The sequence below is a fragment of the Rhodococcoides fascians A25f genome (assembly GCF_000760935.2).
Classification (GTDB): Bacteria; Actinomycetota; Actinomycetes; order Mycobacteriales; family Mycobacteriaceae; genus Rhodococcoides.
Genome location: NZ_CP049744.1, coordinates 2,208,015 through 2,265,685, shown reverse-complemented (window position 1 = coordinate 2,265,685; position 57,671 = coordinate 2,208,015). Strand labels below are relative to the sequence as shown.

Here is a 57,671-nt window from a genome sequence, read left to right as displayed (position 1 = left end):
TCGACAATTGCGCGTCGGACCACGTCGGGGCCGGTGTTGTGACCGAAATGGTCACACAGGTCGACCGTCAGGCCGCACCCTCGCCGAGATACGCCAGCCAACTGGGGTCCAACTCCTTCGTTGTCGCCAGCAGACGCCAGTGCGGACCCTTCGGAGGCACCAGCTGCGCGCGCAACGTCCACCCGATCTCACTGAGGAGTTTGTCGGCCTTGCGGTGATTGCACGACGCGCAACACGCGACGCAGTTCTCCCACGAGTGACCGCCTCCGCGGCTTCGCGGCACCACATGGTCGACAGTCTCGGCCTTGCTCCCGCAGTACGCGCACCGAAAGCGGTCGCGATGCATCAACGCGGCGCGTGTCATCGGCACACGGGCCCGATACGGAACGCGAACGAAGGTCCGCAACCTGATCACCGACGGCACCTGCACCGAGAACCCGGCCGATCGAATGAACGGTCCTTCCGGATCGTCGTGCACCACGTCGGCCTTCCCACAAACGAGAAGAACCACCGCCCGGCGCATCGGAAGCGCGGTCAGTGGTTCGAATGTGGCGTTGAGGAGCAGCACACGGCGCTTGACCCACGCCGGTACGGCGTCGTCGCCCGTGGCATCGTGGGCCGTCGGCACCACGCGCAGCGGAGAAGCCCCCGAGGCCGTCTCACGCTGGTCGTGCGCGCTGCGGCCCTCAGTGGGCGGGAGTTGTCGATGGCGGTGTTGAGAGTTCTTCATGCGTTACTCCAGAAGCAGTCGGCGCCCGCGCATGGCTTGCGTGGAACACGATTCACAGTGGAACACGAATGCACCGCCCGCGCACAGGCTTTTTCTCCGCATTTCCTGTTGCCGATCGGTGAACATTTCGCATCTTCGCGCTCGGCACGGCCGAACGATGCCGCCATGCGCTGCATGACTGGCGAGAATTCTGGGTCTCCGTAGACTTTTCGGGTGTCTGTATCAACCCTTCTGTCCGCATCACCCCTTTCCGAGCCGTCGCTTCGGCGGGAGCTCGACACCCGAGCCTTCGAGCTGACGGATACCGGACGCGACTGGCTGGTCGATCGGCCGCTGCAGGTTCTCGGTTATCTGGTCCTCGCAATCGTGCTGCGCCTGTGTCTGCACCGGATGATCAACCGTTTCACCGACAACAGCAGCGGAAAGTCGCCGATCCTGCTGCGACCGCTTCGCGACCGCTCGTCCGGCACCGTCAAGGGTGCAATCCTCAACGAGCGACGCAAACAACGGGCCAGCACGATCGGCTCGGTGCTCAAGTCGGCCGTCTCGGTCATGATTCTCACCTGGTTCGTGCTCTCGGTTCTCGACGTTGTGGGCGTCAACGTGGCACCGTTCATCGCGTCTGCGGGCATAGTCGGTGTCGCGCTCGGATTCGGTGCCCAGAACCTGGTGCGAGACTTCCTGTCCGGAATTTTCATGCTGCTCGAGGATCAGTACGGAGTAGGCGACGTCGTCGACCTCGGTGAGGCCACCGGCACCGTCGAGAGCGTGGGTCTGCGGGTCACCACGATCAGAGATATCAACGGCACGGTGTGGTACTGCCGCAACGGCGAGGTGCTGCGCGTGGGCAACATGAGCCAGGGCTTCGCGGTCGCCGTTCTCGATCTCCCCATCTCGCACACGGCGAACATCGAGCACGCCTGCGAGGTGGCCGAACGCACCACTGCGTCGTTGGTGAAGTCCGGTGACTTCGAGAACGACATCCTCGAACCGCCCGAGATGCTCGGAGTCAACGCGGTCAGCGCAGACACCGTCACCATCCGCATCACGATCAAAACGCGCCCCGGACGCCAGTGGGCCGTCCAGCGCCGCCTTCATCAGGACATCCTCGAGGCCTTCGTCGACGCCGACATCAAAGCGCCGTATGCATTGGGGCGTCCGGGTGGGGTCGCGGCCGACTCCGGCTCCTGAGGGACAATGAGCGGTGGACGCCGATCGAGAGCCTGCAGGAACGACGAGAAACAAGAGAGAGTGTGATGACCGAACCGCAGCAGACGTTCTACGACGCGGTCGGCGGTGCCGAGACGTTTCGGTTACTCACGGCGAAGTTCTACGAAGAAGTCGCCAAGGACGAGATCGTTCGCCCGCTGTATCCCGAGGAGGATCTCGGACCGGCCGAACGGCGGATGCGAATGTTCCTCGAACAGTACTGGGGTGGTCCGCGGACCTACTCGGACGAACGTGGCCATCCTCGATTGCGGATGCGGCACAACCCGTTTCGAATCGGGCCGATGGAACGAGATGCGTGGCTTCGATGCATGCACATCGCGATCGCGTCCATAGACCCGTCGGTGTTGGACGCTGCACACCGTGCGCAGCTCACCGATTACATGGACATGGCCGCGAATTCGATGGTGAACTCGGCTATCTGAGAAGACGGTTGGTCACAGCGACCCGACGCGCTTCGGATTCGCGCCCCTGGACGTTGCGCGCTTGCTCACTCTGCTCCGCAGGGCACCGGCAAGCTTGAGCGCGAAGCTCACCGGCCGGGGCAGGTGTTGGCGGAGGATGGCGTGCTTGCGCACGTAGTTCTCCACGTGCCATTCGGTCCAGGTGCCCGCACGAAAGAGCGCCGCGTCTCCGGCGACCAGGGTGCGCGGTGCGTGATCGTCGCTCGAGACGATCACCGAACCATCCATGATGTGCACGATCTCGTCGACCGCGAAGAACCAGCGGAAACGGCCGGCCGTGCAGTCCCAGACATTGGTGGTCGTTGTGCCGTCGATGCTCTTCGACCACTCGGCGACGCGTGCGTGCGGGTTCCCTTCGAGAATCCACGTCGGCTCGATGGGACTGTCGTCGAGCGCGATGTCTCCGAGCCGTACTGCTTCGATGGTCGACGTAGTCATGGCGTGGGTCGCGTCCTCACCGTCGGGCGCGGCTTGAAGCCGCTACTGGTTTCCGATGCAGAACATACAACACTTTCCAAAGCAACAGGCACGTGTCGGTCATGTGAATGAGCACAAAACTTTACTCGACGTTGACCGGGAATGATCGGTCCGATCGACGCCAGCGCCCCTGAATCGTTACGCGGCCGGTCGTTTGGCACTATTGCCACTTGTGACCGATCCGATCGAGAGCTCCGAGTTGTTGTGGTGGCAGGACGCCGTCTTCTACCAGATCTATCCCCGGTCTTTCGCGGACTCCAACGGCGACGGGGTCGGTGACCTCGATGGTATTCGGGACAAGCTCGGCTACCTCGAATTGCTGGGGATCGACGCCGTCTGGATCGGCCCCATCACCCGGTCACCGATGGCCGATCACGGATACGACGTGTCCGATCCCCGCGACATCGACCCACTGTTCGGAAACCTCGAGATCTTCGATGCACTGGTGGACGAGGCGCATGCTCGCGACATCAAGGTCACCATGGATCTGGTTCCCAATCACACCAGCGTCGAGCACCGCTGGTTCAGGTCCGCCCTGACCGCGCCACGTGGAAGCGCCGAGCGGGCTCGCTACATCTTTCGCGACGGCCGCGGTGACGACGGTTCGCAGCCGCCGAACAATTGGCCGAGCATCTTCGGCGGCCCGGCGTGGACGCGCATCACCGAGCCCGACGGCACCCCAGGGCAGTGGTACCTGCACATCTTCGCGCCCGAGCAACCGGATTTGAACTGGGACAACCCCGAAGTGTTCGAGGATTTCGCGCGCACATTGAGGTTCTGGCTCAACCGCGGCGTCGACGGCTTTCGACTCGACGTAGCGCACGGCATGGCCAAGCCTGCCGACCTCGCCGACATGAGTCTCGAACTGAACGCGTTGATGAAGAACGACGACGACGATCCTCGGTTCAACAATCCCCGCGTCCACGACCTGCATCGACGCATCAGAACCGTCATGGACGAGTTTCCCGGAACGGTGACCGTCGGTGAGATCTGGGTTCAGGACAATGTCCGGTTCTCCGAGTACATCAGGCCGGACGAGCTGCACCTGGGGTTCAATTTCCGTTTGGCCAGTGTCGATTTCGACGCCGAGACCATCCGCGACGCCATCTCCAACTCACTTGCGGCCGTCGAACTCGTCGACGGCACTCCGACGTGGACGCTGTCCAACCACGATGTCGAACGTGAGGTCACCAGGTACGGCGGCGGGGACGTCGGCCGCACCCGTGCTCGCGCCATGATTCTGGTCGAATTGGCCCTTCCCGGAACGATCTTCGTCTACAACGGTGCCGAGCTCGGGCTGCCCAACGTACAGCTGCCCGACAATGCGCTCCAGGACCCGGTGTGGGAGCGCTCCGGGCACGCCGAACGGGGACGCGACGGCTGCCGCGTACCGATGCCGTGGGAAGGACACGAGCCCCCGTTCGGCTTCTCGTCCACCGACCGCACCTGGCTACCGATGCCCCGGGAGTGGGACGGACACACCGCCGAGGCGCAACTCGAAGACGTCGATTCCATGCTGAGCCTGTACCGCACGGCCTTCGAGCTCCGAGCCCTGCGTCCGGAATTCACCGGCAGCGGAATCGATTGGTACGGAGCGCCTCCCGGCTGTCTGGCGTTCCGTCGACGCGGCGGACTCATCTGCGCCCTGAACGCATCCGACGAGCCGATCCCCCTGCCGCCTGGCGAGTTACTGCTGGCCAGTGCCCCACTGGTGAACGGCCGACTCGACGCGAACGCCGCAGCCTGGCTCGTCTAGCGCCCCACCGTCAGCGACAGCTGGTGGCCGGCGCGGCGAACGTACACCGAGCCGTAGCGGGCGTCGAGACGTAACCACACCGGTGATATGCGTACGCGCACGACCTCGTCGGCTGCGATTCGATCGGGATCGACATCGATGGTCATGGGATCGGTACCGCTGTGGGGCACGAAACCCATTGCGGTCAAGGCAAATACGGTCCGCATCGAGATCGACACTTCGTCGACGTCGCCGGCGACGTGCAGCACCTCCTGGTCGAGCAGCGAACTCGGCGGGCCATGGCTGCTACCGTGCTCCTTCGCCAGTGCCGCGCCGCGTTGCGCAAGCCCGACCAGTACCCGGGCAGGCACATCGTCGAGGTGCTCGAATCCGCCGTCCGGGGGCAGTGCTCCACGCCATGCGGAGTCCATCGAGAATCCCGGGTCCACCACGCCGTCGTCCGCGTGCGGCAGCGCGGCAGCCAACACGTCGGCACCCGCGCACGTATCGTCGGGCACCACGGTACCGGTGACGACCCGCGCCGCCAGGGCATCGAATCCGGTGATCGCCCAACAGGACACGCCCCCGCCCGCACGCGTTCGCATACGGATCACCGCCGCCTCGTCCAATCGCAATGCCTTGGTGCAGAACGTCGCCAGATTCTCTCGATCGACCGCTTCGGGAACGGTCAGTACGCGCTCATACACGCTGCCAGCTCACCAGAAACGCACGCTCTTCCGGGGTGAGCCGGCGCAGCCGCTGTGCATCGATATCGAAAGCTGCGATCTGCGTCGAGGCCACCACGGCCGCCGGAGTATCGAGCGATGCACCCCGCGCCCGCACCTCGTATCCCACAACGAAGTCCACCGCACGGACCGCGTCGATCCACATGAAGACATCCAGTGGACCGTCCTCGTGCCGAAGCTGGCCTCGATACTTCACGTGCAGATCCGCGATCACTGCTCCGTGGCGCAGATTTGCCGTCGGCCTGCCGTCCACCAACAGCCATGGGATGCGCGCCTCTTCGAGGAGCGTCACCATCCGGGCATGGTTGATGTGTTGGTAGACATCCATATCCGACCACCGCACGTCCACGGCGGCATGAAAGCCCACTCGCTCGGTTGCAGGTCGTTTGTCGGACAGATGGTCGTCGGGCACACTCACGTGGTCGTTTCCTCTTCTCGGTCGAGTGTCGCGGATTCCCTTGCTCCGGATTCGGGTCAGGGCATCATGTTGCGGACCTGGCGGGCGGCAACCGACAGCGTTGCCAAGTCCAGGGTTCCCGACTCGGCGATCTCGGTCAACGCAGCACGCGACCTCGCCAGGCGGGAGGAATTGGTCGATTCCCATTCCGCGATCTTTTCTGCCACCGACTCGTCCGGTTCCCCGCCGGCCAGCACCGCCTGCGTGATTCCTCTCAGCGAGGAATACAGGTCGTCGCGAAGAGCCAAGCGCGCCAACGAGTGCCAACGATCTCCGCGGGCCAGTTTGGAGACGGCCGACAGCAGCCAGTCGATTCCGATGTGCGCATCGAGAGCGAAGTAGAGCTCGGCTACCTCGGCTCCGTCTCGATCGACGATGTCCGCGATATCGATGATGTCGAGTAGGCAGTACACGTCGAGCAGGCCGTAGATGCGCCTGGCCAGCCCGGCCGGTGCACCTCGTTCGATCGCGGCTGCCGACCGCACGTCCAGATCACTGGCCTGGTGCCCGGCGATCCACGTGGACACCGACGGTTGCAGGGCCCGAACCTGACCGGCGTACCGGCTGATCTCCGCTCCGACAGCCAGAGGCTGTGGGCGGTTGGCGAGCAGCCAGCGCGACACACGGTCGAGCATGCGACGCGATTCGAGCAGCAATTCGGCCGAGACTGCGGTCGGCACATCCGCGGCACGGATGGAATTCCACACCTCGTCGAGTCCGAAAATCTCGGTGGCGGCGGCGAACGCCCGAATGGCGTCGGTGCCCGCCGCACCGGAATCCTCGGTCAGCCTGTAGGGAAACGTGATTCCGCCGCAATCGATGGCCTCGTTCGCCAGTGTCGTCGCCACCAGCTGACGCCGGAGCGGATGCGCCTTGATCGCCTCGGCGTACGGCTCCCGCAGTGGTTCGGGGAAGTACTTGGGCAAGCGCGGAGCAAAGACGTCGCTGTCGGGGAGCTCGCTGTCGAGCAGCTCCGCTTCCAACGCCAGTTTCACATGCGCCATCAAGGTGGCGAGTTCCGGCGACGTCAGTCCTCGACCGTCCTGCTTTCGTCGTCGTAGATCAGCCTCGGTCGGCAGGGCCTCGAGCTCACGGTCGAGTCCCCGACGTACTTCCAGATCCTCGATCACTCGACTGTGCACGGTGACGAGACTGGGCGCATCGAACCTGGACGTGCCGAGCAGCTCGTTCTGCATGATGTTGTCCCACAACACCAGTCGACCCACCTCGTCGGTCATGGACGCGAGCAACTCGTCCCTGTCCTCACGTGCCAGGTTCCCGTTGGTGATGGCTGTCTCCAGCAGGATCTTGATGTTGACCTCGTGGTCGGAGCAGTCGACGCCCGCAGAGTTGTCGACGGCGTCGGTGTTGATCTTGCCGCCGGCTGCGGCGTATTCGATACGTCCCAGTGCGGTGGCACCGAGGTTGCCACCCTCCCCCACGACGGCCGCTCGCACATCGATCCCGTCGACGCGAACCGCGTCGTTGGCCTTGTCGCCCACCTCGGCGTTGGTCTCCGTGGAGGCCTTGATGTAAGTGCCGATTCCGCCGTTCCACAGCAGATCGGCGGGAGCCTTCAGGATCGCGTTCACCAATTCCGGCGGAGACAACGACTCGACCGAGTCCCCCAGCCCGAGCGCCGTACGTGCTGCGGCGCTGATGGGAACCGACTTGCGCGTCCGCTCCCACACTCCGCCGCCCTCGCTGATCAGCGAGGTGTCGTAGTCCGCCCACGACGACCTCGGCAGCGCGAACAGGCGCTCTCGCTCGGCGAACGACGACTCCCGCTCCGGGTTGGGATCGAGAAAGATGTGCCGATGGTCGAAAGCGGCGAGCAGGCGAATGTGCCGGCTCAACAGCATGCCGTTACCGAACACGTCCCCACTCATGTCACCGACACCGACGACGGTGAAATCCTGACTCTGCGTGTCGATTCCGAGCTCACGGAAGTGTCGCTTGACGCTTTCCCACGCGCCCTTGGCCGTGATACCCATGGCCTTGTGGTCGTAGCCCGCCGACCCACCGGAGGCGAAGGCGTCGCCGAGCCAGAAGCCGTATTGCGCGGCAACGTCGTTGGCCATGTCGGAGAACGTCGCGGTGCCCTTGTCTGCGGCGACGACGAGGTAGGTGTCGTCTCCGTCTCGGCGCACGACGCCCTCGGGTACCGACACCGAACCTGTTGCACGATCGAGATTGTCGGTGATGTCGAGCAGCCCGGCGATGAACAACCGATAGCAGGCCTTGCCTTCCTCGGCGTATGCCTGGCGATCTCGATCGGCGTCACCGGTGACCACCGGCGGACGTTTGACGACGAATCCGCCCTTGGCACCGACCGGGACGATGACGGCGTTCTTGACCATCTGCGCTTTCGCCAGCCCGAGAATCTCCGTGCGGAAATCCTCACGGCGATCCGACCAGCGCAGGCCTCCGCGGGCCACGGCACCGAACCGTAGGTGCACTCCCTCGACGCGGGGCGAGTAGACGAAGATCTCGAATTTCGGCTTCGGCTTGGGCAATTCGGCGATCGACTGCGGGTCGAACTTGAGCGAGAGGTACTGACGGCGGCTGCCATCGGCCCCCATCACGAAATGGTTGGTACGTAGTGTCGCGCGGATCAGCTCGAACATGCTGCGCAGAATGCGGTCGGCGTCGAGGCTGACGACCTGGTCGATCAACTCCCCCAGCTGGGTGCCGATCGCCTGCGCGTTCTCCTCGGAGCTCACCTCGGGGTCGAACTGCGCCTCGAACAGGCCGACGAGCAACCGCGCCGTGCGCGGATGTGTCAGCAGTACACCCTCGATGTTGAACTGACTGTAGGGAAAACCGGCCTGGCGCAAGTACTTCGCGTACGCACGCAACACCACTGCCTGCCGCCAGTGCAGGCCGGCACGCATCACCAGTTCGTTGAACCGGTCTGCCTCGGCCTGACCGCTCCACACTGCTGCGAATGCATCGGTGAAGCGGTGCTGAACTCGGCTCTCACGATCGGCGGTACCCGCCTCGGACAGCTCTGCGTCGATGTCGCCGTCGATTGCCGAGTGCAGCATCTCTCGCGAAGCCGACAGCCCGAAATCGTAGATCCAGCAAGACATTCCGTCCGGTCGCACCACCGGGTACGGCCGTTCGTCGTCCACCTCGACACCGAGGCTCTGCAGGATGGGCAACACCTGAGACAACGAGACGCCCGCGCCGCCGATGTACAGCGAGAAACGCCAGCTCCCCACCGCGGACTGCTCGTTGCGATAGAGCTGCATATCGATCGACTCGTCGCCGAGCGCTTCGAGGCGAGCAATGTCGGTCACGGCCCGTGCCGGACTGAAGTCCTGCTTGTAGGCCTCCGGGAACGCGTCGGTGTACCGCTGAATCCGCAGCGGATCGACCGTACGGTCCAGGGAGACGGCGTCGCCGAGCGAATCTTCCCAGGTTCTGGTGGTCTCGGTGAGTGCCGCCTCGATCCGAGTGATGTCCTCGGCCGACAGTTCGGTCGCCGCAGTCCCGGGTGCCCGACGCACGGTGACGTGCAACAGTGCCAGATCCGATTCCGTGACGCGTGCCGTGTAATCGAGCGAAGTTCCGCCGAGTTCGCGGAGCAATCGATCCTGGATAGCCAGGCGGACACGGGTGGTGTACCGATCTCGCGGTAGATACACCAGGGCGGAAACGAAGGAGCCGCTGGCGTCGGGCCGCAGGAACAGCTTGACCTTGCGCCGACGGCCGAGCGCAAGCACCGCACTCGCCGTCTCGAACAGCCACGACGCGGTGGTGGCGAACAGTTCCGAGCGCGGCATCGATTGCAGCACTTCGAGCATGGCCTGACCCGAGAACGAACCGAGATCGTGGCCTGCGCGGGCGATCACCGAGCGCACCCGCCGCTCGATGACCGGAATGTCGAGCACGTTCTCGTGCAACGCAGTCACGGTGAAGACGCCGACAAACCGATGTTCCGCGGAATCGTCGTCGTCGAGAACACTCACGAAGTAGGGGTAGACGGCACGATGCACCGTGGCCGGGCTCGCTCCTTGGGTCAACGTCACCAGATCGCGCTGTCCCACAGGTTCGGGGCCGTCCACGTGGTGCACAGAGTCGCGTAGGACCCCGAGGCTGCTCGACTCGTCGCCGGTCGCTGTCCGGTCGCCGTCGACCTGATCGATGCGGTACCGCCGGTAGCCGAGCAGTGTGTAGTGGCCGTCGCCGAGCCAGCGCAGCAAAGCAGCTGCGTCGCGATGTTCGACGGCACTGCCGGTATCGGAAGCGTCGGAATCCGCAGCGTCGGCCCGCTGAGCAACCTCGTCCAGGCGATCGGCGACCTCTGCCTGTACTCGACGCATTCGATCGGTGTCGCCGACGACCTGGCGAACGTCGGCGAGTACGCGGCTCGCCTCCGACTCGAGCCGGGCTACCGCATCTTCGGAGGTGGAGGGATGGAGCTGAACGTGGATCCAGGACTCGTGCGATCCGCTCGAGCTCAGGCCCGTCAGCACGCCGTCGGCCTCGCGGGCGACCGACAGAATCGGGTGCACGACGTCGGTGTACTCGATGCCGAGACGGGCAAGAAGCGAAATGATCGATTCGACGAGGAGCGGCATGTCGTCGGTGACGATCTGCAGATAGCTTCCGGCGGCCTGCTGCGCTGCCGAACCCGACTCACTCGGTCGGTGAACGGCCACGTTCGCCGTCTCCGGCAGACGCTGGGCGGCGAGCCGAACGTGCCGGCGGAACGACGTGATGTCGGGCGCGTGTGCAGACGCCCCGACGGCGGTGGTGTCCACGTGCTCGAAGTACTCGGCGCGCAGCTTCTCCAGCTCGCTCAGAAGGCGGTCGTCGAGCCCGTCGGCCCAGGCGTTGTCGGTCAGGTCCAGCGAGCGCGGCATGGTGTTCGAGTACTCCCTCGTGAGGATTTTTCCCGACGCCCGCCGATCGCCGGTCGTCGATGACTCCTCGACCTTAGTGTCGAAGACTCGATTACCGCAGTGACCTTGCAGACCCAGCGCGGCGAACTATTCCGGGGACTCGATTCCCGCGACGAGATACTCCGTGAGGAGACGTCGCTCGTCCTCGCTCAGAGCGCGAGACGAGGAGGTTGCGAGATCGAAGGCGACCATCAATGCCTCCGCGCTCGCGCAGACCGTTCCGTCGCGGTCGGTGACCACATGCTCGACGCCGTACGAGGTGTTCCCGATCCGAGTGACCCACAGTTCGATCGTCAACGGTCCCGAGTCGTCGAGTATCGGATGCAGAAAATCGGTGGTGAGCTTACGAACCACCGCTGCGCCCCGTGGCCCCGAACCTCCCAAGACCGCGTTCAGGAACTGAACGCGGCCTTCCTGGAGGTATTCGACGAACCTGGTGTTGTTGACGTGGCCGAGGCGATCGGAATCTCCCCACCGCACCTGAAGAGTGCAGGTGAAGGTCTTTCCCGACATGTCAGTCCCTGGTCAGCTTCCGGTGTGTGACGCGATGCGGACGTGCTGCGTCGGGCCCGAGACGCTCGACCTTGTTGGCCTCGTAGCCCTCGAAGTTGCCCTCGTACCAGTACCACGCTGCCTCGTTGTCGCCGAAGCCACCTTCCCACGCCAGGATGTGCGTGCAGGTGCGGTCGAGGAACCAGCGATCGTGCGAGATGACCACGGCGCAACCGGGGAATTCTTCGAGCGCGTTCTCGAGCGATCCGAGCGTTTCGACGTCGAGGTCGTTGGTCGGCTCGTCGAGCAGGATCAGGTTGCCGCCCTGCTTGAGCGTCATCGCCAGGTTCAGACGGTTCCGCTCACCACCGGAGAGCACTCCGGCAGGCTTCTGCTGATCGTGGCCCTTGAATCCGAACGAGCTGATGTACGCACGGGACGGAAACTCGGAGCTGCCGACGGTGATGAAGTCCAGTCCGTCGGAGACCGTTTCCCAGACCGTCTTCTTCGAGTCGATGCCCGAGCGGTTCTGGTCGACGTAGCTGAGCTTGACGGTCTGACCGATCTTCACCTCGCCGCCGTCCGGCTCCTCGAGCCCGACGATGGTCTTGAACAGCGTCGTCTTTCCGACACCGTTGGGGCCGATGACGCCGACGATGCCGTTGCGGGGCAACGTGAACGACAGATCCTTGATCAGCACGCGGCCGTCGAAGCCCTTGTCGAGGCTCTTGACCTCGACCACGACGTCGCCCAGGCGCGGCGGGTTCGGTATCTGGATCTCGTCGAAGTCGAGCTTCCTGGTCTTCTCCGCCTCGGCCACCATCTCGTCGTAGCGAGCCAGACGAGACTTGCTCTTGGCTTGGCGAGCCTTGGCACCGGAGCGAACCCAGGCCAGTTCGTCCTTGAGTCGCTTCTGCAGCTTCTGGTCCTTCTTGCCCGAGACCTCGAGGCGCTCGGCCTTCTTCTCCAGGTAGGTGGAGTAGTTGCCCTCGTACGGGTACAGGTGGCCGCGGTCGACCTCGGCGATCCACTGCGCGACGTGATCGAGGAAGTACCGATCGTGGGTCACGGCGAGAATGGCACCGGCGTAGGCGGCCAAGTGCTGCTCGAGCCACAGCACGCTCTCGGCGTCGAGGTGGTTGGTCGGCTCGTCGAGCAGCAGCAGGTCGGGCTTGCTCAGGAGCAACTTGCACAGCGCCACACGGCGCTTCTCGCCACCGGAGAGGTTGGTGACGGGAGACTCCGGCGGCGGGCAGCGCAGCGCGTCCATCGCCTGCTCCAGCTGAGAGTCGATCTCCCACGCATCGGCGTGGTCGAGCTTCTCCTGCAGCTCGCCCATCTCCTCCATCAGCTCGTCGGAGTAGTCGGTGGCCATCAGCTCGGCGATCTCGTTGTAGCGCTTGAGCTGGACCATCGTTTCGCCGAGACCGTCCTCGACGTTCTCGCGAACGGTCTTGGTGTCGTCGAGAACCGGCTCCTGCATGAGGATGCCGACCGATGCACCGGGAGCGAGGAACGCCTCACCGTTTCCGGGCTGATCGATTCCCGCCATGATCTTGAGGATGCTGGACTTACCGGCGCCGTTGGGGCCGACGACGCCGATCTTCGCTCCCGGATAGAAGCTCATCGTCACGTCGTCGAGGATGACTTTGTCGCCGTGCGCCTTGCGCACCTTCTTCATGGTGTAAATGAATTCAGCCATGAGGCCCAGCTTATCGGTGCGAGCTCGTCCGAACACCATCGCCCGAGAAGGTGCCGAGCCCGCATCCGCCGTCCACACTCGATCGCAGCTTCCGATGCAGCGTGGACGGCGGATGCGGGCAGTCGTTCAGGCCGGTACCGACTCTCGAACGTCCTCGTCGATCGATTCTCGGTCCGCCATCGACTCCCGATCGCTGTGGAGGGGTTCCGCCGCTCCCGGATCTCCGTCCGTCGCCGCCTCGGGCACCACAGCTTTGGTCCGATGGATCGAGACGTTGCACCGCGCGAGGTCCGGCCCGACCGCACTGGCGCTCATCTCGAGATCGGCACGCTCGAGTCCGTCCCGATTGGTGTATTCGTTGGTTCGCAACTGTCCGTAGGCGATGATCGGATCGCCCTTCATCAGTGAGGCTCCGACTCCGCGCACCAGACGGCGCCAGCACGTGACCGTCAGGTACAGGGTTCCGCCGTCGGTCCATTCACCCGTGTTGCGGTCCTGACGCCGAGCGTTGCTGGCCATCCGAAAGCTGAGGACTTCGTCGCCGGTGGGTGTGGACCGCTTGACGGGGTTGGTGATGACTGTGCCGACCACGGCGCATTGTGCTTCGTACATGGTTCTCTGCCCTCTCGATTGAAGTATCGCGTGATTGCGATCGAATTCGAGACTGCTACGCGCAGGACGTCCGTGGTGAACGTGTTCGCAAAATGTGGACAGACGCGTGCCCTGTGGATGAACGGCCCGGATCGGGGCTCGTCCGACCCCAGAATGTCGGTGTGCTGTGCTAGTCCGGAATTTCCACGTACATGTGCCCGCTGCGTACCGGGGCCACGCGTCCGGCAGTGAGCGAAGCAACAAGTGCCGCAACCGAATCGGTATCCGTAGCCGCGACGGTCAGGACCGCACGGGCCGCATAGGAAGTCCCCACCACGAGCACTCCGTGCCCGCGAAGTTCCGATTCGACTCGACCCACCTCGGCGTGATCGAGTTCGAGGGTCAGGATCTCGCGTCGCTCCCGGATGAGAAATGCCGCGCCGGTCAGCGCCTCGGTCACCGCGCCGGAGTAGGCGCGGGCCAGGCCACCGGTGCCGAGCTTGGTTCCACCGAAGTATCTACTGACCACTGCGACGACGTTCGTCAGGTGATGTCCACGCAGCACCTCCAGCATCGGCATCCCTGCCGTGCCACTGGGTTCACCGTCGTCGTTGGACCGCTCGATGCGTTGATCGGTGGACGACGCGTCGACAACGAACGCCGAACAGTGATGCCCAGCAGCAGGATCGGCCTTGCGGGCGCGTTCGATCAGCACTCGCGCGTCTGATTCGGTGGCCGCGCGATCGACGACCGCGACAAAGCGAGATTTCTTGATCTCGATCTCGCACTCGACGCGCCCCGCGATGGTCCGCAGTGGGATCACCCGGTCTCGCTCATGCAGCCACACTGTCCACGACATCGTCTGCGGCTCGAACCAATTGGGCGTACATGCCGCCCTGCTCCAACAGGGATTCGTGGCTTCCGACCTCACGAACGATCCCGTGGTCGAGGACTGCGATGCGATCCGCGGAGCGCACCGTCGACAGTCGATGCGCGATGAGGATGGTCGTTCGACCGTCCATCAGACCGTCGAGTGCCGTTTGCACTGCACGTTCGGTGCGGTTGTCGAGGGCACTCGTCGCTTCGTCGAGCACCAGAATCGGCGGGTTCCGCAAGACGGTTCGCGCGATCGCGATCCGCTGCTTCTCACCACCCGAGAACCGGTATCCGCGCTCACCGACCATCGTGTCGTAGCCGTCGTCGAGACCATCGATGAAATCGTGGATCTGCGCCGTTCGGGCGGCCGCGAAAATCTCTTCGTCGGAGGCATCGGGCTTGGCGAACCGCAGATTCTCCCTGATGGTGGCGTGGAACAGGTATGTCTCCTGTGAGACGACGCCGACCAGGTCGGCGATGTTCTCCGACGCCATCTCCCGCAGATCGATGCCATCGATGGTCACCGATCCGGACGTCGGATCATGCAGTCGCGCAACGAGATAGCCCAGAGTCGTCTTGCCCGATCCGGTGGCACCGACCAGGGCCAGAGTGCTTCCAGCCGGGACCTCGAGGTCGATGTCGCTCAAGGTCGGAGCTGTCGCCGCGGCATAGGTGAAATCGACGCCGCGGAAGGCGACGTCGCCGTGCACGGCCTCACGGGGCAGCGCCACCGGATGCGCCGGCTCGGCTACGTCGATCGGCAGATCGAGGTACTCGAACACCCGCCCGAACAGGGCGAGTGAGGCCTGCACCTCCACCCCGGTGTTGAGCAATTGCATGGTGGGCCTGAACAATTGAGTTTGCAGAGCAGTGAAGGCAACCAGAGTTCCGATCGTCAACGCGCTCCCCTGGCCGATGGTGATGCCGGCGAACCAGTACACCAACGCAGGCATGACCGCGAAACTGATCTGGATGGTGGCCATTCGCCACTTTCCCGCCATCATCGCTGCGAGCTCGACGCCGGCCACTTCATGGGATCGGTCGGCGAACTTCTCGGTCAACACCTGTGCGGAACCGGTGGTCTTGCCCAGCAGAATGCCGCTGACAGAAAGGGATTCCTCGATCTGAACCGAGAGGTCGCTGAGCAACTTCTGTCGCCTGGTCGAGATCTTGCGGCGCTCGTCGCCGATGCGGCGCGCGACCCGAACGAATACCGGCAGGATGATCAACGAGAACGTGGCGAGTTTCCAGTCGAGCAGGAAGAGTGCGATCACCGTCGCGACGACGGTGGTTGCGTTCTGAGCGATGGAGGTCGCGGTGTTGGTGACGACCGATTGCATACCGCCGATGTCGTTGGCGATACGCGATTGCACCTCACCGGTGCGCGTACGAGCGAAGAATCCGAGGGACTGCCGGTGCAGGTGCGAGTAGACCTGTACGCGGAGGTCGTGCATGAGTTGCTGGCCGACGCCGTTGGACATCCAGGTCTGCACGACGCCGAGGGTGTTGGTGGCGACTGCAACTGCGATCATGCCGAGCGCGATGAGAGTGACGAGGGTGACGTCACGGTCGGGGATCGCATGATCGAGGAGTTCGCGAAGGAGTAAGGGAGAGGCGAGGGCGATGATCGCACTGGCCACGATGATCGCACTGACGATGGCGATCTTGCGCCGGTAGGGCGTGAACAGAGCCAGGACTCGGCTGACGGGTGCTGGATCGGATGCGGGAAGAGAACGTTCGGGTCGGCTTTCCAAGTAGACCTCCAGGGAAGTTGAAGAGCAGGGTCACTGAAGCAATATGCAGAGGTTACCTCACTATGAGGTTGCGAGCAACCCTCGCTATGATCCGTTCCATGGATCCCGGACCTTCGACCAATCTGAGCGAAAGTTTCATGGCTGTCGCGCGGCGCATCCGGCGCAGCCACATGAGTGCGCTCGAACCGTTCGGACTCAATCCCTCACAGAGCCGGGCCCTGCACGTCCTGGCCCGTGAGCAGGAATCGATGCGTCTGCGCGATCTCGCCGAGCACCTCCGCATCGTGGCGCGATCGGCCACCGACATCGTCGACTCGCTCGAAGCGGCGCAGCTGGTGATGCGGCAGCCGGATCCGAGTGATCGGCGGGCCGTGCTGGTGACGCTGACCGATACCGGTCGCGCACTGCTGGACCGGATAGACGACGCGCGTCGTCAGGTGTCGTCCGAGATGTTCGACGGCCTCGAGTCGGCCGAACGCGTGGAGCTGAATCGACTACTCGGCAAAATTGCCGAGAGCGAATGACCCGGTTCGGTCAGCGTCCACCCGTCTGATCTCGTCGGGCGAGCTCGGCGAACATCGCATTGTGGGCCGCCAATTCTGCGTCGTGATCGCGCTCGGCGGCGCGGTCGCCGCGCCTGGCATCTCTGTCGTCGCTCCGAGACCACTGGATCAGCAGCGCCAACATGACAAGCACCAGCGGAACTTCGCCTGTGGCCCAGGCGATACCGCCGCCGAGCTTCTGATCTCCGAGCAGGTCGGAATTCCAATCCAGTCCGAGGGTCCGGTAGAACCAGGCACCCATCACGGTGTTCATGCTCATCAGGGCCACCCCGAAGAACGCGTGGAACGGCAGTGATCCGAACACGACCGCCAGTTTCGTGACCGGCGCGATCTTGCGCGGCGACGGATCGACGCCGATGACCGTCCAGTAGAACAGGTAGCCACTGAGTACGAAGTGCAGATTCATCAGCAGGTGCGCGCCGTGACTGTCCAGCACGGCTCCGAATATCCCGCCGAGGTACAGCACGTAGAAGCCGCCGACGAAGATCAACGCCGCTACGAGTGGGTGAGTCACGAACTGCGAAATGCGACTGTGCAGGCCGAGCAGCAACCACTCGCGCATTCCGGGGACACCGTCCTTGCCTGCTGCGGGCAGGACTCGCAACGCCAACGTCAGTGCTCCGCCGAGCGCGAGGAGGACAGGTGCCAGCATCGAGAGCATCATGTGTCCGGTCATGTGCACGCTGAACACCGCGGTGGAATAGCGACCGATTCCCGAGGACGTGCTGATCAGCAACGTGAGGCAGCCGAGAATCCAGGCGACGGTTCGTCCCACCGGCCACGCGTCGCCGCGCAGCCGCAGACGACGAACGCCGATCAGATACACCACGGCCATCACGATCGCGGCGGTGCCGAAGATCAGGTCGAAGCGCCAGTCGAAGGCCATTCGTGCGAACGTGGGCGGTCCGCTCAGGTCGTATCCGAGTGCCGCCTCCGCGGGTGTGAGGTTGGGATCGAACTCGGCCGGCGGAGGTGTGCGCCCGAGCCCGACGGCCAGGCCGATGGTCGCGGCGAGAACGAGCACCTCGGCCCCGGCGAAGCGAAGCAGCGGTCCGCGTGCAGTGGGGTCGGCAACCAGTGCGGGCAGCGCCCGCCGACGCTGCATCCACCCGAATCCGCCGAGCACGATCAACGCGACGATCTTCCCCACGATCAACAAGCCGTAGGTGGTGGTGAACAGGTCGGCGATCGAGACCCGAACCAGCGCGTTGATGACGCCGCTGATACCCATGACGACGAAGCAGATGCCGGCGATGGTGGAGAACCGGCGCGCCGCGACGTCGGAGTGCGCGCCTTTCCTGCGTACGTGCGCCAGCAACGCGAACAGCCCGCCTGCCCACAGTGATGCAGCACCCAGGTGCAGGATCAGGCTGTTGGTCGCGACATCGTGCGACCCGCCCGCCGACGAGTGGCCGCTCAACGCGATCGGGAGCAGCGTCGCGAGGGAGAACCCGAGCAGCGCGGGGGTCCAGGACCACCGCAACACGGTGCGCGAGAAGATCGCCAGCACCACGGCCATGATCGCCGTCCAACGCCACGCACTGGCAATCTCCACCTGATCGAGCGCGATCCACAGGTTCGCCGGCTTGATGGCCTCCGTGAACGGCTGACCGGAGGTGTCGGACAACGTCAGGGGCACGAGGAGAAGCGAGCACACAGCCCAGACGATGGATGCGACCGAGCCGGTGCGCACCGCCCGGTAGCCGTCGACATCGAGGACGCCGTTCTTCTGCGGCGGCACCAGAAACGCTGCCAGCAGGAAGGACCCGATGGCGATGACGGCCGCGATCTCGCCGATCGCCCGCATAGCAGGCAGACCGTAGGTGGTGGCCGGGCCCGGGTCCGGGATTCCGAGCAACACCAATGCGTCGGACGCGGAGAGCATCACGATGAGGGCGGCCACCACACCGGCGATGACGCCGGCAGTGACGAACACCGTTGTGGTGGCCGAACGCGGTTCCCCGTCGGTCCGCACATCGTCCGCCGAGAGTTCAGCGGTCGAGGGTTCGGTCTTCTCGAGATCCGGTGTTGCCATACCACCAGAGTAGGAGGTGATCGGCGATACTCGAAAGGCGAGTCCTACACAGCGTCGTACTTACCCCCGCGCCCGTCCTCGATCGCGTCGTGATGAATGCGACCGTGTCGGGCCCGTAACGGTTCGCCGGTGCCGCCCCAGCGGCGTGCGATGATCTCCGCCGCGATCGATACCGCGGTCTCCTGAGGCGTACGTGCACCGAGATCGAGACCGATCGGACTGGCCAGCCGGGAGAGTTCGGACTCGGTCAGCCCCGCTGCGCGCAACCGAGCCATGCGGTCGTCATGAGTACGGCGTGAGCCCATCGCACCGACGAAAGCCAGGCTCGGCAGGCGCAACGCGACCTCGAGCAGTGGCACATCGAACTTGGGGTCGTGGGTGAGCACACAGACAACAGTGCGCGCGTCCAACTCCCCCGCCGACCACTGCTCCGTCAGGTAGTCGTGCGGCCAGGCGACGACGACCTGTTCGGCGGCGGGAAATCGCTGCGGGGTGGCGAAGACTGCACGCGCATCGCAGACGGTGACGCGGTAGCCGAGGAAAACGCCCTGCTGCGCTACCGCGGCGGCGAAATCGATGGCCCCGAACACCAGCATTCGGGGCGGCGGTGCATGGCTGGACACGAACACCTCCATGCCCTCACCTCGTCGCTGACCGTCGGGACCGTACGTCAGGACGGCCGAACGTCCTGATGCCAGAAGCCCTTTCGCGTCGTCAGCGATGGCTGCGTCGGCCCGCGCACTGCCGAGCGAGCCACGGGTGCCCTCCTCTCCGACGACCATCCTTCGGCCGATGCGTTCCGGATCGGTGTGCGACACCACGGTCGCCACCGCGACGGGAATGTTGTCGCGCACGTCCGCCACGACCGAGTCGAGTTCCGGGAACGTCTGCCGGGAGAACACTTCGACGAAGACGTCGAGTGTTCCGCCGCAGGTGAGCCCGACGGCAAAAGCATCGTCGTCGGACACTCCGTATCGAGTGAGAACCGGAGTTCCGGTGCGCAGGACGTCCTGTGCGAGTTCGTAGACCGAGCCTTCGACGCAGCCGCCCGACACCGACCCGGCAACCGTGCCGTCCGCGCCGACCAGCATGGCCGCTCCGGCGGGACGCGGTGCAGAATCGAACGTGCGGATCACGGTTGCCACCGCTGCGATGTCGTCGGACTTCCATGCGCTCATCGCGTCGTCGAGGATGTCGTGCATCGAACCTCCTTCGACATGCATCGGAACGTTTCCGAGACCTTTGCTTTCCCGCTACGGCCGTCGCCCAACCCATGCCTGCGCGATCGACGTATACGGAAAGGTACACTCGTCAACCGTGCTCGAGCGGGTTCGCCCGTACGTGCCAGCCTCCGTAGCTCAGGGGATAGAGCAAGGGCCTTCTAATCCCTTGGTCGCAGGTTCGAATCCTGCCGGGGGCACCCTCTGACCAGCAGGAACGCAAGACGCTTCGGCTCACTGTGGTTGACTTCGCTTAACGAAGGGTCACACGTGCATCAGCTCACTCTCGGAGTCCTCTCACGTTCGCGCAAGCCCGATGAGCGTCGACTACCGATTCATCCACTGCATTTCGATCGAATCGACGCCGATATCCTCGCCCGGATGTTCGTCGAATCCGGCTACGGCGAACCGTTCGGAATTTCGGACGAGCACCTGGCCGGCCAGGTAGCAGGCATTCGCACACGCGAGGAGCTCATCGCCGAGTGCGATGTGATTCTGTTGCCCAAGCCGCAGGCGGAGGATCTTGCATCCTTACGCCCAGGGCAGACACTGTGGGGCTGGCCCCACTGTGTGCAGGACGAGAAGCTCACGCAGATCGCCGTCGATCGCAAGCTGACACTGATTGCCTTCGAGGCCATGAACCACTGGACCAACGAGGGTTCGTTCAATCTGCATGTCTTCCACAAGAACAACGAATTGGCCGGCTACTGCTCCGTGCTGCATGCACTGCAACTGATCGGGTCCACCGGCGACTACGGCCGCCGGTTGCGTGCTGCGGTCATCGGCTTCGGAGCCACCGCTCGCGGTGCGGTCACCGCACTCAACGCCCACGGCATTCACGATGTGGACGTTCTCACCCAACGCGGAGTCACTGCGGTCAGTTCGCCGATCCATTCGGCCAACATCGTCAATTTCGATCTCGACGACGCCGACCCTCGCCAGAGTCGAGCACTCACTCCGGACGGTCGAGTACCACTGTCACACTTCCTGGCCGACCATGACGTCATCGTCAATTGTGTTCTACAGGATACCAATTCACCATTGACGTTCCTGACGAACCAGGACCTACCCACCCTCGCGCCGGGCACCCTCGTGGTGGACGTCTCCTGCGACGAGGGTATGGGATTCGAGTGGGCCAAGCCCACGTCGTTCGCCGATCCCATGTTCACAGTGGGCGACAACGTGCGGTACTACGCCGTCGACCACAGTCCGTCCTATCTGTGGAATTCGGCCACCTGGGAGATCAGCGAATCGCTGCTGCCGTACTTGCGGATCGTGCTCGACGGCCCCTCGGCGTGGAGCGCCGATTCCACCATCGAGCGATCGATCGAGATCCGGGGCGGCGTCATCGTCAACCCCAATATCCTTGCCTTCCAACATCGCAGTGCGGAGTACCCGCACACTGCAGCGTGAACGACAGCGCGACATGAACATCACCTGGGTCGAGGACGGGAGCGAACGCACCTCCCGCTGGCAGTCGGAGAACGGTGCTCCCGCGCCTCGTGCGGTGCGCATCGTCGACGATTCGACGACCGCAGACGTGGCCTACAAGCTGGCCACGATCGGCGAAGCTCTGCTGTGGCGCGGTGACTACAACAATGCGCGACAACTGTTGTCCGCGATGACCCGTCGGGTTCCGCCCGCCAAACGGTCGCTCGATGCGTCGCCCGCCGAGCAGTTTCATCTGCATCGCCAATACCAGGCGCGCCGCGCTCGAGTGCTCGGAATGCTTCTGGTGGAACTCGATTCGAGTGCCCGCCTCGATCTCGGCCGGGCACCGGATGTCCAGGCCGCAGTGTCGGAGGCCATCGGCCCCGATGCCGCGCCGTGCGTGCTCTCGTTGCGCGAACTCCTCGGCATGGTCGGCGCACACGAGTGGCGTCGCAAGGGCGTCTTCGTCCCGGCTCTCGACGCCTCGATCCACCCGCACTACGGGGTCTTCTCCCCCATTCGCGGCGAGTACATCCAACTCGTCGCCGACGCACCACTGCCTCCCACGGACCGCGCGTTCGACATCGGTACCGGCTCGGGCGTTCTGGCTGCAGTGCTCGCCCGCCGCGGCATGAGCTCGGTGGTCGCCACCGACAAGGACCCGCGATCGGTCGCCTGTGCACGAGAGAACATCGACGCACTCGGTTGCACCGATCGAGTCGAGGTGGTGCAGACCGACATCTTCCCGACCGGACGCGCGGGATTGATCGTGTGCAATCCGCCCTGGATTCCCACGAAGCCGACGTCGGGCATCGAGCACGCGGTCTACGACCCGGGCTCGCGGATGCTCAAGTCATTCCTGAGCCGCCTCGGTGGGCACCTGACACCGAACGGCGAGGCATGGTTGGTTCTGTCCGACCTCGCCGAACTGCTCGGATTGGTCACGCGCGCAGACCTTCTCGGGGCTCTCGACGCGGCAGGGCTGGTGGTTGTCGACCGTAGCGACACCACACCGACGCACTCGCGAGTCACCGACTCCTCCGATGTGCTGCACGAGGCCCGCTCGCGCGAGACGACGTCACTGTGGAGACTGCACCGCCGCTAGATACGACGAAGCCGCCCGAGCATTACTCGGGCGGCTTTGTCGGTAGTGCTCTACCTCAACGACGGTCGCGAGTCTCGAACTCTCCGTTGATCACGGTGCCCAGCGGGGCGTCACGCTCCGCTTTCTTCGCCGCTTCCCGCATTTCGATGCCATCGGTGATCAGGTCTCCGATTTCACGGGTGACGTCGCGGACGGCTCCGGTGATGATCACCACGATCCGGCCGACGTGATTGGCGGCAGATTCGGTGAACTCCTGCACGGTGTCCTTGTTGCGCTCGAACTTTCCCACCAACAGGACCGCCCCCTTCGAAGTCGTCACGCTGCGCTGGTCTTCTTACGCTCGACGATAACACTGGCCGGAGCTGCCGACCCCGTGAGCGAATTGGGCAGGGCGAGCTTGAAGATCTTGCCCCACACGGAACCGATCTGATGGAAGAAGCCGCCGGTGTTGTAGGGCAGGTCGTACTTCTCGCACAGCGCCTTGACCTCGGGCGCGATCTGCGGGTAGCGATGCGCGGGCAGGTCAGGGAACAGGTGGTGCTCGATCTGGTGCGAGAGGTTTCCCGACATGATGTGGAACAGCGGGGTTCCCTCGATGTTGGCCGATCCCAACATCTGACGCACGTACCATTCGCCGCGGCTCTCGTCGGCGGTCTCCTCCTGGCTGAAGGTCTGGACTCCGGTCGGGAAGTGGCCACAGAAGATGATCGAGTAGGTCCACACGTTGCGAATCAGGTTCGCAGCAACGTTTCCGACCACGGTGGACGCGAAGAACGGTCCGGTCAGCGCCGGGAAGATCACGTAGTCCTTGAGCGCCTGCTTGCCCGCCTTGCGCCACATGCCCTGCAGCAGCGGCTTGACGTCGTGCCACTTGCGCTTGCCCGCGACGATGTTCTCGGTCTCGAGGTCGTGGAGCATGACGCCCCACTCGAAGAACGTCATCAACAGGAACGCATACACCGGGTTGCCCAGGTAGTACGGATTCCATTTCTGTTCCTGGTCCATCCGCAGGATGCCGTAGCCGATGTCGCGGTCCATACCGACGATGTTGGTGAAGGTGTGGTGCATGTAGTTGTGCGAGTGCTTCCACTGGTCTGCGGGGCAGACGGTGTCCCACTCGAACACCTCGGAGTTCAGACCGGGCTCACGCATCCAGTCGTACTGGCCGTGCATGACGTTGTGGCCGATCTCCATGTTGTCGAGGATCTTCGCAACGCCGAGGGCACCGACACCGGCGAGCCATGCCGGCGGGAGGAACGGCAGGTACATCAACGCGCGTCCGGTGATCTCCAAGCCGCGCTGCGCTTTGATGATCTTGTAGATGTATTCGCGGTCCTCGTCGCCGAGCTTGGCGACGGTTCGGGCACGCAGGTCGTCGAGCTCACGGCCGAGCTCCTCGACCTGTTCGTAGGTCAGCACGGTCGGCGCGTCCGGCAGCGTCTCGTTGCGGCGAAACGGTAGGACCGCGGTGGGCAGGATCGAGAGAATCGTTCCGAGCATCTGATGATCTCCAATTCGATCGGGTCGAGATGGTCTGTGTGTCGAAATGTCTTGGGTGGACCTAGATGTCGATGTCGACGTCGCCGACGGCGACGGACACGCAGAGCTGGATCTTCTTGTCGGATTCGGTGTCGGTCTCGCCGGTCTTGATGTTCTTGGTGCAGCCGGACTTCTTCACCGAGGTGCAGGTGAAGCAGATTCCCATCCGGCACCCGTTGGCCGGCGAGAGACCAGCGGCCTCTGCCTGCTCGAGCAGCGTTTCGCCGTCGTTCTCCGAGGACACATCGCTCCCGGAGAACGTGGTGACTCCGGTGACGTCGTCGCCGACGGTGGCGAACGACGGCGTGAACTCCTCGAGGTGCAGTCGCTCGCCGAGGCCTGCGTCGTCGAAGAAGGACCTCACGCCCTTCATGAGTCCGGGAGGGCCGCACAGGAACGTGTCCGCGTCTGCGAACCACGGGGCCACGGCATCGAGGTGCTCCTGGCCGAAGAACCCGTACAGGTCGCCCCCGGTCTTCTGCTCGGTGTACGCGAAGACGATGTTCACGTTCTCGTGCTCGGCGGCGATCTTCTCCAGGTCCTTCTTGTACGCGACGTCGTTCTCGGTGAACGCGTAGTGCAGGAAGGTCAGGTCGCTGCTGTACCCCTCGTCCAGCAGCGACCTGAGCATCGACAACACCGGCGTGATGCCGCTGCCACCGCTGATCAGCAACGTCTTGGCCGGGCGTGGTTGGGGAAGCTCGAACGTGCCGTCGGCCTGCGACAGGCTGACCACGAGCCCGACATGCGCGTTCTTGTGCAGGTACTGCGACACCAGGCCTTCGGGATGCGCCTTGATCGTCAGTTCGATCCGGCCGTCCTTGCGGTACTGCGAGCAGGCGGGCGAGTAACAGCGAGTCTGCCGAACACCGTCGATGACGACACCGACCTGAACGAACTGACCCGCCTTGAAGCCCTTCCACTGACGTGTCGGGCGGATGGTGAGCGTCAACGAGTCTTCGGTGGACCGGTGTATCTCGGTCACTTCTCCGCGCAGGTCGCGAACCGTCGTCATAGGATCGACGAGCTCGAGGTACCGATCGAGCGCGTGGGGTGTGGCCATGGCCTCGAACAGGGAAAGAAGCGAGAACTTGCGCGAACCCGACGTTCGCGACGGACGTTCTTGAAGCGTCATTCCATCCTCCCTAACCGGATCGAAACCAACGACCCATTCAGTGAACGATTGTGCACTAACATGAGTGTGACAGAGCGACACCGGTACCTGTCAACGTTTATGTGACGGTCGTTACACAGCAAAAACGGCCGTCGCCGGGGGTCCGGGTAGAACCGGAAGGAAGGTCACAGAATGCGCGCCCATAAACTGGACGTTGTGACAGAACCGGGGACCCGCGCCGAGCGCAAGGAGCGCACGCGTCAAGCCCTCATCGAGGGCACCCTCGACCTGCTACGCGAACGATCCTTCGCCAGTGTCAGCCTGCGCGAGGTCGCTCGATCGGCCGGCATCGTTCCCACTGCGTTCTACCGCCACTTCGCCTCGATGGAGGATCTGGGCGTCGCTCTCGTCGAGGACAGCATGCGCATGCTGCGGCAGATGTTGCGCGACGCCCGTCGCAACCCGAGCGCCAAGACGGCAACCGAATCCTTCGGCATCCTGGTCCGCCAGGTTCGGAGCCACGAGGATCAGTTCCGTTTTCTCAGTCGTGAGCGGTACGGCGGCGTCACCGAGGTTCGGCGCGCCTTCGCCACCGAGCTCCGACTGTTCGTCAGTGAGCTGACCATCGATCTCTCCCGCATGCCCGGTCTCGAGCAGTGGGACGTCGCCGATCTGGAGATGACCGCCGATCTGCTCGTCTCGACGATGCTCACGGCGGTGGTCGGCCTGTTGGAAATCGACAGACCGGGTAGCCAGAACGAGAAGGATCTGATCGAGCGGACCGAGAAGCAGATCCGCATGATCATGCTCGGGATGAGCCGATGGGAACCACGGCGGGCTTGACCGTTCGAGAAGAACACGTCCACGAAGGGAAGTTCATGTCCGAGGTAAGTGTCGGCGCGTACGTATTCGAGGTTGCGATGGCGGGCCCCTCGGATGGAGTTCCAGTTGTTGCGCTGCACGGCTTTCCGCAAACCAACGCGTCGTGGGCCAGCGTGACCCCCGGACTCGTCGCCGCGGGTTGCCGCGTGATCGCGCCCAATCAGCGGGGATACTCCCCCGGTGCCCGCCCGATCGGGGTCGAGCACTATCGCATCGAGCAGCTCACCGGTGACATCCTCGGTTTGCTCGACGCGCTCGATCTACCGTCGGCGCACCTGGTCGGACACGACTGGGGTGCGGTGGTTGCCTGGCACCTGGCGGCCGAACACCCCGATCGTGTCCGCACGCTCACCGCCGCATCGGTTCCGCATTCGGCGGCGTTCAACTGGGCCATCCGCGAGGATCCGGATCAGCAGGAGCGGTCGCAGTACTTCGGTCTGCTTCGGAAGCCGGAGAAGGCCGAGCGAGTTCTGGTGGAGAACGACGCACAGCGTCTGCGCGCGATGTTCGGTGCCGAGAGCCTCGACGACGAGTACGTTCGGCATCTCACCGTCCCCGGGGCACTGACGGCCGCATCGAGTTGGTACGCCGCGATGACCAGGGAGTTCGCGAACCTCCCGCCGGTGACCGTCCCCACCACCTATGTCTGGAGCAACGGCGACACCGCCATCGGCCGAGCCGGTGCCGAGCGCTGCGGCGAATTCGTCGATGCGCCGTACCGATTCGTCGAACTCGACGGCATCTCCCATTGGATCCCCGAGGAAGCCCCCGGGGAACTCACTGCCGAGATCCTGGCCCGTATCGACTCCGTTTAGACCTGCTCCGGAGCCCGCACCTTCAGCAACGCCAGCAGCCCGGCGGCAAGGACGATGATCAGCCCGGCGATACCCGCGCGATCGGCGTCGAACATCCACACGAACAGGCCGAACAGGGACGGCGCGAGGAACGACGCGGCACGACCCGTCGTCGCGAACAGTCCGAAGAACTGACCTTCTCGCCCGGGAGGTGCCAGTCGGGCCAGGAAGGTACGCGCAGAAGATTGCGCGGGGCCCACGAACAGGCACAGGATGAGCCCGAAGATCCAGAACATCGTCGGCCCCGAAACGAACAGCAGGATGGTTCCGGCCGCGATCATGGACGTGAGCGAGAAGACGATGACCTTCTTGGGTCCGATTCTGTCGTCGAACCGTCCGGCGACGATGGCACCGAGGCCTGCGATGACGTTGGCGGCAACGCCGAACAGCAGTACGTCCGCCGCGCCGATGCCGTAGACGCTGACGGCGAGAACGGCCCCGAAGGTGAAGACACCTGCCAGTCCGTCTCGGAACAGCGCGCTGGCGATCAGGTAGTAGACGGCGCGTCGGTCTGCACTCCACAACTCGCGCACATCGCGAAAGAGGACGCGATAGGACTCCGCGAACCCGGCCTGTGCAGCAGTGGGATCGGCAACGGCCATGGGCACTTCGGGAACTGCGAACATCACCGGGATGGCCGAGACCGCGAACCATACGGCCGCGAGTACGGCGACGAGTCTGATGTTCAGGCCACCGTCGGTGGTCAACCCCAGCAAGCCCCGAGTGTCGCCGTCGCCGACGATGAAGCCCAGGTAGCACAGGAGAAGCAGCACGATCCCACCGAAATAGCCCATCGCCCAACCGAATCCGGATACGCGACCGATGTTCTCCGGAGTGGAGACCTGCCGCAGCATCGAGTTGTACGGGATGCTGGCCAACTCGAACATGATGGATCCGAGACCGAGCAGCAACAGACCGAGCCAGAGATAGTGATAGTTGTCCTGGACGAAGAACAGACCGGCCATGGCCACGACGGTCAGTGCAGTCAACACTCCCAGCAACCATCTCCGTTTGCCGCGCGCGTCGAAGTACTGCCCGCACACCGGCGCCAGGAGCGCGATGACGACGCTCGACAGTGCGATGGACCAGCTGAACCAGGTAGTGGCCGAGATCGAGCCGGGCAGGTCGTCGCCGACGGCGTCGGTGAGATACACCGAGAACACGAACGTGAGAATCACGGCATTGAACGCAGCCGAGCCCCAATCCCAGAATCCCCAGGCAGTGACCTGTTTACGAGTGGTTGCGACTCCGACGACAGCGGCCTCCGGCTGGGTTCCCATGGTTGCCAACACTAGACCGCGGATTCCGAATTCTTCGGTGCACCTAGTTGCATAGTCACCACGTTGCATACATACTCTCGGTTGTGGCTTTGGAACACGCGATCCTGGTTTCCCTCACCGAGCTCAGTGGCTCGGGGTACGAGCTCGCCCGACGGTTCGACAAGTCCATCGGCTTCTTCTGGAGCGCAACGCATCAGCAGATCTACCGGACGCTGACGCGGATGGACGGGGCCGGGTGGATCACCGGTGAGGCCGTCGCACAGGACGGCCGTCCCGACAAGAAGGTCTACTCGGTCGCCGCCGCGGGCCGCGCCGAGCTCGATCGCTGGATCGCTGCGCCGACCGACCCCTCGCAGCTACGCGAGGAGCTCGCCGTCAAGATTCGCGGTGCCGCGAACGGTGACATCGACGCGTTGAAGATCGAGGTCGCCCGCCATCGCGATGTTCATGCCACCCGACTCGACGTCTACCGACTGATCGAGAAGCAGGATTTTCCGGATCCCGCTGCCCTCACCGGCACCGCGTTGCACCAATACCTGGTGCTGCGCGGCGGAATTCGCGTCGAAGAAGGATTCACCGAGTGGTGCACCGAAGTATTGGAGAAGCTGTGAAGACCGAGCAGTCCGTTGGCCCCTATCCGATTCTGTTGTCGCCGTTGGACGTCGGCGCGACCACGTTGAAGAACCGGGTGATCATGGGCTCGATTCACACCGGCCTCGAAGACCGCGCCCGCGACACCGGCCGTCTGGCGGCCTACTTCGCCGAGCGAGCCCGCGGCGGCGTCGCCCTCATCGTCACCGGCGGATACGCCCCCAATCGCACCGGTTGGCTCCTGCCGTTCGGAGCCAAGCTGACCAACCGTCTCGAGGCCCGCCGGCACCGACGGATCACCGCGGCCGTGCACCGCGAAGGCGGCAAGATCGCGCTGCAGATCCTGCACGCCGGTCGCTACTCGTACCAACCGTTCAGCGTGTCGGCGTCCTCGATCAAGGCCCCCATCAACCCTTTTCGGCCGCGGCGGTTGACGTCGAGGGGCGTCCGCTGGCAGATCCGTAACTTCGTGCGTTGCGCCCGGCTCGCGCAGAGCGCCGGCTACGACGGCGTCGAGATCATGGGCGGCGAGGGATACTTCATCAATCAGTTCCTCTCCGAGCGCACCAACAAGCGGCGTGACGAGTGGGGCGGTTCAGCGGAGAATCGCCGTCGGATGGCCGTGGAGATCGTGCGACAGACCCGGGCTGCAGTGGGCCCGGACTTCCTGATCGTGTTCCGGCTGTCGATGGCCGACCTCGTGGAACAGGGCCAGAGCTGGAACGACATCGTTGCCCTGGCGGAAGATGTCGAGGCTGCGGGCGCGAACATCATCAATACCGACATCGGCTGGCACGAATCGCGGGTGCCGACCATCGTCACCTCGGTTCCGCGAGCAGCGTTTGCAGACATCACCGGCAAGCTCGAGAAGCACGTAGCCATCCCCGTCGCGGCATCCAACCGCATCAACATGCCCGAGATCGCCGAGAACATCCTCGCCCGCGGCGACGCGCAGCTGATCGCGATGGCCAGGCCGATGCTGGCCGATCCGTTCTGGGTCGAGAAGGCAGCCACCGACTCCGCGGACCAGATCAACACCTGTATTGCCTGCAATCAGGCCTGCCTCGACCACGCCTTCGTCCACAAGAAGGTCTCGTGCCTGGTCAATCCCCGTGCGGGCCGCGAGATCGACCTGCAATTGCTGCCGACGAAGAAGACGAAGAAGGTCGCTGTCGTCGGAGCCGGGCCCGCTGGCTTGGCCGCAGCCCTCAATCTCGCGCAACGCGGCCATGCGGTCAGCCTGTTCGAAGCCAGAAGCGAGATCGGTGGTCAGTTCGGTATCGCACGGCTGATTCCCGGCAAGGAAGAATTCGCAGAGACGATCCGCTATTTCTCGAGCGCGCTCCGCACCGCCGACGTCGCCGTCCACTTGGGCAGCCGAGTCTCGGCCGCCGAGCTCATTGCCGGCGAATTCGACGAGGTGGTGCTGGCTACCGGCGTCACTCCCCGAATTCCGAGCATCCCCGGCATCGAACACCCCTCGGTGCTGTCGTATGCAGAACTGGTTCGGGACGGCAAGCCCGTCGGTGATCGGGTTGCAGTCATCGGAGCCGGCGGAATCGGCATCGACATCTCCGAGTTCCTCACCACCGATGCCTCCCCCACGCTGGACCTGAAGGAATGGAAGCAGGAGTGGGGCGTCACCGAGCCCGAGGCCGCGCCAGGGGCGTTGACCACACCGGTGCCCGCGCAGTCACCGCGCGAGGTGTATCTGCTGCAGCGCAAGCCGGGACGCATCGGCGCAGGGCTGGCCAAGACGACGGGTTGGGTTCACCGAGCGGCCCTCAAAGCCAAAGGCGTGCATCAGCTTTCAGGCGTCAACTATGAGAAAATCGACGACGCGGGCCTGCACATCTCGTTCGGCGAGAAGCATGAGCGCCCACGTCTGCTCGAGGTCGACACCATCGTGATCTGCGCGGGCCAGGAATCGGTTCGCGATCTGGTCGACGAGCTGAAGGCCGCGGGTACCACCACACACATCATCGGCGGTGCGGACGTCGCGGCCGAGCTGGACGCCAAACGGGCGATAGAGCAAGGCACCCGGCTCGCGGCCACGATCTGATCTGTCCGCTAGCCTGTCTCACCGTGAGCCTGCCCAAGCCCAACCCCGATGCCCGCGCCGTCGTCACCGGAGCCTCCTCCGGTATCGGTGAAGCCCTGGCAACCGAACTCGCCGCCCGTGGTCACTCGCTGATCGTGGTGGCTCGACGCGGCGAGCTGCTCGAGGCGTTGGCTGCGAAGCTCACAGCCGAGCACGGCGTTGCCGTCGAGGTGCGTCAGTCGGATCTGTCGAATCGTGAGCAGCGGCAGGCACTGGTCACCGAGCTGTCCGAGCGCGAGATCTCCATCCTGTGCAACAACGCGGGCATCGCGACGTTCGGACCGGTGGCCGGTCTGGACCCGGCGTACGAGCGCGATCAGGTGGAGCTCAATGCCGTTGCCGTGCACGACCTCACGTTGGCGGTCATGCCCGGCATGATCGGTCGCGGAGCAGGCGGAATCCTCATCACCGGATCGGCGGCGGGCAACATGGCCATCCCCAACAACGCGACCTACGCCGCGACGAAAGCCTTCGTCAACACCTTCTCGGAGTCGCTGCGCGGCGAGCTCGCGGGCACCGGCGTCAACGTCACCCTGCTCGCTCCGGGCCCGGTCCGCACCGAGACACCCGACCCGGCCGATGCCTCGATCGTCGACAAGATGGTTCCCGACTTCCTGTGGATCGACAGCGCCTACACCGCGAAGCTGTCCCTCGACGGCCTCGCGAAGAACAAGATGCGCGTCGTCCCGGGCCTGCTGAGCAAGGGCATGTCGGTCGCCGGGCAGTACAGCCCACGCAGCATCTCCGCACCGATCATCGGCAGCTTCTACAAGAAGCTCGGCAGCTAGCGCCGGCGCCGGCGTCCGGTTCCGAAGATACTGCGCGAGATTTCCCGCCCGGCCGCCGAAGCAGCCGATCGCAGGAAGCTCTTGAGCGCCGGATTGCCCATGATGCGCTCGGCAGCCGACGGGCCGTCAGGCTCGATCGGGGGAAGATCGGGCAGATCGGCAGGCAGCGGCGGGATGTCGAACTTCTCGGTCGGAGCAGGCACATTCGCCACGCGCGCGTTCATCCGCTCGTAGGCCGACTCGCGATCGATCGTTTCACGGTACTTCGCGGACAGGGTGCTCGACGACGCGGCCGCGGCGATGGCGTCGTTGCCGATGGTGTCCATCAGTGAGCGGGGCGGACGAATCTTCGTCCACGCCACCGGTGTCGGCGCGCCTTTCTCCGAGAGCACCGTCACGATTGCTTCGCCGGTCCCCAACGACGTCAGCGCCTTTTCGAGGTCGTACGCGTCGGTCTTGGGGTACGTGCGCACCGTCTTGTTCAACGCCTTCTGATCATCGGGCGTGAAGGCGCGCAGAGCGTGCTGAATACGTGCGCCCAGTTGTGAGAGCACGTCGTTGGGAACGTCGGTTGGCAGCTGCGTGCAGAAGAAGACGCCGACACCCTTGGAACGAATGAGCTTGACCGTCTGCTCCACCTGCTGCAGAAAAGCTTTCGAGGCGTCGGCGAACAGCAGGTGCGCCTCGTCGAAGATGAAGACGAGCTTGGGCTTGTCGATGTCACCGACTTCGGGCAGCGTCTGGAACAGGTCGGCGAGCACCCACATCAAGAACGTGGAGAACATCACCGGCCGCGACGCCTGAGCCCCGAGCTCGAACAGAGTGATGACCCCTCTACCGTCCGGTCCGACGCGAAGCAGGTCCTCGGTCTCGAGTTCCGGCTCACCGAAGAAGGTGTCTCCTCCGTCTGCCTCCAGGTTGACCAGCGCGCGCAGAATCACTCCTGCGGTGGCCGAGGAGACCCCGCCGATGCCCTTGAGATCTGCCTTTCCCTCATCACTGGTCAGGTGCATGATCACCGACCGCAGGTCCTTGAGGTCGAGCAGGGCGAGCCCCTGGGAGTCGGCCCAGTGGAAAATCAGACCGAGGGTGGACTCCTGAGTATTGTTCAGCCCCAACACTTTACTGAGCAAGATCGGACCGAACGCAGTGATGGTGGCACGGACCGGCACTCCGATTCCCTCGGTGCCGAGAGAAAGAAACTGCACCGGGTGTCCGGCCGGAGCCCAGTCCGTGAGCCCGGTGTCCGCAGCACGGCTCCGAATCTTCTCGTTGTCCTCGCCCGGCGCGGACAGTCCCGACAGATCGCCTTTGACATCGGCCATGACGACGGGAACCCCTGCTGCAGAGAGCTGTTCGGCAATTCCCTGCAACGTCTTCGTCTTACCGGTTCCGGTGGCCCCGGCAACAAGACCGTGCCTGTTCAACGTGGCCAACGGAATTCGGATGCGAGCAGCGGGGTCGGTGACGCCGTCGAGAACCACGGTTCCCAGTTCCAGTGCGGCACCTGATGATGCGTAGCCGGCGGCAATCTCGGCAGCCTTGCCGTTCGCTGTCGGTGTCGACCCTTGTTCCGCGGCAAGCGCCTCGGCCTCGGCGGCGTCCGCTGCAGCCAGAGCTTCGGCAGCCACCCGTGCGGCTTCGACGGCCGCCGCCTTGGCCGCCTTCGCCCTCTCGGCAGGGCTGAGTGTGGGTGCCGGCTGGGTCGGGTCGACTGTCATGTCCGCGTCCTCCGTGAACGTGTGCTGGTGCTGAACTGGTTCGATCGCCACCGCAAACCCTAGTGGCATCACAGCTCGCACTAGTGTGGAGCGCGTGCAGGACAAACTCGTGTGGATCGACTGTGAAATGACCGGCTTGGACCTGAGCAAGGACAAGCTGATCGAAATTGCGGCGCTGGTGACCGACAGTGAGCTGAACATCCTCGGAGAGGGTGTCGACATCGTCATCCACGCCGACGACGACGCGTTGGCGAACATGCCTGCCGTCGTCACCGACATGCACGCCAAGTCGGGCTTGACCGACGAAGTGCGCGCATCGACGGTGACTCTGGAGGAGGCCGAGCAGCGCGTACTGGCGTACATCAAGGAGCACGTCCCGGTGGCCGGCACGGTTCCGCTCGCGGGAAACTCCATCGGGACCGATCGTGGATTCATCTCTCGCGACATGACCGCGCTCGACACCTACCTCCACTACCGAATGATCGACGTCAGCTCGATCAAGGAACTTTCCCGCCGGTGGTACCCGCGGATCTACTACGGGCAGCCGGCCAAGGGCCTCGCACACCGCGCCCTGGCGGACATCAAGGAGTCGATCAACGAACTGCAGTACTACCGCCGGACGGCCTTCGTGGCTGCGCCGGGGCCGTCTACCAGCGACATCGCTGCCGTTGTTCAGGATCTCGACACGCAATCGGGGGCGGATTAGCAACCGCGGATTCAACCCGCTAGTATTGTCGACGCTGCTGATGGAGAGCCCCAAAAGGTTCTGCGGACGCGTGCAATGGTGGGCGTAGTTCAGCTGGTAGAGCACCAGGTTGTGATCCTGGATGTCGCGGGTTCGAGTCCCGTCGCTCACCCCATACGAAGAAGGCCGGTCTCCTCGCGAGGCCGGCCTTTTTCGTGCGTTCATTTCACCCCTCGCGGAGGGGCCCGAGGCTCCGACGCACCTACCCTGACCTCGAATTACGTTGTTGTAATTCAACTTTCAGGTTTCCTGTGGGGTTGATGTGACGTACGGTTACTAATGGCACTTTTGGGGAAGAAAAGTACCAATGTGATTCATGTGTTTTCTGCTACGTGAGTTCAGCGTGCCCCGAAGCGTCACCGAACATGTTCTTACGTCCTGCGCGCACCCATCCGACGGTGCGCGGAGGACGCAGACGAGGAGGCTTTTCGTGGGTCGCAGAATGCACAGAGTCATAGCGGGTTCGATCTTGTCGGCAGCACTGTGCATCGGCACAACCGGCTTGCTCAGCCCAGCGGTGGCCACCGCTCAACCCACGATCGAACTACCTCAGATCCCGATCCCCCAGCCGGACGCCCAACAGCGGGCCGCGATACTCGCCGCGGTGCTCGACGCCACCGGTGTTCTCATCAACCAGGTCGCGGCGATCGTTCTCGACGGCGACGTGCTGTCGGTACCGGATTCGCCGGACGCTCCGAGCACTGTAGATGTTCCCGAGATCGAACTACCGACCGCACCGCCGACCGTCGGTCTCGGCGGTGCCGTGTTGCCGATCGATGCAGGCAAATACCGCATCACCTCCGGCTACGGCGGACGCAACAACCCGACCGGCAACGGCGCGCAGTACCACCAGGGCGTGGACCTGGCCGCCGACAGCGGGACCCCCATCCATGCGGTGACCGGCGGAACCGTCGTTCAGGCCGGAGACGCGGGCGACGGCTACGGCAAGCTCGTTCGGGTCAAGAGCGGCAATACCGAGACCTACTACGGCCATCAGTCCAGCCTCGCGGTGTCGGTCGGCGACGAGGTGGCACCGGGAGACGTACTCGGAGCAGTCGGCAGCACCGGCAATTCGACAGGACCGCATCTGCACTTCGAGGTACGCAACAACGGCTCGAGCATCGAACCGGTGGCGTACCTGAAGACACTCGGCATAGATCCTTCGCTGTATCAAACCCGCGATCGAAGCTGACCCACCCGATCGAAACCGATCAGACCGTGGTGGCGTTGCCCGCTTTCCACTCGTCCCACGGGATGTTCCAATCACCGAGGCCGTCGGTACCCGACAGCGTTCCACCGACGGTGTTCTTCACGACGACGATGTCGCCGCGCTTGGTGTTGTCGTAGACCCACTTGGCATTGGTCGGGCTCAGATTCAGACAACCGTGCGAGGCGTTCGAGTACCCCTGTTGCCCCACCGACCACGGTGCGGAGTGGAAGAAGATGCCGCTGTAGGACATTCGCGTCGCCCAATCGACGGGCGTTCGGTATCCGGTGGACGAGTTCACCGGCACGCCGTACGTCGAAGAATCCATCACGAGGTGCTCGAAACGGTCACCGATGATGTAGACGCCGTTGTCGGTCGGGGTGCTGTCCTTGCCCATCGACGTCGGCATGGTGATGACGTCCTGGCCGTTGACGTTGAACGTCACCTGCTTGGTGTTGTCGTCGGCGGTGGCGATGACGGCATCACCGATCGTGAACGACGTCGTCGCGTTCTCCTGACCGTAGATATCGTCACCGAGGTCGCGCCCGTACACGTTCACCGCCACGTCGACCTTGGTGCCCGGTGCCCAGTAATTCTGTGGTCGCCAGCGAACCTCTTTGTTGTTGACCCAGTAGAACGCGCCTTCGACGGCAGGCGTCGTTGTCACCGTGATCGCGTTCTGTGCAGCGAGCTTGTCGGTGATGGCTTCGTCGAACTGGACCGCGACGGGCTGCCCGATACCCACGATGTCACCGGGATTCGGCAGAACGTACGGCTTGGTGAAGTTACCGGGCTGGCTGGTGGTGAAGCTGGTGATCGTGCTCGACGCTCCCCCGAGTCCGTATGCGTCGGCCTGCACGCGATACTCGCGGTCGTAGCCGAGCGGCTCGGTGTTGGTCCACGACAACCCGTCGGGCGCGATTGCCCCCGACACCGGCTCTCCAGCCGGATTGAGCATCGTCACCGAGGACAATTTGCCGTCGGCCACCGAGACGGTCACCGGGTCGGCGGGCGAGAATCCGACTGCTCCGTCGAGGACACTCGACGTCAACTTCGGCTTCATCAGCTCGGTCATCGGGTTGGAGTCGATGGGCACCGAGGGCTCGGAAATGTCCGACGCAGAGCTGCATCCCGACAGGACCGCCACCGAAGCGACGACTCCCACCGCGGCGAGTACGAATCCGCGATTCACCCTCATCAACCACACCACTTCCCACTTCGAGCCCGACTCGCACGATTGTGCCAGCGGAGAATCTTCACATTCCACTCGACAGCCCGTTCGATGAATAACGTTCGAGTACCAATCGCGAGGCGCAAAGTTCGTGTTACCTCCTCACCCATGCGATGCGCTTCACGACACCAGATCACCGAGCCCCGCACAGCACGGTGAGGACAACGTCATATCGGGCTAACTGACGTGTAATGGCCGCGCACCTTGGGCCGGGCACTGTGGAATCCATGGTCACCACGGTGAAGACACTCTGCGCGTACTGCGGTGTGGGATGCGGCATGGTGCTCCAGGTCGGCGGCCTCTCGACGTCGGCGGACGCACGCCCCGTCGTCACCAGGTCCGTCGTCACCAAGTCCGTCGGCGACAAGTCTCACCCGGCCAACTTCGGCCGCCTGTGCACCAAGGGAACGACCACTGCAGACATGCTGGCCGGGCCCGGTCGACTCGAGAAAGCGCAGATTCGGCATCGCCGCGGCGAGAGCGCGGAAAGCACGGACACCGCGGTGGCGATCAACGACGCCGCTGGGCGGCTCCGCACCATCATCGACGAGCACGGTCCCGATGCAGTGGCACTGTACGTATCAGGGCAGATGTCGATCGAAGCTCAGTATCTGTCGAACAAATTGGCCAAGGGGTTCATCGGCACCAACCAGATCGAATCCAACTCGCGCCTGTGCATGGCAAGCGCGGGAACCGGATACAAACAGTCGCTCGGTGCCGACGGCCCGCCCGGATCCTACGAGGACTTCGACCACGCCGATGTCTTCTTCGTCATCGGCTCCAACATGGCCGACTGCCACCCCATTCTGTTTCTGCGGATGATGGACCGAGTCAAGGCCGGCGCGAAGCTGATCGTCGTCGACCCTCGACGTACCGCGACCGCAGACAAGGCCCACCTGCATCTGAAACTGAAGCCGGGCTCGGACCTGGCCCTACTCAACGGGTTGCTGGCGCTCATCGTCGAGGACGGCAACACCGACCCCGAGTTCATCGCGAAATTCACCGATGGGTGGGACGCGATGCCGGAATTCCTCGCCGACTACACCCTGGACAAAGTCTGTGCTGCAACAGGTCTCGACGAGCAGGACCTGCGCGCCGCGGCCGCGATGATCGGTGATGCGAACAACTGGATGAGCTGCTGGACCATGGGCCTCAACCAGTCGACGCACGGAACCTGGAACACCAACGCACTGTGCAACCTTCATCTGGCTACCGGTGCCATCTGCAAGACCGGAAGCGGACCCTTCTCCTTGACCGGGCAACCGAACGCCATGGGCGGACGAGAAATGGGCTACATGGGCCCGGGACTCCCGGGACAGCGATCGGTGATCAGCGATGCCGACCGTGAATTTGTCGAGAATCGATGGAGCATCCCCGAGGGGACGCTCCGCACCGACGTCGGCGGCGGAACCATCGAGATGTTCTCCAAGCTCGCCGCAGGGGACATCAAGGCCTGCTGGATCATCTGCACCAATCCGGTTGCCTCGGTGGCCAACCGAACGACAGTGATCGACGGCCTGGAACGCGCCGAGTTGGTGATCACCCAGGATGCATTCGCCGATACCGAGACCAACAGCTACGCCGATGTCATGCTTCCCGCGGCCCTGTGGACGGAAGCCGAGGGCGTGATGGTCAATTCCGAGCGCAACCTGACCCTCTTCCAACCGGCAGTCGAGGCACCGGGCGGGGCTCTGCCGGACTGGAAGATCATCGCCGACATGGCCTGCGCGCTGGGATATTCGGAGGCATTCACCTACGCGAGCGCCGAGGAGGTGTTCGAGGAGATCAAGCAATTCTGGAACCCAAACACCGGCTACGACATCCGCGGAGTCACCTACGAGCGCCTGCGCGAGAATCCACTCCAGTGGCCGTGCCCACCCGATGGAACAACCACCCGCCACCCGATCCGCTACCTCAACGACGGGGTCAGCCAGAGACAACACGTCTGCGAGGACGGATCGATTCCCGCACTGTCCTTCCCCACCCCCACCGGACGAGCACAGTTCTTCGCCAGGCCCAGCATGGCACCGGCCGAGATGCCCGACGACGACTACCCGTTCGTTCTCAATACCGGTCGCCTGCCCCATCAGTGGCACACCATGACCAAGACCGGCAAGGTCGCCAAGCTGAACAAGCTCGATCCCGGGCCGTTCGTCGAGGTACATGCCATCGATGCCGACCGTCTCGGTCTCACCGAGGGCGACAGTGTCGAAATCGTATCTCGACGGGGCCGAGCGGTACTCCCGGCAGTCGTCACCGACCGAGTTCTCCCGGGCAACTGTTTCGCTCCGTTTCACTGGAACGACGAGTTCGGCGAAAATCTGGCGATCAATGCGGTCACCAACGATGCGGTCGATCCGTACAGCCAGCAACCCGAGTTCAAGGCGTGCGCAGTCACACTCACCAAAGTTGCTGCAGTGGAGCCCCCGTCGTCTGTGGTCGAGAACGGTACCGAGGATCCGATCGACGCACTCGCCGAGATGGTCGGCCGACCCGCCCGCCCGTCGGCACCGTTCACCGCGGTCGAACAGAGCTACATCGCCGGGTTGCTGGAGGGCCTGGGTAGCGCGGCAGGCCGTGCGGCCGAGGGAACTCCCACCCTGCCTGCGCAGACACCCCTGTCCCCCGAGACTCACGCCTGGCTCGACGGAGTTCTCGCCGGATTGTTTTCGCGCAGAATCGACTTCGACGGCGCGCCGACCACGGCCGCGGCCCTCTCACCCGACTCGTCGGGGCGGCCGCTACTTCTGCTGTGGGCCTCGCAGACCGGGACTGCCGAGGAATACTCGCAGACCTGCCTGTCACATCTGAAGGGAGCAGGGCTGACCGTCGCGGAGCACTCGATGGACTCCTTCACCGTCGATCGACTGCCCGCCGAGGCAGATGTGCTGATCGTCAGCAGTACCACCGGTGACGGCGAAGCTCCGGACAACGGGGCGACGTTCTGGGACAGCCTGGTCGCCGAGTCGGTGACCGGTCTGAATGGAATCCGCTACGCAGTACTCGCTTTCGGCGACTCGAGCTACGCCGACTTCTGTGGCCACGGCCGCAAGATCGACGAGCGCCTCTCCGAATTGGGTGCTACCCGGCTCCTCGACCGAGTCGACTGCGAACCCGATTACGAAGACGAGTCCGCATCGTGGCTCGACGCGGTGGTGGTCTGCCTTCGTAACGATGACACCGCCAGCCTCTCGAACAAAGGTGGCCCCGTCGCGCCGACGACGGTGGAGAAGACCCGACCCGTCGAACAGACAACCCACGAGGCCACCCCGGCGCGCTTCAGCAAGAAGTCTCCGCTCGTGACGACTGTCGTACGCAACCGAGTACTGAATTCGCGCGGATCGATGAAGGACGTGCGTCAACTCGGCTTTCACCTACCCGACGGAACACTCGACTACGAAGTGGGCGATGCGCTCGGAGTCTGGCCGCGTAACAGCGATGCTTTCGTCGACGAGTGGTTGCTGGCAACCGGACTGGACGGCGACACGAATGTCGATCTCAGCGGCACCGGTGCCATGACATTGCGCACGGCACTGCGCAGCCACCTCGAGATCGCCCGTGCAACACCGGATCTACTGAAATTCATTCACCGCCGGACCGCGGTGGACGATCTCGAAGCAATGCTGCATCCCGACAACAAACATGCGTTGCTCGACTGGATGTGGGGTCGCCAGTCGATCGATGTCCTGGCTGCACATCCGGTCAGGGCGTCGGTAGAAGACTGGCTGGGAGTTCTCAAACCGCTGCAGCCGCGGCTGTACTCGATTTCGTCGAGTCCGAAGGAGAATCCAAACGAGGTACAGGTGACTGTTTCCGCCGTACGGTACAACGTGCACGGAGTTCCGCGACGCGGCGTGTGCTCGACATATCTGGCCGACCACGCGGCGAACGACGAGGTGGGGATCTTCGTGCAGAAGTCCTCGCATTTCAAGCCACCGGACGACCCCTCCACCCCGATGATCATGGTCGGCCCCGGCACGGGCGTCGCCCCGTTCAGAGCGTTCCTGCACGAGCGTCGGGCTCTGGGTCACACCGGCCGGAATTGGCTGTTCTTCGGTGAGCAACATGCGGATACAGATTTCTACTACCGCGACGAACTGACGGAGATGATGCGGGACGGGTCGCTCAGCCGCCTGGACGTTGCCTTCTCGCGCGATCAGAAAGACAAGGTCTACGTTCAAGATCGGATGCGTGAGCACGGGGCCGAGTTGTGGAACTGGATTGCTCGTGGCGCCCACTTCTACGTCTGCGGCGACGCAACGCGAATGGCCAAGGACGTCGATGCTGCGCTGAAGGGCGTGGTGGCCCAGCACGGAAAGCTTGCTCCCAGCAGTGCCGAGGCCTACGTCAAAGCTCTTGCTGCCGAGAAGCGCTACGTGCGCGACGTCTACTGACGGTGCAGTGGCGCGGTGCGCGTCAGGAACTCGAGCTGATCTGCCACCACCCTCTCGAACGCCTCTCCCAGATAGATCTTGAAGTGACCGGCGTCGTAGGTCCTGATCTCGCCGAGCGGAGCCTTCCGTGCGTACCGCAGGGTTGCTTTTGCGGGCGCGACCGAGTCCGTCTCACAGACGACGAACAGAATGGGGCATCGAACATCCTCGGCTCGACGTCCGGGCCGGTGCCGCACGATCTGCAGCGCGACTCTGGCTGCTACCCGATTGTGGAACGATTCGTCGGTGTCAGGAGCGAGGGCCAGATAGCCGTCGTAACTGTCGGGTGAGGTCATCAGCGCGGTCGTCCCGGGTCGCCCAGCCGTCGCCACCATCAGCGGCGGGCGCCCGATCACCGATCCCGCGAGGTCTGCCAAGGCCCGGCCCGACAGCTTCACCGAGGTCCACGTGTTCGACGCCAGCCCCGACGCAATGCCGTCGGTGAACGGGCACTGCGCCACGACGGCCACGACCTGTTGGTCTCGGGCGGCAGCGACGATGACGTGGCCCCCGCCGAACGACGAGCCCCACAACACGATTCGACCGTTGTCCACATCGGTACGCGAACGCGCATGGGCGATGGCCGAAGCCCAGTCCTGCAACTGGGACTCGATATCGAGCAACTGGCGCGGCTCGCCGCCGCTGGCCCCGAAGTAGCGATAGTCGAACACCAGGCAGGCGTACCCGGCGGCACGGAAGCGCTCGGCATAGGCGTCGAGTCGCATCTCCCGGGTACCGCCGAGACCGTGCGCCATGACGATCACCGGAGCTGGGTGCGGGTCGTTCGGAAGATAGAGCCACGCCGCGCAGGAATCCCCCTGCGAATCGAACGAGACCTCTACACGATCAGGAAACGAGCCCCCCGGCTGCGACGTCATGGGCAGACAGTAGCCCACGCCAGAAGAATCGGTCGATCATCGACCGGAGTGCTCCGCGGCATATGCGTCGACGCGCCCGTATGCGATCTTGGGCGTCCAGTCTCTGCGCACCAATCCGAAGTTCTGTTCGGTGTCGGCGGTGTTGGAACCGGCGTCGCGGAGGCTGTAGACGTAAGCGGGCCCGAGCCAATCGTTACCGAGGACAGCGTCGAGGACAATCCCTATGCTGTCCGATTGCACCTGCTCACTGACGCTGTTGGGAGACGTTCCCGTAGGGGCTCCGAATTCGGTGATCCAGATCTGCTTGGCACTGTCACCACCGGCAATCATGGTGTCTCGCATGGACCACATCTTCATCGCAGTGTTCCACGACGCGGTGCTGGGGTCGTTGGGCAGATAGGGCCATGTGTACGGGTGGACGTTGAAGGCGTCGAAGTACTTGTTCGACCCCTGCGCGTACATCTGCGACAGGAACGACGTACCGGAGATGTTTCCGTTGGTGTCCTCGGAGGGTGCCATCCCACCCGCCAGCACCGTGGATGCGGGTTGCACTTGCTTGATTGCGGTATAGCTGGCGCGCAGTAGCGCCGAGTATGCCGTCACATCGGGGGCCGGCTTGAAGAACGTCACGATGTTCGGCTCGTTCCACACCTCCCAGATGCCGATTCGGCTCGAGTACCGTTGCGCCACGGTCTTGGCGAACGCAGCAAAGGTGGCGGCATTGGCAGGTCGGGAGTGCGAATCGTTGATGGCAGCCGCCACTCGTGCCCATCTCGGGGTGTAGGCGATTATGCCGTGCGGGCACATCCCGTGGGCCACAATGGCGTCGATAACTCGGTCCGTGCGACTCCAATCGAAGCGGCCCCGAGTCGATTCGATTGCAGACCAATCGATGTCGACACGAACTGCGAAGGCCCCAGCGTCTCGAGCAAGCGTGAGTTCCCGATCCAGATCCGCCGGAGACAGCGTGCCGATCGACGCGCCCGGCGATACCCCGATCCGAACTGCATCGGACTGCCGAGCACACAATGGACTTGCGGCCTGCTGGGACCGCAGAGCAGATGCCGCAGCGGGTACCGACCCAGCAGCGAACCCCAACAGCACGACCAACAGTGCTGCACTCGCTCGTCGCGTCGAATTCCTTCTCATCGACAGATGCTAACAACAACGGGGCGCAGTCATTCACGAATGGATTGTCATACGCATTGTGGCAAAGGCGGCGTCTGTTCGAGAATCGAAAGGTATCTTCTCGCGGCAGTCATCGGTACGACAACTTTGCCTGTACTACCATTTGCCCAATGACTACAGGCTTTCCCGGTTTCGACGCGCGTCTGAACGAGCTACTCGCCCGGCAAGCGGAGAAATCCGGGCTTTCCACCGACGAATTCATTCGGCGCGCAGTGGTGGACCGACTCGTTCGCGAACTGTCCGACGATCAGGACTCCGACGTGGGTGCGTTGCTGCGGGCTTTGCAGGCCGCATCGGAGAAGGGCGTCGAACCGGTCGAGGTGACGCGGGCATTCGGTACCCCGATCGACGACCCCGAGAGATTGGCAGCAGTGACTCGGACAGGGTTGATGGACACCGGATCCGACGCCGGCTACGACCGGATCGTTGCGATGGTCGCCGATGCATTGAACGCCCCGTCGGCCGCGTTCTCGCTTCTCGACGACAGACGTCAGTACTTCAAGAGCGCACTCGGACTTCCGTCGGAACTCGGTGGCGCGCAGGAGGTTCCTCTCGAAGCGTCCATCTGCCGTTATGCGATCGATCTAGGCCAGCCGCTGGTGGTAGAGGACGCGAGACTCAACGACGCCCTCAAGGATCATCCGTCGGTCCAGAGCAATCTGTTTGTTTCCTATCTCGGAGTTCCGCTCGTCGACGACGGCGGCCATTCTGTGGGAACCCTCTGCGTGTGGGATCGACAGCCGCGGCAGTGGACCACCGGCCACGTTCAGATACTGCAGGACTTGGCCTGGATCATTCGCGAGCGAGTTTTCGAATAAAGGCCGCTTTCCCTAACTGCTAATAGCTTTTCTCGGCCCACAACCGACCTCGGGTTTTTTTCATGAAGTCGACCGGGTGACCTCTTTCTCGGCGGTATACATTCAATGGGATATCAAAGACTTACCCATCCGAAACTAGCCACCGGGAAGAAGCTGTGCCCGAAACACTCGAATCACCGCACACTCGCCCGCGGTCTGTCGAGCCCGACACCGCTGCGGTCCGCCGCACACTCGTGGACCGACTACGGGTCGATCCGCTCAACACCGCGATCACCGTCGCGGTGGATGTGCTCGCCGGCACCGTCGCTTTGATCGGAGCGCTACTGTGGCATTCGGGCAGCCTCACCGACACCGGCTGGCTCCCATGGCTGTTCCTGCCACTACTCATCGGAATCATGGCCGGCAAGTCGATGTACCGGCGCAGCCTGCGCCGCAACTTCCTGGACGAGATCGGGCCGGCCGAAACGGCTGTTGCGTTCGCATCGCTCGCTTTGACGGTCCTGATGTTCCTGGCCGACACCGACTACCGGCCCAGCGCGGTCGTGTTGCGACTGTGGCTGCTGAGCGCGCTCACGATTGCGATCGCCCGCCTGGTCCGCGTCGTCGTTCAACGCTTGCTTCGCACCAAGTTCGGATCCGCAGCGCCGGCCATCGTGCTCGGCAACGACCCGATCGCACATCAACTCGTCTCTCGCACAAGACAATTTCCCGAGTACGGTCTTGCTCCGGTCGGTTACGTCGGCGATGCCCCGATCGCCGACGTCTCGTCGCAGAGCGAGCTACCCGATCTGCCACACCTCGGGCTGCCGGGCGATTTCGAGGCAGTTGCGCGTAGGACGGGTGCGGAAGAACTGATCGTTGCATTCGCTCCGACAGAAGACCGAGTCCTGGTCGGAGCGATCAGAACTGCGCATCGGCTCGGTATGCGGGTGTGGGTGGTGCCCAGGTTGTACGACGCCGTCGGTGTCAACTCTCGAGTCGAGCACATCGGCGGCCTGCCGTTGATGGTGCTGCCGCACGTGAACCCCAAGGGGTGGCAGTTCGCCCTCAAAGGTGTTCTCGATCGAGTCCTGACGGCATTCGGTCTCCTGCTGCTCTCCCCCGTCTTCCTGACGCTGATGCTGCTCGTACGCCTGAGCTCCCCCGGCCCGATCTTCTTCGCGCAGGAGCGGATCGGGCGGGACGGATTGCCCTTCGATTGCCTGAAGTTTCGCTCCATGCGGCCCCCGCGCGCATCGGACGCCGCGTTCGAGCGAAAGGCCGGGGACGCGCCCGGTGGCGTCGAGGGAGTCGATCGGCGCACCCGTATCGGAAAGATCATGCGACAGACCTCGTTGGACGAACTTCCCCAGCTGATCAATGTCATTCGCGGTGACATGAGTCTGGTCGGCCCTCGGCCGGAGCGACCCGAGTACGTGGACCTGTTCGAGATGCAGATCCGTCGATACGGCGAACGCCACCGAGTCAAGGCCGGTGTGACGGGATGGGCTCAGGTTCACGGCCTTCGCGGCCAGACCTCCATTGCGGACCGCGCGGAGTGGGACAACTACTACATCGAGAACTGGTCCGTCTGGCTCGATATCAAGATCCTGTTCCTCACAGTGCTGGCCGTTCTGAAACGCGCCGAGGACTGATCGTGGTCTACGCCGAATACGGCTACGTTCGGGTCACCCCGTGATCACGTACGTCGCCATGGGTTTCGGCGCGGTGGTGGTCGTTGCGCTCGGTTGTGCAGTGGCTGTGACGATCTACCGGCGACCCCAGCGCGGAATACTGTTGCTCGCCGCATTCGTTCCACTGCACGGCCTTCTGGTTCTCGTTCCCCTGCCCGGCGTGGTGTCCGGTTGGAAGGAAGGTCTTGTCGCCTTCACGGTTCTGTGTGCGTGGTTGCGCCGACCGCGACACGTCCGTGGCTCGACCCCTCGAGTGTTCATGCCGTGGTGGCCGGCGGCGGCCCTGTTCGTCGTACTCGGCAGCATCTCCGCGTTCGCCACATTCGGCATCGTCGGCATATTCGGTATCAAGGTGACGTTCTTCTACGTTCTGCTGGTTGTCGTGATGTGGTTCGCACCGTTCGACGCGAAGGATCGCGATCACCTCGTCTCCATCCTGATGGGTATGGGTGTGTTCACCTCGGCGGTGGGCATCGCACAACTTGTGGCCGGACCGGCTGCGCTGGTGTCGCTCGGGTACGAGTACGGCACGCAAGTGCGGACCTCGGGCGGCCTGCTCCGAACGTTCAGCACGTTCAACCTGCCGTTCCCGTTCGGGCTGTACGTGATGCTGGCCTTGCTCGTGGGCGGAGCCGTTGCGTTGGCCGATCCGCACCGACGCCGAAACATGCTGTTTCTCTGGGCGACTCCGATGATGGTGGTCGCCATGTCCAGTTCGATCGTGCGAGGAGCAATTCTCGGGCTCGCGGTCGGGGCCATCTACTTGATCGCTGTGCGTTTCCGCTACCTCGCTGCGCCTCTTGCCCTGGCGGCACTGGCCGTGGCGGTCACGGTTCCCTTCGTACCCAAGATAACGTCGGTCTTCTTCTCGTCGAGCAGCCTCGGCCAGCGTGGAGACGGCTGGGCCAACATCATCGCGAGCATTCTCGTTCATCCGTTCGGAACAGGACTGGGATCGAGTGGTTCTGCGGCAGACCGTATTTCCACTGCCGAGGGCACGGCGTTCACGCAATCCGGTCTGTCGACCAACTATCAGCCGGACAACTACTACGTGAAGGCGCTGCTCGAGCTAGGCCCCATCGGTATGTGGGTCGTGGTCGCCTTGCTCGTCACGTCGCTGCTGTGGTGCACGCGCCTGTCGCGGACACTGCCCGGCGGGGACGGCGCACTGGCGCTGGGAGTCGGTGCCTCGATCGTCGCAGCCATGTTCGCCAGTCTCGTCTCGACGTACTTCGAGATCTTTCCGATCGATGTCTATTTCTGGCTCTTGTTAGGAGTGGTGGGATGCGCAGCAGCGCAACACGAATCGTCTTCGGGGCGCTCGCCCTCCGACCGGGCGGAAGCGGCGTACAGACCTACATACGCGAACTACTGAACGAGCTACCGCACTGCCTGCCGAACGCCGATCTCGCCGCATCGGTGCAGCGCGACGCGGTGAGCGAGCTCCCACCCTCGGTTCGGCCGATCGAGCGGCCCGTCTCGAGCGGTGCGGCTCGGGCGGTACTCGGAGCACTCCCTCTCGGAGCGTGCGATGTGGTTCACGGGCTGGACGTCGATCTCCCACTGCTCACGAAAGCCTTCACCGTCGCAACGGTGCACGATCTTTCCGTCATCGACATGCCGTCGGCATCGAGCCGTTTTCGGGCGGCGGGTGAACAGCGGCTGGTTCGCCATGCGCTGCGTCGTGCAGATCTGTTGATAGCGGTATCGCGATTCACCGCCGATCGGATCGAAGCAGTCAGCGGCCGCGATGCCACTGTCGTCGGACTTGCACCGGCCGCGTGGGCGGCCGTTCCCACCGACGCCGAGGTGGACGCCGTCCGCAAGAAGTTCGCTCTGCCGCATCGATTCGTCCTGCAGGTCGGAACAGTGGAGCCACGCAAGAACGTTCGACTCGTGGCCGATGCGGCGGAGGAGATCGGACTACCGTGCGTGTTGGCCGGTGCCGGTTCCACCGGTCCGAGCGCCCCGCACAATTCGCATGGTCTCGGCTATGTCGACGTCACCGACCTCCCGGCGCTCTACGCTGCTGCGACCGTGACCGCCTACGCCTCTCGGTACGAGGGTTACGGACTCCCGCCGGTCGAGGCGATGGCGTGCGGCGGTGCCGTGGTCGCCAGCGCAGTCGGAGCCCTACCCGATGTCGTGGGTGACGGTGCCGTTCTGGTGAAGTCGGAAAACGTGGACGACTGGGTACGGGCAATGCGGCCCATCGCATTCGACACGGACGCCCGCGCAGCCCTCGTCGGTGCTGCGGCCGAAGCTTCACGCCGGATCAGCTGGCGTCGAACGGCGGAACTCACTGCCGACGCGTATCGAGCCGCAGGCGCGGTCTGATGGCCGAGGACCTCGCGCTCGACGGCACCGAGCAGCCCCCCGACTACCGCGCAGTCGCCGCGGATCCGAAAGCTGCGGCCAAGGCCACGATTGCCGTCCTGATCAGCCGAGTGATCATCGCAGCCCTGGGATGGGCAGGCAGTGTCGTCATCGCGCGATCCCTCGGACCGGACGACTGGGGTCAGTTCAGCTTCGTCTTCGCACTGCTCGGCTTGATGTCCGTCGTCACCGATCTGGGAGTCGGACGCGTCGTGCTGGCGAAACTGATGGACGACGATCCCGAAGAGATCGGTCGAACGGCGTCGTCGTTCCTGGCTCTGCGTACCGTCCTCGGGTTGGCGGGGTACGTGCTGGCCGTCGCGTACGTTCTCCTACTGCAGTATCCGGCGGAGGTGGTGCTCGCGACAGCGCTCGGCGGATTGGTCGTCGTGTTCGCCACACCGGGCCACGCCTTGAGCGTCCTCTTCCAGAGCCGTCACCGCCTGGTTCTGGTGGCCGTGGCCGAAAGTGCCGGCCAGGCAATCCAATTGGCCTTGACCGTGCTGGCGGCAGTGCTGGCCCCCACCCTGCTCATCTTCGTTCTTCCAGCAGTGGTCAACGAAGTGTTCAAGCTGGTCACGAAGGGTTTCGGTATAGGCAACCGCTCCATGGGGCTACGACCGTCGAGACACATCGAAGTGCGCCGCTGGGGGCCGTATCTGAGAGAGGCCGTGCCGCTGGCGATCGGCTTCGCCCTCACCATCGCCATGCTCAAGATCGACATGCTGATGCTCAGCCTCCTCGACACCTTCGAGGCCGTGGGACTGTATTCCATCGGCTACAAATTCTCCGACATGATCGACACCTTCGTGTTGGCGGCGGTGGCACCGATCAGCACTTTGCTCGTCGCGTCGTGGCCCCACGACACCACAGCATTCCGAGCTCGCTCACGTTCGGCCGCACTGCTGTTCGCGCTGTTCGGCGCGATGGCTGTCGCGGCGTTCGTACCGTCGGCCGAGCCGTTGATCGGTCTGCTGTACGGCGACAGATTCGTCGACGGTGCTCACGCTGCCCGTCTGCTCGTGATCGGCGCAGCGCTGATGTCGTTGGTGATGCTGGGCATATTTCTGCTCGCATCGGCCGGAATGCAACGTCACTACCCCGTGGTTGCGTTGGTCGGTCTGGCCCTGAACATCGGGTTGAACCTCGTATTGATCCCGCGGATGTCGTACGACGGAGCTGCTGTGTCCACGGTCGCGACGATCGGAACCACCCTCGTCCTGCTGTGGATCGTGATTGCTCGAAGCATGCCCGTCCCCAGACTGTTTCCGTTGCAGTCCATTTCGATCGTCGTCGTGATCACCGTCGCCACGACGGTCGGGGGCTGGTTCCTGGTACAGCACTACCCCGGTCTGTGGCTGCTCGTTTCCGTTGCGGCAGCCCTACTGGTCGCGATCTCGCTGTACGCGTTCGTCGCCATAGGACTCGTCGAGTCACCGTTGCCGGGATCAGCCGAGAAAGGACGACACCGTGCACGCTCCCAGTGAGGCCGGCAGGTACATCGGACACATCACCCGATTCGGTCCGCGCGCTGCGGAGTCGAAGTTCGGTTTCACGATTTTTTCGGACCGCTGCGCATGTTATTCCAATGTTGTTGATATGCAGCTCCATTCACGAACGGCACGGCTACGCGAACAGCGCCGGTGCCCGGCTATCATCGAGCCCATCGGCTCCACGAATCACCGAAGCGGTACATCCGCTCGCATCGACGACGGAAGGGTACGCGGTTGATGTCCGTCCACGATGCCGTACACCGGGGCGACGTGCCCCCACCGATCGACCTCGCGGGACACATGCGTGAGCTCGGCCGGGCACTGCTGCCCGCCGTGATCATTGCGGCGCTGGTCGGTGCGGGCGTGTTCTACCTCAGGAGCGAGCTCACCGACAAGCAGTACGCCGCGTCGATCGTCGCCGAGATCGAACCGGTCCAGGCCCTCGTTCCCGGTGACGCGTTCATCGAGCAGATGCGTGCACCGTTCATCGAATTGGCAACCGATCGCGGCGTGCTCGATCAGGTCCTCTCACAGGTGGACGCCGGTATGGACGCGGCGGAACTGGCCTCGAGCGTAGAGCTCTCTCCCGGTACCTCGCCCGCGCTGCTGACCGTGACCGTGACGACCCGATCCCCCGAACTCGCCGCTGATCTTGCCGAGGCGATGGTGTCGACGATGGCAAGTACCGCCTCGGACAATGCGATCCGCGACTCGCAGGAACGAACAGACGAGGGACAGTCCGCCATCGACGCGAAACAGGCGCAGGTGAACGCTCTTCCCGCCGACGATCCCAATCGGGCTGCAGCGCTGTCCGAACTGGCCGAATTACGGACCCGCCAAAGCGAACTAGAGGCCGCTGCGAGTGGAGATCGACTGGTTCTGTTGTCGAACCCCGAGCAGAGCACCACTCCGGTCTCACCGAAACCCGTCTCGGAGGCACTCGTCGCAGCTCTCGCAGCCCTCATCGTCGCGGCCGAACTGATCGTGTTACTTCGAGGACGATTCGGCCGCAAGCCCTCTCGCTCCTGGGCGCGTCGCGTGTCCCGCAAGTACGGTGCACACTTCGACCAGGCAGCCGGCAACACCGTGCCTCCCGTCGTCGCTTCACGGATTGCGGCCCTCGAGCGCGGCGACCGGCCTGCGTCCAGAAGTGCGCGACACGCTGCTCCCAAGGGTGACAGCGTGATTCTCCTGTTGGTCGGGGACGGCGCGGTCTTCGAGTCGACGCGGGGTCGGGGGCCGACAACCGGACATCACGAAGCCACAGCGGAATTCGGCCTGTCGGAACAGTGGTGGCAAGACACCGACGTGGGTGATGTCGAGACCGTCGTGGTGCTGGTGTCGAAAGGTGGACGAGACAAGAAGGCAGCAACTGCGGCGCTACGACGACTGGGCGACTTCGACATTCCCGTACACCTGGTATTGCAGAACAAGACCTCGACCCGACGAGCGGAACAGACCGCGCAGACGATCGCGCCGGAAGGCCAACGCAATGCCAGCTGACAGAATTGCCGTCGTTCACGAACGATTCACCGAAATCGCCGGATCCGAGCACGTCATCGAACAACTTGCCCTGCACTGGCCCGCGGCCGAGGTGTTCGCACCCATCTCCCGGCCGTCCGGGGTTCCGTCGGGAATCAGCCGCGAGCCGCACACGTCCGGCCTCGATCGCGTGTACAGCGCTTTGGGCCAACGGTCGTACGCACCTGTTCTTCCGTTGATGCCGTTGGCCTTTCGCCGCATGCCGCTCCGCGGTTTCGATGCAGTGGTGGTGAGCCATCACGCCTTCGCAACTCAGGCCGTGTTCGCCACCGACTCCCCGGTGGTCGCCTACGTACACAGCCCCGCACGGTGGGCCTGGGACCCCGAACTGCGCGCAGGCGAAGGCGGCGGCAGAGCCGGAGCTGCGATCTTGACGGCGCTGTCGGCCGTGGCCCGTCGATGCGAGATCGCTGCCGCACCGAAACTGACGACCGTGGTAGCCAACTCGACTGCGGTCGCTCGTCGGATCGAAGACTGGTGGGGCCGCGACGACGCCGTGGTGGTCCATCCGCCGGTGGACACCCAGGGCTTCACTCCTGACCCGTCGATCGAGCGTGAGAACTTCTTTCTGCTCGCCGGCCGACTGGTCCCCTACAAGCGTCCCGACATCGCGGTGCGTGCTGCCGCCGAGGCCGACGTTCCCCTGGTGGTGGCGGGAGACGGCCGTGCGATGGACGCCTGCCGGGAGCTGGCCGGACCGAAAACGACCTTCCTGGGACGGGTTTCTCACGAGAAGCTTCTCGAACTTCACCGAACGACGCGTGCCCTTCTGATGCCCGGAGTAGAAGACTTCGGCATCGTCCCCGTCGAGTCCATGGCAACCGGAACCCCGGTCATCGCGTTGGGTGACGGCGGTGCCATGGACTCCGTGATTCCAGGCAAGACCGGCCTGCATGTGCAGCCGGGCACCGACGAGGCAGTCGTCGCCGGGTTCGCCGAGGCCATGCGGTCGTTCACTCCCGATGACTTCGACCGCAGTGAGATTCGCGCATGGGCCGAGGGCTTCTCGCGGGCCAACTTCCGGAGTCGTATGCAGGAGGTCGTCGATGCCGTCCGCTGAACGTAGTTACCGCTCGACCGCGCTGGACCGTGTGTTCGCCGATACCCGAATAGTCACCGCGGTCGGCCCCGTTCGCGGACTCGACATAGAGCGCACGCGTCGAACGCTCACCGCCGCCGAACACGTCGACGCGGCACCGCACATCGCGCTCGAACCACGGTCGGATGCCCGACGGTGGCGGTACCGCAGCGACATCGCCGGCGACAATGTGATCTCGAGCAGCAGCCCCACCGAAGACCTGGGGCAGATGCTGACCGACATTCGATCTCGAAGAGGTACCCGCGGTCCACTCGAAGTGGTCGTGTTCGACGACCATCTCGCTGTCGACTATTCGCACGGAATCGGGGACGGCCAGATCGGCGTCCTGATGTTGGCGGCATTTTGCGACGATGCCGACGGGTCATTGGTTCCGGGGCTGGCCGCAGGCTTGCCGCCGAGCACAACATGGAAAGCGCTGTGGCGTCACTACTCTCGAAATCCGAGAACGCTGGCGGACTTCTGGGCACTGCGCGCTCGCCATCGGTCGGAGACGAACGGCGGGTCCGGTCCCCGGCGCCGGATCGAGAACTGGGAAGCCGGAAAAGTCAGCCGAGCCGGGTACATGAGCACAGCCGTAGTCGACGAACTCAAGCGCTGGACGGCCGAGAACCTGCCTGGAGCGACCCCTGCGGCGATCTCGATCGCCCTGTGGAGCGCTGCACTTCGAGCAGAAGCCGTCGACGTCGACGATCACATCATGGTGTTGTTCAACAGCAGGCGCTATCTCGATCCGGCGCAGCAGAGTTCGCACGGGAACTTTGCCGTCGGCATTCCACTTCACCTCCCCGCGAGCACGACGCCCGTCGCCATCGCCGCGGCAATGCGTGAAGTGATCGAATCCGGCTGGCCCATCGCAGTACTGGGCATGTCGCATCTCCGCGATGTGGCCTCGCGTATTCGACCTTCGGCGCAGTCGCCCGACGAGAATTCGGTCGTCGAGGTTCCAGAGACGTTGCGGTTGGCCGTCAGTGACCTCGGCCGAGTGCGAGTGTTCGATCACCTCGACTGGACCGATGACGGCAGGCCCCCGCAGATGGCCGCATCACTCGAACCGGACGGCCCGGACGGCTGCACGATGCTCATCGCCGAAATTGCCGGTGGGCGTACCTACACGGCCTCGTTCTGCAGCAAGATGGTCGACGTGTCGGTCATGGATGCAGCGCTGCGGAGACTGTGTGACGACCCAGTGGCGCTGCTCCGCGATGTGTATTGATCTGCCGGAACGACCTTCGCTGCACAGACGGGCCCACAGATGACCGAAGAATCGACAGTGCTGTTCCTGGCCCACACCGGGCAGGTCTCCGGTGCCGAGAAGGTCCTGCTGGACTTGATCGACGAGGCCGAGCGCCGCGGCCACGACACTGTGATCGCGTGTCCGAACGGCCCACTGGCCGATCGCGTCCCCAGGACGACGCGACACATCCCCATCGGCGAACTCGGTCTCGGTGGCGAACGAGGTGCGGCCAGAGGGATCGCGGCGATGCGGATGTTCGCGAGGTGGTTCACCGCATCACGTTCGGTGCGCACGATTGCCCGCGCGCCGGGTACGGCCACAGTCGTCAACTCGCTCTTCGCCCTCCCCGTCGCCGCATTGTCCCGCCCGCCCCGCGGTGCCTCATGGCTGGTCCACGACACCATGACGTCCCTCAAGCAACGTCTGGTAGTTCGCTACGCCCGCTCCGCAATTCGGGTGGCGGTTTCCGTATCGGAAGCCACTGCGGTACCTCTCCGTGCGGCCGGCCTTCCGGTCGTGGTCTCGCACAACGGAGTCACGTGGCCGGTACCGCGTTTCGGCGGCGAGCTGCATTCCCCGCCGGTTGTCGGCATACTCGCCCTCCTCACGCCGTGGAAGGGCCATCGGATACTGCTCGACGCCGTGGCCACCCTCCCCGATGTTCGTGTCGAACTGGCAGGGGGCAGCTTCCCCGGTGACCGCGAGTACGTCGCGGAACTCCACGAGCGAGCGTCTCGACCCGACCTCGCGGGCCGTGTCGAGTTCCTCGGACACACCGATGCCCCATCGGCACTGCGCAGATGGGATGTGGTCGTCTCGGCAAGTACGTCACCGGAGGCCGGTCCGTTGTCGGTGCTCGAAGCAATGTCGTACGGACTGCCGGTGATCGGAACCGACCACGGTGGCACCCACGAGTTCCTCGCCGACGGTGCCGGAATTCTCGTCGCACCCGGTGACGCTGCGGCCCTCGCCGGTGCAATCTCGACCGTCATCGGCGATTCGGATCGACGTCGCGCTCTCGGCAGCGCCGCAAGATACCGCGTCGCGAGCCGCCACGACATCGGTGAGACGCTCCCCGAACTGTTGGCACGCCTGACCAGCTGACAGGAAAGGCGAACGGACAGGATACGAGTGAGGACTCGGCCAAAGTCGATCCTCGGCAATCGAGGCTGTGTTTCAATCGGTTGCCGATTGGAACGATAGGGGCCGAAATGACTCGCGCTGCGACCAGATCGAACGAGCATTATCAGTGGGGCGTCGGGGTGATGACGTCTCTCGCCATCACCACGGTGGTCAGACGCATCGTCTCGGCGGCCGCTCTGTCCATGGCCCTCGTGGTCACCCTCGAGCTCACGTTCGGCTACGGCGCAACCACACCGCTCCCGTCGATCGTGCAATGGACGTCCATGATCGCGGCGTACATCATGGGCGCGTTCTGGTGGTTCGGTCCATGGCCAACGCTCGGGCAGGCGTTCGCTTTCGTCGTCATTGCCGACCTCGCGATCTTCGGAGCCACCATCACCGCGAACTTCGCGCCCGAGGTCACGCTCGGGAAATGCACGTTCCTCATCCCCATGGGAATGCTGGCCGGCTTCTTCTTCGACAAGTGGCGTTTGGCCGCGCACATCGCATTGTGCTTGGTCGGTACATCCATCGTCGCGGTGTTCATCGTGCTGGAGCGGGACGTGGACATATTCGTCGCGGTTGTTCTCTGGGCACCGATCGTGGTGACGCTGACCGGCTTCGTGTTGATACTCCAGGCCACGACGCAATCCATGCGCCTGGAGTTCGAGTAACGACCGGACACTCGATCAGAAGGTCAGTAGGACCTTGCTCGATCGAGACGCGTCCGCAGCCAGCGCAAAGGCGTCGAGCGACTCCGCCACGGGATACTCCGCAGTGATGACGGCTTCGACGTCGAGAGAGCCGTCCGCCAAAGCCTCGATGACATCGTCCATCTCGTCGTTGAAACGGAACGAACCGACCAGGTCTATCTCGCGGGTGATCGCCAGCGACACCGGCACCGGCTGATCCCCCGCCGGAGGTAGCCCCACCATCACCACTCGCCCGCCGCGCATGGTGCCGTCGATCGCCGAAGCCAGCCCGCGGTGGTTGCCCGAGCACTCGAACGTGACGTCCGCCTCCACCGAGGCGATCGAGGCGGTGTCGCGAGCATCGATCGTTCGATGCGCACCGAGCGCACGTGCCACCTCGAGCGAGTAGTCCTCCAGGTCGGCCGCCACTATGTGTGCCGCGCCCGCCCGCGCGGCGACCGCCACGATGAGGGCACCGATCGGGCCGGTGCCCACGACGAGGACGGTCTTGCCCGAGACGTCGGCGGCGCGCTCGACGGCGTGCCAAGCGACGCTCGCAGGCTCGGCCAACGCTGCGATCCTCAGATCGAGTCCCTTGGGCAATGCTCTGAGCATCCGTGTCGGGACGGCGACATGCCCGATGAAGAGTCCGTCGTTGTGCGGTACCTGCGCGGCGCTGCCCATGTACCGGCACCCGGGCGAGAGGTTCGGACGATCCGCCGGATACTTCGCGCCCGTTCCGCCCGGTGTTGCCGGGTGGACCGTCACCGTGGTGCCCTCGACGGGGCCGCTGCCGTCCTCGGCCCGGCGAACCACCGTTCCCGATGCCTCGTGGCCCAACCTCATCGGCGCTTTCAACACCGATTGTCCTGCCGCGCCGTGCTGCCAGTAGTGGAGATCCGAGCCGCAGATCCCGCCGTAAGCGACGGCAATGATGGCCTCGTTCGGTGCCGCGGGTGTCACGACCACGGTGTCGAGACGAAGATCGTCGGCGGCGTGAGCGATCAGGGCAACGGTCTTCTCCGGAACCTGCATTGCTTCGGTCATCGTGGTTCAGACCTTGCCGAGTACGGGATCGGTTGCATTGGCCGGATCGGTCAGGTCCCTGTCTCGGGTTTCCGGAGCGAACGACGCGGCCACGAGCACCGAGATCGCCATGATCATCATGTAGACGGCGACGGGAACCCAGGATCCGGAAAACGCGGTGATCAGAGCGGCGCACAGCAGGGGGGCGATGCCGCCTCCGAACACCGATGCGAATTCACGGCCCAAAGTCACTCCGGCGTAACGGTATCGGGCTCCGAACATCTCCGGGAAGTAACTCATGGTGACTCCGACGGCACCCTGGCACGCCAGGATGAATCCGATGATCATCACCACTGTGATCAACACGTGCGAGCCGGTGTTCAATGCCATGAAGGTCGGGAAGGGCAGGACCACGAGCAGGCTGACGATGCCGATGTACACCGGCTTGCGACCCACCTTGTCCGAGAGCCAGCCGAAGCCCCACGCCGCGATGCCGCCGCAGATCGCGCCGATGAGCAATACCTTCGGGATGAACGTGGCATCGACGCCGATGTCGTTCTTCATGTACGAGGCCATGAACACCTGATAGGTGTAGGACTGTGCACTGATGCCGACGGTCATGAACATGACGATGAACAGCGGGCGCTTGCCGTTGGTGAACACTTCCTTCACCGGTGCCTTGGGGCGCTCCTGAGCTGCCTTGAGTTCTTGGAAGACCGGGGACTCGTTGAGCTTGCGTCTGATGATGAACGCGGCAATGGTGACCAGAATGCTGCTGAGGAAGACCATCCGCCAACCCCAGGACATCAACTGATCGTCGGGAAGCAATTGGGCCAGAATCCACGCGATGGCTCCGAGCGCAGTGCCGAGAGCCGCACCGGTCATGACGAGGGCCGCGAGTCTCCCGCGTTTACCTATCTCGGCAGTCTCGGTGAGAAGGGTTGCGCCACCCGACTGTTCCGCACCGGCACCGAAGCCTTGGAAGAACCGGCACAGCACCAGCAACACCGGGGCCAGCAGCCCCACCTGCTCGAAGGTGGGCAGCAGTCCGATGGCCATCGTCGCGCCACCCATCAGCATCAGTGTTGCGACCAGAACCCACTTGCGGCCGAGTCGGTCGCCGTAACGGGAGAAGAACAGTCCGCCCAGGGGGCGAGCAAGGAAGCCGACGGCATACGCGCTGAAGCTCGCGATGATGCCCGCGGCCGGAGAGATGTTGGGGAAGAACAGTTTGTTGAAGATCAGCGCCGACGCCGTGCCGTAGATGACGAAGTCGTACTGCTCGAGTGTGGTGCCGATGAGACCGGCCCACGCTGCACGACGTACGGCAGACGGATCGTGCTTGGCCGGAGCGATTCGGCGAGAGTCCGACGGTTCTGTGGTTGTGTCCATGATGGTCCTCGGGTGAAGTTTCGGCCGCGGCCGAAGGAAGGAAGGAAGGAGAATGGTTCAGTCGAGTGTGGTCCGGGATGCCGTGACGACGGGGCGGAGCGATGAGCTCGCTGCTTCGACCACTGCGGCCATCGGAC

At 64.0% G+C, this 57,671-nt stretch carries 47 protein-coding genes and 2 tRNA genes (1 of these 49 only partly in view); 26 read left to right on the top strand and 23 right to left on the bottom strand.

What is annotated here, in order from left to right; all coding sequences use genetic code 11:
- Positions 1-67: 67 nt before the first annotated feature.
- Positions 68-730, bottom strand: coding sequence for an HNH endonuclease (locus BH93_RS10750; protein ID WP_170944789.1), 663 nt, complete (start codon positions 728-730; stop codon positions 68-70).
- A 231-nt stretch (positions 731-961) separates the two neighbouring features.
- On the opposite strand from BH93_RS10750, the gene BH93_RS10745 reads away from it, so the two are divergent.
- Both BH93_RS10745 and BH93_RS10740 read left to right on the top strand, forming a co-directional pair.
- Positions 962-1,921 carry a mechanosensitive ion channel family protein gene (locus tag BH93_RS10745; protein WP_155291137.1) on the top strand — a complete coding sequence of 320 codons (960 nt, stop codon included), beginning with the start codon at positions 962-964 and terminating at the stop codon, positions 1,919-1,921.
- Between the two features lie 65 nt (positions 1,922-1,986).
- Positions 1,987-2,382 carry a globin gene (locus BH93_RS10740; protein ID WP_032379231.1) on the top strand — a complete coding sequence of 132 codons (396 nt, stop codon included), beginning with the start codon at positions 1,987-1,989 and terminating at the stop codon, positions 2,380-2,382.
- Positions 2,383-2,394: 12 nt separating this feature from the next.
- Here BH93_RS10740 and BH93_RS10735 read toward each other — a convergent pair whose 3' ends face one another.
- Positions 2,395-2,859 (bottom strand): cupin domain-containing protein, encoded by a 465-nt coding sequence (locus BH93_RS10735; RefSeq protein WP_032379232.1) that lies wholly within the window; start codon positions 2,857-2,859, stop codon positions 2,395-2,397.
- Between the two features lie 211 nt (positions 2,860-3,070).
- On the opposite strand from BH93_RS10735, the gene BH93_RS10730 reads away from it, so the two are divergent.
- Positions 3,071-4,654 (top strand): glycoside hydrolase family 13 protein, encoded by a 1,584-nt coding sequence (locus BH93_RS10730; protein WP_037177235.1) that lies wholly within the window; start codon positions 3,071-3,073, stop codon positions 4,652-4,654.
- Here BH93_RS10730 and BH93_RS10725 read toward each other — a convergent pair.
- The 8 genes from BH93_RS10725 to BH93_RS10690 form a co-directional block, all read right to left on the bottom strand.
- The gene (locus BH93_RS10725; protein WP_037177233.1) at positions 4,651-5,340 is read right to left on the bottom strand and encodes a hypothetical protein; all 690 of its coding nucleotides are present in this window, start codon (positions 5,338-5,340) and stop codon (positions 4,651-4,653) included. The genes BH93_RS10730 and BH93_RS10725 overlap by 4 nt on opposite strands.
- Positions 5,333-5,707: an acyl-CoA thioesterase gene (locus tag BH93_RS10720; RefSeq protein ID WP_371832099.1), complete on the bottom strand. Its 375-nt coding sequence runs from the start codon at positions 5,705-5,707 to the stop codon at positions 5,333-5,335. The genes BH93_RS10725 and BH93_RS10720 overlap by 8 nt, the downstream gene beginning before the upstream one ends.
- Positions 5,708-5,853: 146 nt before the next feature.
- Positions 5,854-10,707 carry an NAD-glutamate dehydrogenase gene (locus BH93_RS10715; protein ID WP_037177231.1) on the bottom strand — a complete coding sequence of 1,618 codons (4,854 nt, stop codon included), beginning with the start codon at positions 10,705-10,707 and terminating at the stop codon, positions 5,854-5,856.
- A gap of 126 nt (positions 10,708-10,833) precedes the next feature.
- Entirely contained in the window at positions 10,834-11,259 is a 426-nt protein-coding gene (locus tag BH93_RS10710) for an acyl-CoA thioesterase (protein WP_037177230.1), read from the bottom strand.
- Between the two features lies 1 nt (position 11,260).
- Positions 11,261-12,940, bottom strand: a complete 1,680-nt coding sequence (gene ettA, locus BH93_RS10705; RefSeq protein ID WP_032402531.1) for an energy-dependent translational throttle protein EttA — start codon at positions 12,938-12,940, stop codon at positions 11,261-11,263.
- A 126-nt stretch (positions 12,941-13,066) separates the two neighbouring features.
- Positions 13,067-13,552 (bottom strand): single-stranded DNA-binding protein, encoded by a 486-nt coding sequence (locus BH93_RS10700; RefSeq protein ID WP_037177229.1) that lies wholly within the window; start codon positions 13,550-13,552, stop codon positions 13,067-13,069.
- Positions 13,553-13,721: 169 nt separating this feature from the next.
- Positions 13,722-14,354 carry an IMPACT family protein gene (locus tag BH93_RS10695; RefSeq protein ID WP_242459181.1) on the bottom strand — a complete coding sequence of 211 codons (633 nt, stop codon included), beginning with the start codon at positions 14,352-14,354 and terminating at the stop codon, positions 13,722-13,724.
- Between the two features lie 10 nt (positions 14,355-14,364).
- Positions 14,365-16,161, bottom strand: coding sequence for an ABC transporter ATP-binding protein (locus tag BH93_RS10690; RefSeq protein ID WP_052065831.1), 1,797 nt, complete (start codon positions 16,159-16,161; stop codon positions 14,365-14,367).
- 98 nt (positions 16,162-16,259) lie between these two features.
- Here BH93_RS10690 and BH93_RS10685 point away from each other — a divergent pair, with 98 nt between their 5' ends.
- Positions 16,260-16,685: a MarR family winged helix-turn-helix transcriptional regulator gene (locus BH93_RS10685; protein ID WP_032379238.1), complete on the top strand. Its 426-nt coding sequence runs from the start codon at positions 16,260-16,262 to the stop codon at positions 16,683-16,685.
- 10 nt (positions 16,686-16,695) lie between these two features.
- Here BH93_RS10685 and BH93_RS10680 read toward each other — a convergent pair whose 3' ends face one another.
- Together BH93_RS10680 and BH93_RS10675 are read right to left on the bottom strand one after the other, a co-directional pair.
- Positions 16,696-18,759 (bottom strand): cytochrome c oxidase assembly protein, encoded by a 2,064-nt coding sequence (locus BH93_RS10680; RefSeq protein WP_037177228.1) that lies wholly within the window; start codon positions 18,757-18,759, stop codon positions 16,696-16,698.
- 44 nt (positions 18,760-18,803) lie between these two features.
- Positions 18,804-19,961 (bottom strand): XdhC family protein, encoded by a 1,158-nt coding sequence (locus BH93_RS10675; protein WP_037177811.1) that lies wholly within the window; start codon positions 19,959-19,961, stop codon positions 18,804-18,806.
- A gap of 145 nt (positions 19,962-20,106) precedes the next feature.
- Here BH93_RS10675 and BH93_RS10670 point away from each other — a divergent pair.
- The 3 genes from BH93_RS10670 to BH93_RS10660 all read left to right on the top strand — a co-directional run bounded on the left by BH93_RS10670 (position 20,107) and on the right by BH93_RS10660 (position 22,515).
- A tRNA-Arg gene (locus tag BH93_RS10670) sits at positions 20,107-20,179 on the top strand.
- A gap of 70 nt (positions 20,180-20,249) precedes the next feature.
- Positions 20,250-21,392 (top strand): N(5)-(carboxyethyl)ornithine synthase, encoded by a 1,143-nt coding sequence (locus BH93_RS10665; RefSeq protein ID WP_037177227.1) that lies wholly within the window; start codon positions 20,250-20,252, stop codon positions 21,390-21,392.
- 13 nt (positions 21,393-21,405) lie between these two features.
- Positions 21,406-22,515, top strand: coding sequence for a methyltransferase (locus BH93_RS10660; protein ID WP_037177808.1), 1,110 nt, complete (start codon positions 21,406-21,408; stop codon positions 22,513-22,515).
- Positions 22,516-22,570: 55 nt separating this feature from the next.
- On the opposite strand, the gene BH93_RS10655 is transcribed toward BH93_RS10660, so the two are convergent.
- From BH93_RS10655 to BH93_RS10645, 3 genes are all read right to left on the bottom strand, one after another.
- Positions 22,571-22,807, bottom strand: a complete 237-nt coding sequence (locus BH93_RS10655) for a hypothetical protein (RefSeq protein WP_032379604.1) — start codon at positions 22,805-22,807, stop codon at positions 22,571-22,573.
- A 23-nt stretch (positions 22,808-22,830) separates the two neighbouring features.
- Complete coding sequence (locus tag BH93_RS10650; RefSeq protein ID WP_032402361.1) at positions 22,831-24,015, bottom strand: fatty acid desaturase family protein; 1,185 nt, start codon at positions 24,013-24,015, stop codon at positions 22,831-22,833.
- 61 nt (positions 24,016-24,076) lie between these two features.
- Positions 24,077-25,189, bottom strand: a complete 1,113-nt coding sequence (locus BH93_RS10645; RefSeq protein WP_032402360.1) for a ferredoxin reductase — start codon at positions 25,187-25,189, stop codon at positions 24,077-24,079.
- Between the two features lie 171 nt (positions 25,190-25,360).
- On the opposite strand from BH93_RS10645, the gene BH93_RS10640 reads away from it, so the two are divergent.
- Positions 25,361-26,011, top strand: a complete 651-nt coding sequence (locus tag BH93_RS10640) for a TetR family transcriptional regulator (RefSeq protein WP_230592413.1) — start codon at positions 25,361-25,363, stop codon at positions 26,009-26,011.
- A 35-nt stretch (positions 26,012-26,046) separates the two neighbouring features.
- A complete protein-coding gene (locus BH93_RS10635) occupies positions 26,047-26,865 on the top strand; it encodes an alpha/beta fold hydrolase (RefSeq protein WP_037177807.1) in 819 nt (272 codons plus the stop codon).
- Here the strand turns inward: BH93_RS10635 and BH93_RS10630 are convergent.
- Complete coding sequence (locus BH93_RS10630; RefSeq protein WP_037177804.1) at positions 26,862-28,184, bottom strand: MFS transporter; 1,323 nt, start codon at positions 28,182-28,184, stop codon at positions 26,862-26,864. The genes BH93_RS10635 and BH93_RS10630 overlap by 4 nt on opposite strands.
- Before the next feature lie 83 nt (positions 28,185-28,267).
- Between BH93_RS10630 and BH93_RS10625 the strand changes: the two genes are divergently transcribed.
- The 3 genes from BH93_RS10625 to cmrA are packed head-to-tail and all read left to right on the top strand — an operon-like array spanning position 28,268 to position 31,664.
- Complete coding sequence (locus BH93_RS10625; protein ID WP_032402359.1) at positions 28,268-28,795, top strand: PadR family transcriptional regulator; 528 nt, start codon at positions 28,268-28,270, stop codon at positions 28,793-28,795.
- A complete protein-coding gene (locus tag BH93_RS10620) occupies positions 28,792-30,837 on the top strand; it encodes an FAD-dependent oxidoreductase (RefSeq protein WP_037177225.1) in 2,046 nt (681 codons plus the stop codon). Before BH93_RS10625 ends, BH93_RS10620 begins: the two co-directional genes overlap by 4 nt.
- Before the next feature lie 23 nt (positions 30,838-30,860).
- Positions 30,861-31,664, top strand: a complete 804-nt coding sequence (gene cmrA, locus BH93_RS10615; protein ID WP_032379250.1) for a mycolate reductase — start codon at positions 30,861-30,863, stop codon at positions 31,662-31,664.
- Here the strand turns inward: cmrA and BH93_RS10610 are convergent.
- Entirely contained in the window at positions 31,661-33,385 is a 1,725-nt protein-coding gene (locus tag BH93_RS10610; protein WP_037177801.1) for a helicase HerA-like domain-containing protein, read from the bottom strand. The two genes, cmrA and BH93_RS10610, sit on opposite strands and share 4 nt — an antisense overlap.
- Before the next feature lie 94 nt (positions 33,386-33,479).
- On the opposite strand from BH93_RS10610, the gene orn reads away from it, so the two are divergent.
- The 3 genes from orn (at position 33,480) to BH93_RS10595 (ending at position 35,322) form a co-directional block, all read left to right on the top strand.
- The gene (orn, locus tag BH93_RS10605) at positions 33,480-34,091 is read left to right on the top strand and encodes an oligoribonuclease (protein ID WP_080739281.1); all 612 of its coding nucleotides are present in this window, start codon (positions 33,480-33,482) and stop codon (positions 34,089-34,091) included.
- Between the two features lie 78 nt (positions 34,092-34,169).
- A tRNA-His gene (locus BH93_RS10600) sits at positions 34,170-34,245 on the top strand.
- Between the two features lie 315 nt (positions 34,246-34,560).
- On the top strand, positions 34,561-35,322 hold the full coding sequence (locus BH93_RS10595) for a M23 family metallopeptidase (protein WP_037177223.1): 762 nt from the start codon (positions 34,561-34,563) through the stop codon (positions 35,320-35,322).
- 19 nt (positions 35,323-35,341) lie between these two features.
- Here BH93_RS10595 and BH93_RS10590 read toward each other — a convergent pair whose 3' ends face one another.
- Positions 35,342-36,535, bottom strand: coding sequence for a L,D-transpeptidase (locus BH93_RS10590; protein ID WP_032402523.1), 1,194 nt, complete (start codon positions 36,533-36,535; stop codon positions 35,342-35,344).
- Between the two features lie 260 nt (positions 36,536-36,795).
- Between BH93_RS10590 and BH93_RS10585 the strand changes: the two genes are divergently transcribed.
- A complete protein-coding gene (locus BH93_RS10585) occupies positions 36,796-40,962 on the top strand; it encodes a bifunctional nitrate reductase/sulfite reductase flavoprotein subunit alpha (protein WP_037177798.1) in 4,167 nt (1,388 codons plus the stop codon).
- Here BH93_RS10585 and BH93_RS10580 read toward each other — a convergent pair.
- Together BH93_RS10580 and BH93_RS10575 are read right to left on the bottom strand one after the other, a co-directional pair.
- Positions 40,956-41,879, bottom strand: coding sequence for an alpha/beta hydrolase (locus BH93_RS10580; RefSeq protein WP_037177221.1), 924 nt, complete (start codon positions 41,877-41,879; stop codon positions 40,956-40,958). The two genes, BH93_RS10585 and BH93_RS10580, sit on opposite strands and share 7 nt — an antisense overlap.
- Before the next feature lie 36 nt (positions 41,880-41,915).
- Entirely contained in the window at positions 41,916-43,028 is a 1,113-nt protein-coding gene (locus BH93_RS10575; RefSeq protein ID WP_037177219.1) for an endo-1,4-beta-xylanase, read from the bottom strand.
- A gap of 149 nt (positions 43,029-43,177) precedes the next feature.
- On the opposite strand from BH93_RS10575, the gene BH93_RS10570 reads away from it, so the two are divergent.
- The 10 genes from BH93_RS10570 (at position 43,178) to BH93_RS10525 (ending at position 55,098) form a co-directional block, all read left to right on the top strand.
- A complete protein-coding gene (locus BH93_RS10570; RefSeq protein WP_037177218.1) occupies positions 43,178-43,885 on the top strand; it encodes a GAF domain-containing protein in 708 nt (235 codons plus the stop codon).
- 155 nt (positions 43,886-44,040) lie between these two features.
- On the top strand, positions 44,041-45,519 hold the full coding sequence (locus BH93_RS10565) for a sugar transferase (RefSeq protein WP_037177216.1): 1,479 nt from the start codon (positions 44,041-44,043) through the stop codon (positions 45,517-45,519).
- Between the two features lie 40 nt (positions 45,520-45,559).
- Positions 45,560-46,933, top strand: a complete 1,374-nt coding sequence (locus BH93_RS10560; protein ID WP_037177214.1) for an O-antigen ligase family protein — start codon at positions 45,560-45,562, stop codon at positions 46,931-46,933.
- A complete protein-coding gene (locus BH93_RS10555) occupies positions 46,843-47,895 on the top strand; it encodes a glycosyltransferase family 4 protein (RefSeq protein ID WP_037177212.1) in 1,053 nt (350 codons plus the stop codon). Before BH93_RS10560 ends, BH93_RS10555 begins: the two co-directional genes overlap by 91 nt.
- Positions 47,895-49,421, top strand: coding sequence for a flippase (locus BH93_RS10550; protein WP_037177210.1), 1,527 nt, complete (start codon positions 47,895-47,897; stop codon positions 49,419-49,421). The genes BH93_RS10555 and BH93_RS10550 overlap by 1 nt, the downstream gene beginning before the upstream one ends.
- 276 nt (positions 49,422-49,697) lie before the next feature.
- The gene (locus BH93_RS10545) at positions 49,698-50,930 is read left to right on the top strand and encodes a hypothetical protein (RefSeq protein ID WP_052065916.1); all 1,233 of its coding nucleotides are present in this window, start codon (positions 49,698-49,700) and stop codon (positions 50,928-50,930) included.
- A complete protein-coding gene (locus BH93_RS10540; RefSeq protein WP_032379260.1) occupies positions 50,920-52,029 on the top strand; it encodes a glycosyltransferase in 1,110 nt (369 codons plus the stop codon). Before BH93_RS10545 ends, BH93_RS10540 begins: the two co-directional genes overlap by 11 nt.
- On the top strand, positions 52,016-53,281 hold the full coding sequence (locus BH93_RS10535) for a hypothetical protein (protein WP_230594661.1): 1,266 nt from the start codon (positions 52,016-52,018) through the stop codon (positions 53,279-53,281). Before BH93_RS10540 ends, BH93_RS10535 begins: the two co-directional genes overlap by 14 nt.
- Positions 53,282-53,320: 39 nt before the next feature.
- Entirely contained in the window at positions 53,321-54,406 is a 1,086-nt protein-coding gene (locus tag BH93_RS10530) for a glycosyltransferase family 4 protein (RefSeq protein ID WP_037177208.1), read from the top strand.
- Between the two features lie 107 nt (positions 54,407-54,513).
- Positions 54,514-55,098, top strand: coding sequence for a hypothetical protein (locus BH93_RS10525; RefSeq protein WP_032379262.1), 585 nt, complete (start codon positions 54,514-54,516; stop codon positions 55,096-55,098).
- A gap of 15 nt (positions 55,099-55,113) precedes the next feature.
- On the opposite strand, the gene BH93_RS10520 is transcribed toward BH93_RS10525, so the two are convergent.
- The 3 genes in view from BH93_RS10520 to BH93_RS10510 are tightly spaced (at most 57 nt apart) and all read right to left on the bottom strand, a layout consistent with a single transcriptional unit that may run on beyond the window.
- Positions 55,114-56,163, bottom strand: a complete 1,050-nt coding sequence (locus BH93_RS10520) for an L-idonate 5-dehydrogenase (protein WP_037177206.1) — start codon at positions 56,161-56,163, stop codon at positions 55,114-55,116.
- 6 nt (positions 56,164-56,169) lie between these two features.
- On the bottom strand, positions 56,170-57,534 hold the full coding sequence (locus BH93_RS10515) for an MFS transporter (protein WP_037177204.1): 1,365 nt from the start codon (positions 57,532-57,534) through the stop codon (positions 56,170-56,172).
- Positions 57,535-57,591: 57 nt separating this feature from the next.
- Positions 57,592-57,671, bottom strand: the final stretch of a protein-coding gene (locus tag BH93_RS10510) for a mannitol dehydrogenase family protein (protein WP_037177202.1). The gene runs 1,438 nt beyond the window's last position; 80 of the gene's 1,518 nt are visible here — the last part of the coding sequence; its start codon lies beyond the right edge, outside the window; the stop codon is at positions 57,592-57,594.

What these genes read in the sequence shown, in the direction of transcription:
- BH93_RS10750 (WP_170944789.1), bottom strand. Translation starts at nt 730, where the DNA reads ATGAAGAACTCTCAACACCGCCATCGACAACTCCCGCCCACTGAGGGC.
- BH93_RS10740 (WP_032379231.1), top strand. Translation starts at nt 1,987, where the DNA reads ATGACCGAACCGCAGCAGACGTTCTACGACGCGGTCGGCGGTGCCGAG.
- BH93_RS10735 (WP_032379232.1), bottom strand. Translation starts at nt 2,859, where the DNA reads ATGACTACGTCGACCATCGAAGCAGTACGGCTCGGAGACATCGCGCTC.
- BH93_RS10720 (WP_371832099.1), bottom strand. Translation starts at nt 5,707, where the DNA reads ATGGATGTCTACCAACACATCAACCATGCCCGGATGGTGACGCTCCTC.
- BH93_RS10715 (WP_037177231.1), bottom strand. Translation starts at nt 10,707, where the DNA reads ATGCCGCGCTCGCTGGACCTGACCGACAACGCCTGGGCCGACGGGCTC.
- BH93_RS10710 (WP_037177230.1), bottom strand. Translation starts at nt 11,259, where the DNA reads ATGTCGGGAAAGACCTTCACCTGCACTCTTCAGGTGCGGTGGGGAGAT.
- ettA (WP_032402531.1), bottom strand. Translation starts at nt 12,940, where the DNA reads ATGGCTGAATTCATTTACACCATGAAGAAGGTGCGCAAGGCGCACGGC.
- BH93_RS10700 (WP_037177229.1), bottom strand. Translation starts at nt 13,552, where the DNA reads ATGTACGAAGCACAATGCGCCGTGGTCGGCACAGTCATCACCAACCCC.
- BH93_RS10685 (WP_032379238.1), top strand. Translation starts at nt 16,260, where the DNA reads ATGGATCCCGGACCTTCGACCAATCTGAGCGAAAGTTTCATGGCTGTC.
- BH93_RS10680 (WP_037177228.1), bottom strand. Translation starts at nt 18,759, where the DNA reads ATGGCAACACCGGATCTCGAGAAGACCGAACCCTCGACCGCTGAACTC.
- BH93_RS10675 (WP_037177811.1), bottom strand. Translation starts at nt 19,961, where the DNA reads ATGCACGACATCCTCGACGACGCGATGAGCGCATGGAAGTCCGACGAC.
- BH93_RS10660 (WP_037177808.1), top strand. Translation starts at nt 21,406, where the DNA reads ATGAACATCACCTGGGTCGAGGACGGGAGCGAACGCACCTCCCGCTGG.
- BH93_RS10650 (WP_032402361.1), bottom strand. Translation starts at nt 24,015, where the DNA reads ATGCTCGGAACGATTCTCTCGATCCTGCCCACCGCGGTCCTACCGTTT.
- BH93_RS10645 (WP_032402360.1), bottom strand. Translation starts at nt 25,189, where the DNA reads ATGACGCTTCAAGAACGTCCGTCGCGAACGTCGGGTTCGCGCAAGTTC.
- BH93_RS10640 (WP_230592413.1), top strand. Translation starts at nt 25,361, where the DNA reads ATGCGCGCCCATAAACTGGACGTTGTGACAGAACCGGGGACCCGCGCC.
- BH93_RS10635 (WP_037177807.1), top strand. Translation starts at nt 26,047, where the DNA reads ATGTCCGAGGTAAGTGTCGGCGCGTACGTATTCGAGGTTGCGATGGCG.
- BH93_RS10630 (WP_037177804.1), bottom strand. Translation starts at nt 28,184, where the DNA reads ATGGGAACCCAGCCGGAGGCCGCTGTCGTCGGAGTCGCAACCACTCGT.
- BH93_RS10610 (WP_037177801.1), bottom strand. Translation starts at nt 33,385, where the DNA reads ATGACAGTCGACCCGACCCAGCCGGCACCCACACTCAGCCCTGCCGAG.
- BH93_RS10590 (WP_032402523.1), bottom strand. Translation starts at nt 36,535, where the DNA reads ATGAGGGTGAATCGCGGATTCGTACTCGCCGCGGTGGGAGTCGTCGCT.
- BH93_RS10585 (WP_037177798.1), top strand. Translation starts at nt 36,796, where the DNA reads ATGGTCACCACGGTGAAGACACTCTGCGCGTACTGCGGTGTGGGATGC.
- BH93_RS10580 (WP_037177221.1), bottom strand. Translation starts at nt 41,879, where the DNA reads ATGACGTCGCAGCCGGGGGGCTCGTTTCCTGATCGTGTAGAGGTCTCG.
- BH93_RS10575 (WP_037177219.1), bottom strand. Translation starts at nt 43,028, where the DNA reads ATGAGAAGGAATTCGACGCGACGAGCGAGTGCAGCACTGTTGGTCGTG.
- BH93_RS10570 (WP_037177218.1), top strand. Translation starts at nt 43,178, where the DNA reads ATGACTACAGGCTTTCCCGGTTTCGACGCGCGTCTGAACGAGCTACTC.
- BH93_RS10555 (WP_037177212.1), top strand. Translation starts at nt 46,843, where the DNA reads ATGCGCAGCAGCGCAACACGAATCGTCTTCGGGGCGCTCGCCCTCCGA.
- BH93_RS10550 (WP_037177210.1), top strand. Translation starts at nt 47,895, where the DNA reads ATGGCCGAGGACCTCGCGCTCGACGGCACCGAGCAGCCCCCCGACTAC.
- BH93_RS10540 (WP_032379260.1), top strand. Translation starts at nt 50,920, where the DNA reads ATGCCAGCTGACAGAATTGCCGTCGTTCACGAACGATTCACCGAAATC.
- BH93_RS10535 (WP_230594661.1), top strand. Translation starts at nt 52,016, where the DNA reads ATGCCGTCCGCTGAACGTAGTTACCGCTCGACCGCGCTGGACCGTGTG.
- BH93_RS10530 (WP_037177208.1), top strand. Translation starts at nt 53,321, where the DNA reads ATGACCGAAGAATCGACAGTGCTGTTCCTGGCCCACACCGGGCAGGTC.
- BH93_RS10525 (WP_032379262.1), top strand. Translation starts at nt 54,514, where the DNA reads ATGACTCGCGCTGCGACCAGATCGAACGAGCATTATCAGTGGGGCGTC.
- BH93_RS10520 (WP_037177206.1), bottom strand. Translation starts at nt 56,163, where the DNA reads ATGACCGAAGCAATGCAGGTTCCGGAGAAGACCGTTGCCCTGATCGCT.
- BH93_RS10515 (WP_037177204.1), bottom strand. Translation starts at nt 57,534, where the DNA reads ATGGACACAACCACAGAACCGTCGGACTCTCGCCGAATCGCTCCGGCC.